This is a genomic window from Microbacterium jejuense (genome assembly GCF_019511665.1).
GTDB lineage: Bacteria > Actinomycetota > Actinomycetes > Actinomycetales > Microbacteriaceae > Microbacterium > Microbacterium jejuense_A.
In genome coordinates, this window is record NZ_JAEUAW010000011.1 from 1 (window position 1) to 56,973 (window position 56,973).

Annotated in this window: 51 protein-coding genes and 1 tRNA gene (1 of these 52 only partly in view); 27 read left to right on the forward strand and 25 right to left on the reverse strand. The window is 71.7% G+C overall.

Annotated elements, in window-relative coordinates; genetic code table 11:
- The coding region (locus JNB62_RS13865; RefSeq protein WP_220301492.1) for an EamA family transporter at positions 1 to 491 on the forward strand (491 nt) is incomplete at its 5' end.
- A 32-nt stretch (positions 492 to 523) separates the two neighbouring features.
- Here JNB62_RS13865 and JNB62_RS13870 read toward each other — a convergent pair.
- The gene (locus JNB62_RS13870) at positions 524 to 1,627 is read right to left on the reverse strand and encodes a substrate-binding domain-containing protein (RefSeq protein WP_220301493.1); all 1,104 of its coding nucleotides are present in this window, start codon (positions 1,625 to 1,627) and stop codon (positions 524 to 526) included.
- Complete coding sequence (locus tag JNB62_RS13875; protein ID WP_223231150.1) at positions 1,624 to 3,687, reverse strand: heparinase II/III domain-containing protein; 2,064 nt, start codon at positions 3,685 to 3,687, stop codon at positions 1,624 to 1,626. Before JNB62_RS13875 ends, JNB62_RS13870 begins: the two co-directional genes overlap by 4 nt.
- Before the next feature lie 149 nt (positions 3,688 to 3,836).
- Here JNB62_RS13875 and JNB62_RS13880 point away from each other — a divergent pair, with 149 nt between their 5' ends.
- The 12 genes from JNB62_RS13880 to JNB62_RS13935 all read left to right on the forward strand — a co-directional run bounded on the left by JNB62_RS13880 (position 3,837) and on the right by JNB62_RS13935 (position 17,260).
- Positions 3,837 to 5,831, forward strand: coding sequence for a DUF2264 domain-containing protein (locus JNB62_RS13880; RefSeq protein WP_220301494.1), 1,995 nt, complete (start codon positions 3,837 to 3,839; stop codon positions 5,829 to 5,831).
- 50 nt (positions 5,832 to 5,881) lie between these two features.
- Positions 5,882 to 7,189, forward strand: a complete 1,308-nt coding sequence (locus tag JNB62_RS13885) for an ABC transporter substrate-binding protein (RefSeq protein WP_220301495.1) — start codon at positions 5,882 to 5,884, stop codon at positions 7,187 to 7,189.
- 118 nt (positions 7,190 to 7,307) lie between these two features.
- Positions 7,308 to 8,240 (forward strand): carbohydrate ABC transporter permease, encoded by a 933-nt coding sequence (locus JNB62_RS13890; RefSeq protein WP_220301496.1) that lies wholly within the window; start codon positions 7,308 to 7,310, stop codon positions 8,238 to 8,240.
- Positions 8,240 to 9,208, forward strand: a complete 969-nt coding sequence (locus JNB62_RS13895) for a carbohydrate ABC transporter permease (protein WP_220301497.1) — start codon at positions 8,240 to 8,242, stop codon at positions 9,206 to 9,208. The genes JNB62_RS13890 and JNB62_RS13895 overlap by 1 nt, the downstream gene beginning before the upstream one ends.
- Positions 9,209 to 9,212: 4 nt before the next feature.
- Positions 9,213 to 9,935, forward strand: a complete 723-nt coding sequence (locus JNB62_RS13900; RefSeq protein ID WP_220301498.1) for a ferredoxin-NADPH reductase — start codon at positions 9,213 to 9,215, stop codon at positions 9,933 to 9,935.
- A 44-nt stretch (positions 9,936 to 9,979) separates the two neighbouring features.
- Positions 9,980 to 11,164, forward strand: coding sequence for a glycoside hydrolase family 88 protein (locus JNB62_RS13905; protein ID WP_220301499.1), 1,185 nt, complete (start codon positions 9,980 to 9,982; stop codon positions 11,162 to 11,164).
- On the forward strand, positions 11,161 to 12,039 hold the full coding sequence (locus JNB62_RS13910) for a fumarylacetoacetate hydrolase family protein (protein ID WP_220301500.1): 879 nt from the start codon (positions 11,161 to 11,163) through the stop codon (positions 12,037 to 12,039). The genes JNB62_RS13905 and JNB62_RS13910 overlap by 4 nt, the downstream gene beginning before the upstream one ends.
- Positions 12,036 to 12,800 carry a 2-dehydro-3-deoxy-D-gluconate 5-dehydrogenase KduD gene (gene kduD, locus JNB62_RS13915; RefSeq protein ID WP_220301501.1) on the forward strand — a complete coding sequence of 255 codons (765 nt, stop codon included), beginning with the start codon at positions 12,036 to 12,038 and terminating at the stop codon, positions 12,798 to 12,800. Before JNB62_RS13910 ends, kduD begins: the two co-directional genes overlap by 4 nt.
- Positions 12,801 to 12,852: 52 nt before the next feature.
- Entirely contained in the window at positions 12,853 to 13,698 is an 846-nt protein-coding gene (kduI, locus tag JNB62_RS13920; RefSeq protein ID WP_308291812.1) for a 5-dehydro-4-deoxy-D-glucuronate isomerase, read from the forward strand.
- Positions 13,699 to 13,867: 169 nt separating this feature from the next.
- Positions 13,868 to 14,785 (forward strand): sugar kinase, encoded by a 918-nt coding sequence (locus JNB62_RS13925; RefSeq protein ID WP_220301502.1) that lies wholly within the window; start codon positions 13,868 to 13,870, stop codon positions 14,783 to 14,785.
- A gap of 79 nt (positions 14,786 to 14,864) precedes the next feature.
- Positions 14,865 to 15,518, forward strand: coding sequence for a bifunctional 4-hydroxy-2-oxoglutarate aldolase/2-dehydro-3-deoxy-phosphogluconate aldolase (locus tag JNB62_RS13930; RefSeq protein WP_220301503.1), 654 nt, complete (start codon positions 14,865 to 14,867; stop codon positions 15,516 to 15,518).
- A complete protein-coding gene (locus JNB62_RS13935; RefSeq protein WP_220301504.1) occupies positions 15,515 to 17,260 on the forward strand; it encodes a glycoside hydrolase family 35 protein in 1,746 nt (581 codons plus the stop codon). The genes JNB62_RS13930 and JNB62_RS13935 overlap by 4 nt, the downstream gene beginning before the upstream one ends.
- A gap of 12 nt (positions 17,261 to 17,272) precedes the next feature.
- On the opposite strand, the gene JNB62_RS13940 is transcribed toward JNB62_RS13935, so the two are convergent.
- Positions 17,273 to 17,836 carry a hypothetical protein gene (locus JNB62_RS13940; RefSeq protein WP_220301505.1) on the reverse strand — a complete coding sequence of 188 codons (564 nt, stop codon included), beginning with the start codon at positions 17,834 to 17,836 and terminating at the stop codon, positions 17,273 to 17,275.
- Positions 17,837 to 18,043: 207 nt separating this feature from the next.
- Between JNB62_RS13940 and JNB62_RS13945 the strand changes: the two genes are divergently transcribed.
- Positions 18,044 to 18,946 (forward strand): carbohydrate kinase family protein, encoded by a 903-nt coding sequence (locus JNB62_RS13945; RefSeq protein WP_220301506.1) that lies wholly within the window; start codon positions 18,044 to 18,046, stop codon positions 18,944 to 18,946.
- 212 nt (positions 18,947 to 19,158) lie between these two features.
- Here JNB62_RS13945 and JNB62_RS13950 read toward each other — a convergent pair whose 3' ends face one another.
- Positions 19,159 to 19,698 (reverse strand): GrpB family protein, encoded by a 540-nt coding sequence (locus tag JNB62_RS13950; RefSeq protein ID WP_223231151.1) that lies wholly within the window; start codon positions 19,696 to 19,698, stop codon positions 19,159 to 19,161.
- Between the two features lie 31 nt (positions 19,699 to 19,729).
- Here JNB62_RS13950 and JNB62_RS13955 point away from each other — a divergent pair, with 31 nt between their 5' ends.
- Positions 19,730 to 20,338 carry a uridine kinase family protein gene (locus JNB62_RS13955; protein WP_220301508.1) on the forward strand — a complete coding sequence of 203 codons (609 nt, stop codon included), beginning with the start codon at positions 19,730 to 19,732 and terminating at the stop codon, positions 20,336 to 20,338.
- 14 nt (positions 20,339 to 20,352) lie between these two features.
- On the opposite strand, the gene JNB62_RS13960 is transcribed toward JNB62_RS13955, so the two are convergent.
- Positions 20,353 to 20,712: a DUF4406 domain-containing protein gene (locus JNB62_RS13960; protein ID WP_220301509.1), complete on the reverse strand. Its 360-nt coding sequence runs from the start codon at positions 20,710 to 20,712 to the stop codon at positions 20,353 to 20,355.
- A gap of 56 nt (positions 20,713 to 20,768) precedes the next feature.
- On the opposite strand from JNB62_RS13960, the gene JNB62_RS13965 reads away from it, so the two are divergent.
- Positions 20,769 to 21,536, forward strand: coding sequence for a DeoR/GlpR family DNA-binding transcription regulator (locus JNB62_RS13965; protein ID WP_220301587.1), 768 nt, complete (start codon positions 20,769 to 20,771; stop codon positions 21,534 to 21,536).
- A gap of 95 nt (positions 21,537 to 21,631) precedes the next feature.
- Here JNB62_RS13965 and JNB62_RS13970 read toward each other — a convergent pair whose 3' ends face one another.
- Complete coding sequence (locus tag JNB62_RS13970) at positions 21,632 to 23,623, reverse strand: acyltransferase (RefSeq protein WP_220301510.1); 1,992 nt, start codon at positions 23,621 to 23,623, stop codon at positions 21,632 to 21,634.
- A 112-nt stretch (positions 23,624 to 23,735) separates the two neighbouring features.
- On the opposite strand from JNB62_RS13970, the gene JNB62_RS13975 reads away from it, so the two are divergent.
- Both JNB62_RS13975 and JNB62_RS13980 read left to right on the forward strand, forming a co-directional pair.
- Positions 23,736 to 24,155, forward strand: a complete 420-nt coding sequence (locus JNB62_RS13975) for a hypothetical protein (protein WP_220301511.1) — start codon at positions 23,736 to 23,738, stop codon at positions 24,153 to 24,155.
- Between the two features lie 195 nt (positions 24,156 to 24,350).
- A complete protein-coding gene (locus JNB62_RS13980; RefSeq protein WP_220301512.1) occupies positions 24,351 to 24,518 on the forward strand; it encodes a hypothetical protein in 168 nt (55 codons plus the stop codon).
- Between the two features lie 114 nt (positions 24,519 to 24,632).
- Here the strand turns inward: JNB62_RS13980 and JNB62_RS13985 are convergent.
- Positions 24,633 to 24,703 (reverse strand) — tRNA-Gly (locus tag JNB62_RS13985).
- Positions 24,704 to 24,782: 79 nt separating this feature from the next.
- Here JNB62_RS13985 and dcd point away from each other — a divergent pair.
- On the forward strand, positions 24,783 to 25,388 hold the full coding sequence (dcd, locus tag JNB62_RS13990) for a dCTP deaminase (RefSeq protein WP_220301513.1): 606 nt from the start codon (positions 24,783 to 24,785) through the stop codon (positions 25,386 to 25,388).
- A 25-nt stretch (positions 25,389 to 25,413) separates the two neighbouring features.
- On the opposite strand, the gene JNB62_RS13995 is transcribed toward dcd, so the two are convergent.
- Entirely contained in the window at positions 25,414 to 26,310 is an 897-nt protein-coding gene (locus JNB62_RS13995; RefSeq protein WP_220301514.1) for a fructosamine kinase family protein, read from the reverse strand.
- Positions 26,311 to 26,578: 268 nt separating this feature from the next.
- Between JNB62_RS13995 and JNB62_RS19620 the strand changes: the two genes are divergently transcribed.
- On the forward strand, positions 26,579 to 30,526 hold the full coding sequence (locus JNB62_RS19620; RefSeq protein WP_220301515.1) for a metallophosphoesterase: 3,948 nt from the start codon (positions 26,579 to 26,581) through the stop codon (positions 30,524 to 30,526).
- Positions 30,527 to 30,590: 64 nt separating this feature from the next.
- On the opposite strand, the gene JNB62_RS14005 is transcribed toward JNB62_RS19620, so the two are convergent.
- Entirely contained in the window at positions 30,591 to 31,448 is an 858-nt protein-coding gene (locus tag JNB62_RS14005; protein ID WP_220301516.1) for a hypothetical protein, read from the reverse strand.
- A gap of 203 nt (positions 31,449 to 31,651) precedes the next feature.
- Here JNB62_RS14005 and JNB62_RS14010 point away from each other — a divergent pair, with 203 nt between their 5' ends.
- Positions 31,652 to 32,302: a PadR family transcriptional regulator gene (locus JNB62_RS14010; RefSeq protein ID WP_220301517.1), complete on the forward strand. Its 651-nt coding sequence runs from the start codon at positions 31,652 to 31,654 to the stop codon at positions 32,300 to 32,302.
- A 7-nt stretch (positions 32,303 to 32,309) separates the two neighbouring features.
- On the opposite strand, the gene JNB62_RS14015 is transcribed toward JNB62_RS14010, so the two are convergent.
- From JNB62_RS14015 to JNB62_RS14075, 13 genes are all read right to left on the reverse strand, one after another.
- Entirely contained in the window at positions 32,310 to 33,260 is a 951-nt protein-coding gene (locus tag JNB62_RS14015) for an NAD(P)/FAD-dependent oxidoreductase (RefSeq protein WP_220301518.1), read from the reverse strand.
- Positions 33,253 to 33,582: a ferredoxin gene (gene fdxA / locus JNB62_RS14020; RefSeq protein ID WP_141896154.1), complete on the reverse strand. Its 330-nt coding sequence runs from the start codon at positions 33,580 to 33,582 to the stop codon at positions 33,253 to 33,255. The genes JNB62_RS14015 and fdxA overlap by 8 nt, the downstream gene beginning before the upstream one ends.
- Positions 33,579 to 34,979 (reverse strand): FAD-dependent oxidoreductase, encoded by a 1,401-nt coding sequence (locus JNB62_RS14025; protein ID WP_308291813.1) that lies wholly within the window; start codon positions 34,977 to 34,979, stop codon positions 33,579 to 33,581. Before JNB62_RS14025 ends, fdxA begins: the two co-directional genes overlap by 4 nt.
- Complete coding sequence (gene cobA / locus JNB62_RS14030) at positions 34,976 to 35,782, reverse strand: uroporphyrinogen-III C-methyltransferase (RefSeq protein WP_220301519.1); 807 nt, start codon at positions 35,780 to 35,782, stop codon at positions 34,976 to 34,978. Before cobA ends, JNB62_RS14025 begins: the two co-directional genes overlap by 4 nt.
- A gap of 104 nt (positions 35,783 to 35,886) precedes the next feature.
- Positions 35,887 to 36,861, reverse strand: coding sequence for an ABC transporter permease (locus tag JNB62_RS14035; RefSeq protein ID WP_220301520.1), 975 nt, complete (start codon positions 36,859 to 36,861; stop codon positions 35,887 to 35,889).
- On the reverse strand, positions 36,851 to 37,729 hold the full coding sequence (locus JNB62_RS14040) for an ABC transporter ATP-binding protein (RefSeq protein ID WP_223231152.1): 879 nt from the start codon (positions 37,727 to 37,729) through the stop codon (positions 36,851 to 36,853). The genes JNB62_RS14035 and JNB62_RS14040 overlap by 11 nt, the downstream gene beginning before the upstream one ends.
- A gap of 3 nt (positions 37,730 to 37,732) precedes the next feature.
- Positions 37,733 to 38,821, reverse strand: a complete 1,089-nt coding sequence (locus tag JNB62_RS14045) for an ABC transporter substrate-binding protein (protein WP_220301521.1) — start codon at positions 38,819 to 38,821, stop codon at positions 37,733 to 37,735.
- 72 nt (positions 38,822 to 38,893) lie between these two features.
- Positions 38,894 to 40,240, reverse strand: coding sequence for a sulfate adenylyltransferase subunit 1 (locus tag JNB62_RS14050; RefSeq protein WP_220301522.1), 1,347 nt, complete (start codon positions 40,238 to 40,240; stop codon positions 38,894 to 38,896).
- On the reverse strand, positions 40,241 to 41,221 hold the full coding sequence (gene cysD / locus JNB62_RS14055) for a sulfate adenylyltransferase subunit CysD (RefSeq protein ID WP_223231153.1): 981 nt from the start codon (positions 41,219 to 41,221) through the stop codon (positions 40,241 to 40,243).
- The gene (locus tag JNB62_RS14060) at positions 41,218 to 41,961 is read right to left on the reverse strand and encodes a phosphoadenylyl-sulfate reductase (protein WP_220301523.1); all 744 of its coding nucleotides are present in this window, start codon (positions 41,959 to 41,961) and stop codon (positions 41,218 to 41,220) included. Before JNB62_RS14060 ends, cysD begins: the two co-directional genes overlap by 4 nt.
- Positions 41,958 to 43,688 carry a nitrite/sulfite reductase gene (locus JNB62_RS14065; RefSeq protein WP_374450984.1) on the reverse strand — a complete coding sequence of 577 codons (1,731 nt, stop codon included), beginning with the start codon at positions 43,686 to 43,688 and terminating at the stop codon, positions 41,958 to 41,960. Before JNB62_RS14065 ends, JNB62_RS14060 begins: the two co-directional genes overlap by 4 nt.
- A 162-nt stretch (positions 43,689 to 43,850) precedes the next feature.
- Positions 43,851 to 44,543, reverse strand: a complete 693-nt coding sequence (locus JNB62_RS14070; RefSeq protein WP_220301524.1) for a sirohydrochlorin chelatase — start codon at positions 44,541 to 44,543, stop codon at positions 43,851 to 43,853.
- Between the two features lie 141 nt (positions 44,544 to 44,684).
- Positions 44,685 to 45,518, reverse strand: coding sequence for a MarR family winged helix-turn-helix transcriptional regulator (locus JNB62_RS14075; protein ID WP_223231154.1), 834 nt, complete (start codon positions 45,516 to 45,518; stop codon positions 44,685 to 44,687).
- A gap of 117 nt (positions 45,519 to 45,635) precedes the next feature.
- On the opposite strand from JNB62_RS14075, the gene JNB62_RS19260 reads away from it, so the two are divergent.
- Positions 45,636 to 46,232, forward strand: coding sequence for a MarR family winged helix-turn-helix transcriptional regulator (locus tag JNB62_RS19260; protein WP_223231155.1), 597 nt, complete (start codon positions 45,636 to 45,638; stop codon positions 46,230 to 46,232).
- A 22-nt stretch (positions 46,233 to 46,254) separates the two neighbouring features.
- Here the strand turns inward: JNB62_RS19260 and JNB62_RS14085 are convergent, their stop codons facing one another.
- Positions 46,255 to 47,256 (reverse strand): LacI family DNA-binding transcriptional regulator, encoded by a 1,002-nt coding sequence (locus tag JNB62_RS14085; RefSeq protein ID WP_220301525.1) that lies wholly within the window; start codon positions 47,254 to 47,256, stop codon positions 46,255 to 46,257.
- 259 nt (positions 47,257 to 47,515) lie between these two features.
- Between JNB62_RS14085 and JNB62_RS14090 the strand changes: the two genes are divergently transcribed.
- The 4 genes from JNB62_RS14090 to JNB62_RS14105 all read left to right on the forward strand — a co-directional run bounded on the left by JNB62_RS14090 (position 47,516) and on the right by JNB62_RS14105 (position 53,041).
- The gene (locus tag JNB62_RS14090; protein ID WP_220301526.1) at positions 47,516 to 48,790 is read left to right on the forward strand and encodes an ABC transporter substrate-binding protein; all 1,275 of its coding nucleotides are present in this window, start codon (positions 47,516 to 47,518) and stop codon (positions 48,788 to 48,790) included.
- 62 nt (positions 48,791 to 48,852) lie between these two features.
- Entirely contained in the window at positions 48,853 to 49,815 is a 963-nt protein-coding gene (locus tag JNB62_RS14095) for a carbohydrate ABC transporter permease (RefSeq protein ID WP_220301527.1), read from the forward strand.
- Positions 49,815 to 50,732, forward strand: coding sequence for a carbohydrate ABC transporter permease (locus JNB62_RS14100; protein ID WP_220301528.1), 918 nt, complete (start codon positions 49,815 to 49,817; stop codon positions 50,730 to 50,732). The genes JNB62_RS14095 and JNB62_RS14100 overlap by 1 nt, the downstream gene beginning before the upstream one ends.
- Positions 50,732 to 53,041 carry a beta-glucosidase family protein gene (locus JNB62_RS14105; protein ID WP_220301529.1) on the forward strand — a complete coding sequence of 770 codons (2,310 nt, stop codon included), beginning with the start codon at positions 50,732 to 50,734 and terminating at the stop codon, positions 53,039 to 53,041. The genes JNB62_RS14100 and JNB62_RS14105 overlap by 1 nt, the downstream gene beginning before the upstream one ends.
- A 61-nt stretch (positions 53,042 to 53,102) precedes the next feature.
- Here the strand turns inward: JNB62_RS14105 and JNB62_RS14110 are convergent, their stop codons facing one another.
- Both JNB62_RS14110 and JNB62_RS14115 read right to left on the reverse strand, forming a co-directional pair.
- On the reverse strand, positions 53,103 to 55,505 hold the full coding sequence (locus JNB62_RS14110) for a glycosyl hydrolase family 95 catalytic domain-containing protein (RefSeq protein ID WP_220301530.1): 2,403 nt from the start codon (positions 55,503 to 55,505) through the stop codon (positions 53,103 to 53,105).
- A gap of 151 nt (positions 55,506 to 55,656) precedes the next feature.
- Positions 55,657 to 56,724: a LacI family DNA-binding transcriptional regulator gene (locus JNB62_RS14115; RefSeq protein WP_220301531.1), complete on the reverse strand. Its 1,068-nt coding sequence runs from the start codon at positions 56,722 to 56,724 to the stop codon at positions 55,657 to 55,659.
- A 94-nt stretch (positions 56,725 to 56,818) separates the two neighbouring features.
- Between JNB62_RS14115 and JNB62_RS14120 the strand changes: the two genes are divergently transcribed.
- Positions 56,819 to 56,973: the beginning of a ThuA domain-containing protein gene (locus tag JNB62_RS14120; protein WP_220301532.1), read on the forward strand. It continues 586 nt past the right edge of the window; the window shows 155 of its 741 coding nt (coding positions 1-155); it begins with the start codon at positions 56,819 to 56,821; its stop codon lies off the right edge, out of view.

Genomic DNA, 56,973 nt, shown 5'->3' on the forward strand with positions numbered 1-56,973 from the left:
CAGCTGTGTATAAGAGACAGGGGTGGGACCGCCTCGACCCGCTCGGCGTGCTGTTCGCCCTCGGCGCCGCCGGCAGCTGGGCGTTCTACATCCTGGCCTCGGCGCGGGTGGGCCGGGCGTTCCCGAAGCTCGACGGCCTCGCACTGGCGATGACGGTCGGCGCGCTGATCTCGCTCCCGCTCGGGATCGTGGATGCCGGACCCGCCCTGTTCCGCATCGAGATCGTGGCCCTCGGCGCAGCCGTCGCGGTGCTGTCGTCGACGATCCCGTACGCGTTCGAGCTGATCGCGCTGCGACGCCTGCCGGCCGCCGCGTTCGCGATCCTCATGAGTCTCGCGCCGGCCACGGCCTCGCTCGCCGGGTTCATATTCCTCGGCCAACATATGACGTGGCTGGAGCTCGCCGGCATCGCCCTGGTGATCGCGGCGAGCATCGGCGCGGTGCGTTCGTCGGCCCGTGCCGCACGCGAGGCGGCCGAGCCCATCGCGTGAGCCCGACCGTCAGGGCCCGCGATGCGCGACCGTCAGGCGCCGCGCGGCGGCGCCGTCGAGCCCCGGACGTTGAGCGTGGGATTCAGCACGACACGGTGCACGGGACGCGTCGGGTCTTCGAGGCGGCGCAGGACGAGGTCGACGGCGGCACGGCCCACCGCGAGGCGCGGCGGGGCGACCGCAGTCAGCGGCGGCGTGAAGATCTCGGCGACCTCATCGTCGTACGCGACGACCGACAGGTCGTCGGGCACCGAGATGCCGCGGTTGAGGGCGAGGTCGACGAACGCCATCGCCTCGGGGTCGGAGTGCACCAGGATCGCCGTGACGCCGTTCGCCAGCGCGGCGTCCAGAGTCGAGTCCACGACGGCCGAGAAGTCCGGGCTCGTCCGCGGCGGCAGGCTCGTCTCGAACTGGTCGGCCGGCGTCAGGCCGAGCTCGGCGCACGCCGCGTGCCAGCCCGCCGCGATCTTGCGAGACGTGGGCGAGTCGCGCGCGATGATGAGGCCCACCCGGCGGTGACCGAGCGAGGCGAGGTGGCGCGCGGCCAGGACGGCGCCGAGCGCGTGGTCCGTGGTGACGTTCTCGACAGGGCTGCCCTCGGGAAGAAGCACGGCGTCGCGCTCGACGAGCACGCTCGGCAGGCCGCACTCGGCAAGCCACTGCACGACGTCCTGCGCGTGGGGCGTGTCCGTGTTGGGGGCGAGCACGAGCCCGCGGACGCCCTCGGTGTGGACCAGGCGCTCCAGCACGGGCCGCTCGTCCTGCAGCTCGTACGAGGCGCCGCGCACCACGACAGGCATGCCGTGACGGGCGGCCTCGGCCTCGGCGCCGCGCACGACGGTGGGGTAGTAGAACGTCAGCGACGGCACGAGCATCGCGATCGAGCCCGCTCGGGCGGGCGCGACGGCGCCGGAGTCCATGTCGTCCAGCGACCCGGCGGCCGGGACGGCGCCGCCGTGCACGCGCACGAGCAGACCCTCGCGCTCCATCTGCGCGAGGTCGCGGCGCAGCGTCACGGGCGCGACCCCGAGCTCGTCCATCAGCTGAGCGACCCGCACGGCGCCGTCGCGCTCCAGCGAGGCCAGCACGTGGGCGCGCCGTTCGGCGGCCAGCAGTGCCGGTGTCTGGTCGGTCATCGCGTGTCCTCCGCGTTCGTCTGGTCCAGTTCTACCGTGACCGCGATCGCGTCGCGGTCAGTGACGTCGAGATCGAGCCGCGTGAGCTTCGCGCCCCAGACGCTGGTCAGGACGGGATCGTCGAGTTCGCGCACGACGAGCGAGGCCTCGACGCCCGCGGGCCACGAGATGCGCACCGGCGTCGCGCCCTCGAGCGGCGTCACGGCGACGGCATCCCCGTCCCGCACGACGTCGCCCGCGAGCAGCAGGCGCACCTCGGTGCGGCGGGTGCCGGCGCCGCTCGTGGACGCGTGCGTTTCGTCTCGCTCGTTCCTCGCTCGCTCAACGACCGGGATCTGGCTCGTCGCGCGCGCGGCGGGGGTCCAGGCGTCCGAGACCACGACCCGCCCGGCGGCCCGCTCGAGACGCACGGTGCGGTGCCACGGCCCCACTCCGGGGTAGGCGCCCGACAGCTCGGCCGAGAACACCGAGTCGTCGCCGATCGAGGCCTCGACCCCGGATGCCGCGAATTCGGCGCCGGGCGGCTGCTCGCGGCCGTCGATCACGGGCACGTTGTGCCAGCCGCTCTGCATGGTCCAGATGTCGTACCGGTCGGGGCCGAAGGTCTGCAGCGTGTAGGTCGGGCGCCCGGCATCCACCACCACCGGCACGCCGTCGGACGCGACGATGAACGAGCCGACGTCGTTGTGGTTGTGGTGCTCGCCGTTGTGCCCGCCCTTGGCCGCCATCGTGAGCCCGCGGGCCGTGCCGCCGTGCGAACGGGCGAGCAGCACCTCGGTCGACGGCAGCCACACGTCGCGGGGGAAGGGCGAGGAGTCCTGCGCCGCCGCGATCCACGCGGGATCGGTGATGCCGCGCAGCAGCCGGCCGAATCCGGGGTGCTCGATGGCCGCGGGCGATCCGGGCGTGCGGTGCGCGGCGGCGTGGGCTGCGGCATCCCGATCCCCCGCGGCGATCGCGGCGCGGTGGAGGGCGTGCCACGGCTGGGCTGCCGACACGCGCGCCTGCCCGTCGGCGAGGTTCAGGTACCAGTCGGCGCCGAGGTGCATGCGGTGGGGGAAGGCCACGGTCTCGCGCAGCGCGGTGATGCCCGACGCGTCGAGCACTCCCCCGGTGGCGTGGCGGACGACGTCGAGGGCCTCCAGTGCGCGGCATGCGCCGTTCCACCAGTACGCGTAGCCCTCGTCGATCGCGCCGTCGTCGGGCAGCACCGACACGTAGCGGTCGATGCCCTCCAGCGCGAGTGCGACGATCGCGGCGCGCTCGTCGGCCTCGGCGGGGTCGTCCAGCAGGCGCAGGGCGGCGACGAGCACGTTGCCGTGGATCCAGGGGTTCCAGTTGTGCACGTCGCCGTCGAGCCCGAGCCAGTGCCAGTCGCGGCGCCGGGTGAACGGCTCGAAGATGCGCACGCGCATCTCGTAACGGACGCGGGAGCGGATGCCGGGGTACCGGGCCTCGAGTCGGTCGCCGATCAGCTGGTCGACCCAGGCGAGGAGGCTCGCGACCTCGCCGGCGCCGAGGTCGAGGTACGGGGCGGTGACGACCGGCAGCACCGAGCCGCGCTCGCGGAAGGCGTCGTCGTGCGCGGGCCAGCACCACGAGCTCTGCTCGCAGAACAGCCACACTCCGTCGAGAACCTCGGCGAGGGAGCGGGGTCCGCGGACGGGGTCGTCAGCGAGCACGGCCGCCGCGACCGCGGCGCGCGAGAGGCGTCGCTGGCGTTCGTAGAGCACGCTCTCCCAGCCCTCGCGGTCGCCGTCGTCGTGCAGGCGCGCGGCCGCCGACGCGAGGGGCACCGGCCACGGCTGGTCGAGGTCGGCCTCGGCGCGCTCGAGGATGCCGCGGATCGAGACCGGGTCGGCGGAGCCGCCCGGACCCCACACGGAGCGGTCGTCCGCCGTCGCGACCGGCAGCGCCTGCGAGGGCGGCGCGAGCAGGCCGGCGAGGGCGGCCGCGAAGCCGGCGGCATCGGTGCCCGCCTGACGTTCGTACGTCTCGGCCAGGCGGCCGCGATAAGCGGGGGATGCGGCATCCAGAACGGTCAAAAGGATCCTCCTCATCGATTCACCATATCGCTAAGCGATCACAAACGATCATAACGAATCCAAAACAGTCTTGCAATGAACGAAATGGATTGCTACAGTCCCAAACGTTCGCTCTTCGAGGAAGCAGCGGCGACACAGCAGCAAGAAGATCGAGGGAGATCCCAGTGACGTTCCAGCAGCCCGGCACATCCGCACGTCTCGCGGTGGGCGCCGACTGGTCGCGGGACGAATGGATCGTCTTCGCCGACCGCCTGCTCGATACTGCCCGCTCGTACGCGTCGCCCGGCCACGGCCGCATCCACTTCCCCGGCGCCGAGGGCGGCTACGGTCACGACGTCGACGGGCTCGAGGGCTTCGCGCGCACGTTCCTGCTCGCAGGCTTCCGCATCGCGGGCGCTCGCGGCGAGGGCACCGAGGACCTCGCCGACTTCTACCGACAGGGCATCGTCACGGGAGTGGACCCGGATGCCGCCGACCGCTGGGTGCGGCTCGACGAGCACGCCCAGGCCAAGGTCGAGGCCGCGTCGCTCGCGCTCGTGCTCGACATGACCCGCCCGTGGATCTGGGACCGCCTGGATGCCGTCACGCAGCAGCGCGTCGTCGACTACCTCGCTCCCGTCGTCGGCGACACGACGTACCCCAAGACCAACTGGCTGTGGTTCCGCGTCGTGGTGCAGACGTTCCTGCGCTCGGTCGGCGGCCCGTGGTCGGTGGACGACATCGCCGACGACCTCGCCCTGCACGACTCCCTCGTGCGAGAGGACGGCTGGATCTCGGACGGCTTCGAGCGCTCGTACGACCACTACGTCGGCTGGGCGCTGCACACGTACCCCGTGCTGTGGTCGCGCATGCAGGGCGCCGACGAGCTCGCCGGCGGCCGCACCGCCGGCGACGTCGTGCGCCTGGACCGCTTCCTGCAGGACGCCGTCGCTCTCGTCGGCGCCGACGGGTCGCCGCTCATCCAGGGCCGCAGCCTCATCTACCGCTTCGCCGCGGCCGCCCCGTTCTGGGTCGGCGCCGTCGCGGAGGTGCCCTCGGTGCCGCTCGGCGAGCTCCGCCGCGCCGCCAACGCCGTCGTCGCGCACTTCGTGGCGCACGACGCACCCGGAGAGGACGCCGTGCTCACGATGGGCTGGCACCACGAGTGGCGCGAGCTCGCGCAGTCGTACTCGGGTCCCGGCTCGCCGTACTGGGCCGTCAAGGGCCTCCTCGGCATCTCGCTGCCGGCCGACCACCCGGTGTGGGCCGCGCCCGCGGTGCCGCTGCCCGTGGAGGCGGGCGACGACGTGCGCGTCGTGCGCTCGGCCGGCTGGGCCGTCTCGGGCACGGCAGCCGACGGCATCGTGCGCATCGCCAACCACGGCAGCGACCACGCGGCGGACGGCGCCCTCGTCGGGGACTCCCCGCTGTACGCCCGGATCGGCTACGCCACCGCTGCCGCGCCGCTCGCGAACCAGGCCGCGTGGGAGGAGCCGCTGGAGCAGTCCGTCGCCCTCGTCGACGCGGCCGGCCGCGCCACGCACCGCGCCGCCATGGAGCTCATCGACGTGCGCGTCGACGGCGAAGGGGACGCACGGGTCGCGATCGCGGCATCCGTCTCTCGCCCGCACTGGATCACACCGCATCCCGCCGCCCACCGCCACGGCTCGGGCATCGAGGGCGACGTCGAGCTCGCCGGTGTGGTGACGGTCCACTCGCTGCTGCGCGGCCCGTGGGAGGTGCGCCTCACGCGCGTCGACGCCCTCGAGGCCGGCGTCGACGCCGGTGCACTGCGCCTTCGCGTCGGCGGCTGGGCGCTCGCCGCCGCGGCCGTCGAAGGACGGGCTCGGGATGCCGCCGCCTCGGCGGTCGCCGACGGCCTGGCCTCGGGCATCCACTCGATCCTCGGCGGCGGCGTCGCGAGCGTCGAGGAGCGCTTCGACGCCAGCCCGCTCGGGCCTGTCGCGATCGTGCCGGTCGTGATGTACCCGGTGGAGCCCGGCGCGTGGATCGCCACGCTCGTCGAGCTCACCACCGAAGACCTCGCATCGCCCGGCGATGCGACCGTCGACGTCCGCACGGACGCCGGCGACACCACCGTCACGGTCACCTGGCCGGACGGGACGGCGACCACCAGTCGCCTCGCGAACCCCGGCGACGCGTCCGACGCCGACCGGTGAACCCGATGGGCCCGAGGAAGGGCCCGCAATCACAAAGGAGTACGCACAGTATGAAGCGCTCATACGCTGCCGCGGCCGGCATCGCCGTGGTCGCCACGCTCGCCCTCGCCGGCTGCAGCAGCAGCGGCGACGACGCCACCTCGCCCGAGGAGTCGTCGGGCCCCGTCACCCTCACGATGTCGGGCTGGAGCCTCGACACCACGCCCGAGTTCCAGAAGCTCGCCGACGCGTACCACGAGAAGAACCCCGACGTCACGATCGAGCTCAAGGGCTACGACCCCACCGAGTACAACACGCTCGTGACCGCCGACCTCGCCGCCGGCTCCGCGCCCGACATCATCACGCAGAAGGAGGTCAAGTTCGTCCCGACCTTCGTCAACGGCGGACAGCTGCTGGACGTGTCGGACGTCGAGCTGCCCGACGGCATCAGCGGCGCCAAGTCGTACGAGGTCGACGGCACCGCCTACGCGGTGCCCTACCGCAACGACTCGTGGGTGCTGTACTACAACAAGGCGCTCTTCGACCAGGCCGGCGTGGAGTACCCCGACGGCACCTGGACGTGGGACGACTACGCCGACGCCGCCGACGCGCTGACCCAGGGCCTCGCCGCCGCCGGCAGCACCGCCAAGGGCGCCTACCTGCACAACTGGCAGTCGACCGTCCAGGGCTTCGCCAACGCGCAGACCGACAGCGACATTCTCAAGGGCGAGTACGACTACATGGAGCCCTTCTACGAGCGCCAGCTCGCCATGCAGGACGCGGGCGACCAGACCGACTACAACACGGCCAAGGCGAACCAGCTCACCTACCAGGGCGAGTTCGGCAAGCAGCACGCCGCCATGCTGCCCATGGGCACGTGGTTCGTCGCGACCCTCATCGCACAGCAGGCGTCGGGCGACGCCGACACGTTCGACTGGGGCATCGCGCCGATCCCGCAGGAGTCCTCCAAGACCACCGGTCTCGACAACACCCCGGTGACCTTCGGCGACCCGACCGGCTTCGGCATCAACGCCGCGATCGACAAGTCCAAGGTCGCCGCCGCGAAGGACTTCCTGGCCTTCGCCGCCGGTGAAGAGGGCGCCCAGGTGCTCGCGGGCATCGGCATCACGCCGGCGCTCCTGACCGACCCGGTCGTCGAGACGTACTTCTCGGTCGACGGCGCTCCCACCGACGACCTGTCGAAGTTCGCGTACTCCACACACGAGGTCCACGCCGAGAACCCCACCTCGGACAAGACCGCGGCGATCCAGGGCATCCTCGGCGACATGCACACCGCGATCATGTCGGGGTCGAAGTCGCCGGCCGACGCCATCAAGGAGGCGCAGGACCGCGTCGCCAACGAGGTCGGCACCGACTGATCGACCCGCTCGGCGCCAGACGCGCCGGCACTGAAACCCGGTGCCCGGTCCGCTCCCCGCGGGCGGGCCGGGCACCGCACCAGCACCCCACCCGACAGGTCCCTTCTGGAGGTCCGCCATGGCGACCATCACCGCCACCGAGGCCGGCACCGCACCGCCGCCCGCGCGCCGCAGGCGCTCGAAGCTGCGCCTGCGCAACACCCTCATCGGGTGGAGCTTCATCCTCCCCAACTTCATCGGCTTCGGCGTCCTCACGCTCGTGCCGATCGTCATCCTCTTCTACATGGCGTTCACGAACTGGAACGTCTTCGGCAAGGCCGACTTCATCGGCTTCGCCAACTTCACGCGCCTCATGGGCGACGGCAGCTTCCGCATCTCGGTCGTCAACACCCTCTACTACTCGGTGATGCACATCCCGCTGACGATCGTCGTCTCGCTGGGACTGGCGCTGCTGCTGAACAACAAGCTCCGCGGGGTCGCGTTCTTCCGCACCGCCGCGTTCTTCCCGTACATCACGTCGATCGTCGCGATCGCGGTGGTGTGGAACCTGCTCTTCAGCCCCGAGTACGGCCCGATCAACGAGTTCCTGAAGTTCATCGGCATCCAGAACCCGCCCGGATGGCTCACCTCACCCGAGTGGGCGATGCCCGCCGTCGTGATCGTGTCGACGTGGCGCGACATGGGCTACTACATGATCCTGTTCCTCGCGGGCCTGCAGACGGTGCCCCGCGAGCTGCACGAGGCCGCGCGCATGGACGGCGCCAACACGTGGCAGCGGTTCACGAACGTGACGCTTCCCAGCCTGCGCCCGACGATGTTCTTCGTCACCGTCATGCTGACGATCAACTCGTTCAAGATCTTCGATCTCATCCTCGTCATGACCGACGGCGGTCCCGGCCAGGCGACCTCGGTGATGTCGCAGTTCATCTACCGCAAGGGCTTCGAAGAGAGCCAGTTCGGCTACGCGTCGGCCGCCTCGGTGGTGCTGTTCTTCATGTGCATCATCGTGACCATCGTCCAGTTCCTGTGGAACAAGAGGGGGAACAAGTGATGGCCGAGCAGCAGCAGATCGAACGTGATGCCGCCGACCGCCTGGTCTCGGACTTCACGCCTCCCACCGCCGCCGTGCGGAGCCTGCGCAAGCTGGCCGACGGCAACGAGCCCAAGCGCGGACCGGACGGCGAGAAGCTGACCCCGGCGCGCCGCATCGGCCGCATCCTGATGTACATCGCCCTCGTCATCTTCGCGATCGGCCTGCTGACGCCGTTCGTGTGGATGGTGCTCAGCTCGTTCAAGTCCTCGAACGAGGTCTTCTCGGTGCCGATCAAGTGGCTGCCCGAGACGTGGGTGTGGCAGAACTACGTCGACATCTGGACCCAGTCGAACATGCTGGTCTGGATCCGCAACACGCTGTTCCTCGCGGTCGTCGTGACCTTCCTGCAGGTGCTCACCGGGTCGTTCGCCGCGTACGGCTTCGCGCGCATGAAGTTCCGCGGCCGGGACGTGCTCTTCCTGCTGTACGTCGGCACCATCGCCGTGCCGTGGCAGTCGTACATGATCCCGCAGTTCATCATGCTCTCGAACTTCAAGGTGTCGAACACCCTGTGGTCGATCATCCTGCTGCAGGCGTTCGGCGCGTTCGGCGTCTTCTTGATGAAGCAGTTCTACGAGACGATCCCCGAAGAGCTGTCGGAGGCCGCGCGCCTGGACGGCCTCAGCGAGTACGCGATCTGGCGCAAGATCATGCTGCCGCTGTCGATCCCGGCGCTCGCGTCGCTGACGCTGCTCACCTTCGTCAACACCTGGAACGACTACCTGGGACCGCTCATCTACCTGCGCAACCCCGATCTGTGGACGATCCAGCTGGGTCTCAAGGGCTTCGTCTCGAACCTGTTCGACACCAACTACGCGCTGCTGTTCGCGGGCCTGACGATCTCGGTCATCCCGATCGCGATCATCTTCCTGCTCGGCCAGAAGTACTTCGTCGAAGGCATTGCGACGAGCGGGCTGAAGGGGTGACGTCATGAAGAAGTCCGGCGTCCTCTCCAAGCTCAACGGACTGGTCTCGCACGACGCGTGGGCGTCCCTCATCGGGATGATCTACCTCGGCCTGATCGTCAACCTGCTGCTGGTGATCACGTGCCTGCCGCTCGTGGCGCTGCTCGTGACGACCGACCCGGCGTACTCGTGGCCGTTCCTCGCGATCGCGGCGCCGCTGGCGGCGCCCGGCGTGACCGCCGCGTTCCGTGCGTTCCGCGAGCACGGCGAAGGGGGCCGCGGCCCGATCCGCGCCTTCGCCGCGGGCCTGCGCGACACGTGGTGGCGCGCGCTCGTGATCGGCGCGGCCGCCACCGCGGTGATCGTCGTGCTGCTGGTGGACGTCCGGATGCTGGCGGCATCGCCTGCCGCCGTGTTCACGGTTCCGCTGCTCGGCGTGCTCGGCCTCCTCACGCTGGGCGTCGGCCTGCTGTCGCTGGTCGCCTTCGCGGAGGTGCCGCAGGCGCGGTTCCGTGACGTGCTGCGCGCGGCCCTGCACCTGAGCCTGCGCCGCTGGTACCTGACGGCGGTGTCGCTCATCGCCTTCGGCATCCAGGCCGCCGTGTTCGCCACCGCACCGGCCCTGGGTCTGGGGCTGACCGCCTCCGCGGCGCTCTACCTCGCGTGGACCAACTCCCGCTACACCCTCCGACCTGTGCTCGACCTCGACTCTGCTGACAACGACGATGCGGTGGCCGCGCGAGCTTAGCGCCGCGGCACCGTCCTGTTCATCTCTCTGAAGGAATATCTCCCATGACGTCCACCTCGCCCGCTTCGGGCACGAGAGCCCCCCGCGTCGACGACGCGATCGCCGACGCCCTGTCGACGATCCGGCGCAACATCGCGAAGTTCGGCCCCGCGTACCCCGACGACACGACGGTGGACGACCGGTACGAGCTGCGTCCCGCCGAGGGGAACATCCCGCTGGGCGGCAACCGGGGCTGGACCACCAGCTTCCGCACCGGCATGCTGTGGCTCGCATGGGAGCTCACCGGCGACGAGGACTACCGCGAGGCGGCCAAGGTCGACGTGGCCGACTTCGAGCGCCGCGTCCGCGCCGAGGAGGACCTCGACACGCACGACCTCGGCTTCCTGTACACGCTGTCGACCGTCGCGTCGTGGCGCCTGGGCGCCGACGAAGCGGCCCGCGACGCGTCGCTGCTGGCCGCCGACCACCTGATGCGCCGCTTCTTGGAGCCGGCAGGCATCATCCAGGCGTGGGGCGACCTGTCGGACCCGGCACAGCGCGGGCGCACGATCATCGACAGCCTCATGAACATGCCGCTGCTCACGTGGGCCGGCGAGCAGACGGGCGAGGCCCGGTTCGACGACGCCGTGCGCCGTCACACCGCGCAGCTGCGCGAGCACATCCTGCGCGCAGACGACTCCACCTTCCACACGTTCTACTGGGACGCCGAGACCGGTGAGCCGCTGCGCGGCGGCACCGAGCAGGGCGCGGCCGACGAGTCGTGCTGGGCCCGCGGCCAGGCGTGGGGCATCTACGGCTTCGCGATGAACTACGCCGTGACCGGCGACGAGCGCCTGCTGGAGGCATCCCGTCGCTGCGCCGACTACTTCCTGCGCCACCTGCCCGCCGACGACGTGCCCTTCTGGGACCTGGTCTACACCGACGGCAGCGACGCCCCGCGCGACAGCTCGGCCGCCGCGATCGCCGTGTGCGGCCTGATCGAGCTCGCCTCGGTGGAGGTGGATGCCGCACGCGCCGCCGAGTGGATCGACAGGGCGCACGCGATCCTGGCATCGCTCATCGCGAACTACACGCCCGCGTCGGCCGAGGACTCGGACGCCCTCATCCTGCACTCCGTGTACGACCTGCCGAAGGGCAACGGCGTCGACGAGGGCACCCTGTGGGGCGACTACTTCTACCTCGAGGCGCTCATGCGGGTGGCGAACCCCGACTGGAAGAAGTACTGGTGAGACTCGTCACGTACGCCGGCGACGGCGGGCCGCGGCCCGGCGCCGTCGTCGGGGACCGGGTGCTCGACCTCGGCGGGTTCGCCGGATCGGTGACGGCGCTGCTGGCGGATGCCGCGGCCCTGGACGCCGCCCGCGCCGCCGTCGACGCCGCCGACGCCCACGCGCTACCGCCGCTGGAGCTCTCGGCCCTCGAGGCGCCGGTCGTGCCGGGCAAGATCCTGTGCCTCGGGTACAACTACCGCGGCCACGTGCCGGACGGCGTGGACCCGACGGCCGACGACCCCGAGTACCCCGATGTCTTCGTCAAGACCCCGAACACGCTCGCCGGTCCGAACGCCCCCGTCGTCATCCCACCGGGTGCGACCGACGTCGACTACGAAGGCGAGGTCGCCGTCGTCATCGGCCGCCGCGCGCAGCGCGTGACCCTGGAGGACGCCCTCGACCACGTCGGCGGGTACACGATCCTCAACGACGTGTCGGACCGCGCGTGGCAGCGGCGCCAGAGCCAGTGGGCGCTCGGCAAGTGCTCCGACGGCTTCGCTCCGCTCGGCCCCTGGATAGTGACGCCGGACGAACTCGGCGACCCGCAGGACCTCCTCGTCGAGGTCGTGCGCGACGGCGTCGTCACGGTGTCGCAGTCGACCTCGACCACGATCTTCAGCGTCGCGTACGTCATCCACCACCTGAGCCAGGTGCTCACCCTCGAGCCGGGCGACATCGTGTCGACCGGCACGCCGCAGAAGCTGCCCGCCGCGCAGGACGCACATCGGCCGCTCGCTCCGGGCGATGCCGTGACGGTCCGCATCTCGCGCATCGGCGAGCTCACCACCACCTTCGTCGCCGCAGCCGACGCCAGCCAGGAGGCCACCGCATGATCCTCGACTCGTTCCGCCTCGACGGAAAGGTCGCCCTCGTCACCGGCTCCAGCCGCGGACTCGGCCAGGGCGCCGCCGTCGCGCTCGCCGAAGCAGGCGCCGACGTCGCGCTGCTCGACCGCGGCGACGCGTCCGACACCGCGGCGCTCATCGAGCAGACCGGCCGTCGCGTGCACCGCGTGCAGCGCGACCTGGTCTCGGCGACGCCGGACGAGCTGTTGTCGGCGGTCGACGAGGTCGTCGCCGAGCTCGGCGGCCTCGACATCCTCGTCAACAACGCCGGCACTATCCGCCGCTCCCCCGCCGTCGACTACCCGACCTCGGACTGGGACGACGTGCTGGCCATCAACCTCGACGCCGTGTTCCACCTGTCGCAGGCAGCGGGCCGCCACATGCTGGCGCAGGGCGGCGGGCGCATCATCAACGTCGCGTCGATGCTGTCGTTCCAGGGCGGCATCCTGGTCCCCGCGTACACCGCCTCGAAGCACGCGGTCGCGGGCCTCACCAAGGCCCTCGCCAACGAATGGGCCGCCGCGGGCGTCACCGTCAACGCCGTCGCGCCGGGCTACATGGCCACCGACAACACCGCGCCGCTGCGCGCCGACGAGGAGCGCGCCGCGTCGATCCTGTCGCGCATCCCGGCCGGCCGCTGGGGCACGCCGTCCGACCTGCAGGGGATCTTCGTGTTCCTCGCCTCGGACGCCGCCGCCTACGTCACGGGCGCCGTCGTGCCCGTCGACGGAGGCTGGCTCGTCCGCTAGGCCGCCGGCATCCACTCACCCGAGCAGAACACGCAGAACCAGGAGAGAACTCGTGACCGAGCAGCACATCCCGCAGCGCTACGCGACCAACCCCGCCCAGATCCCGGGCATGACCACGCAGGATCTGCGCGACACCTACCTGATCCCCGACGTGTTCGTGCCGGGTGAGATCCGCCTGACCTACACCCACCACGACCGCATCGTGCTGGGCGGCGCGGTGCCGGCCGGCGGCGTGCTCGAGCTCGGCGGCTACCCCGAGATCCGCAGCGACTACTTCCTCGAGCACCGCGAGGTCGGCATCATCAACGTCGGCGGCACCGGCACGGTCACCGCCGACGGCGAGGTCTACACGCTCGTCAAGGGCGCGTGCCTGTACCTCGGCCGGGGCATCAAGGACGTGGCGTTCGCCGACGCCGACTCCGAGGGCGGCGCGCAGTTCTACCTCTTCTCGGCCCCGGCGCACACCGCCTATCCTGCTGCTCTCGTCTCGCCCGGCGAGGGCACGGTGCGCGAGCTCGGCGACCAGGTCACCTCGAACCGCCGCACGCTCAACCAGTACATCCACGAGAACGGCGTCAAGAGCTGCCAGATCGTCATGGGCGTCACCGAGCTGCACCCGGGCTCGATGTGGAACACCATGCCGGCCCACACCCACGACCGCCGCACCGAGTGCTACCTGTACTTCGACCTGCCCGAGGACGCCCGCGTCATCCACCTGATGGGCGAGCGCGAAGAGACCCGCCACCTCGTGGTCGCCGACCGCCAGGCTGTCATCTCGCCGTCGTGGTCGCTGCACTCGGGCGTCGGCACGTCGGCGTACACGTTCATCTGGGCGATGGCCGGCGAGAACCAGGCCTTCGACGACATGGACGCCGCCCCCGTCACCGACCTGCGGTGACCGGCCGGACGGTCGTGCGGTCGTGCTCGTACCCTGCCGGCTCCGTGAGACCGCAGCGGACGGCCGAGACCCCGGGTAGCGCCCAGGGTCTCGGCCGCGCCGTGCGGTCTCACGGTCGGTGGGGCTGACGAAGGAGCGAGGGATGCAGCACCCTGGATACGCTGGGGCGATGCCCCGCACTCTGCTCGCCATCGGCGAGACCATGGCCATGGTCGCGCCGGTGGTTGCGGCCCCCGTCGCCGACGCCGACGAGTTCCTGCTGGATGCCGGCGGCGCCGAGTCGAACGTCGCCGCCCATGTGGCCGCGCTCGGGCATCGGGCCGTGTGGTTCAGCCGCCTGGGGGCCGACGCGCTCGGCCGCCGCATCGCGCGCCAGCTGACCGCGCGCGGCGTGGACGTGTCGCGCGTCGTGTACGACGAGACGCGCCGCACCGGCCTGTACGTGAAGGACCCCGGCAACGGCGTGCTGTACTACCGCGACGGCTCGGCCGCCTCGGCGCTGTGCGAGCTCGACGCAGAGACGGTGTCGTTCGCGGGTGTCGACCTGCTGCACGTGTCGGGCATCACCGCCGCGATCTCGACCTCGGCCGCCTCGTTCCTGGCGCGCGTCATCGAGCGTGCCCGCGCAGAGGGCGTACAGGTGTCGTTCGACGTCAACCACCGCGCTCCGCTGTGGAGCGCCGAGGTCGCCGCGCCGGCGCTGCTCGATCTGGCCCGCAGCGCCGACATCGTGCTCGTCGGACGCGACGAGGCCGAGACGCTGTGGGGCACGGCCTCGGCCCGCGATGCCCGCGGGCTCCTCTCCGACGTGCCGGAGCTCGTCGTGAAGGACGGCTCGATCGGGGCCACCGTGTTCACGGCGGACGACGAGGTGTTCGAGCCCGCGCTCGTCGTCGAGGTCGTCGAGGCTGTCGGCGCGGGAGACGCGTTCGCCGGCGGCTACCTGGCCGGACGCCTGTCGGGCGACTCGCTCTCCGACAGCCTGCGCGCCGGCCACGCGCGTGCGGCCCGCACGCTGCGGACCACCACGGACTCGATCGACGAGCCCGCCGCCGCGGCACCGGCCGCCGGCATCCCCAGACCATGACGGGTTCGGGGCGCATCACGTGCGGAGCGCGCCCCAGAACCCTTCACGCACACACGACTCTTCGAGAAGGACACCGTTGATGACCGCAGAAACGACCGACGTGGATGCCGCCGGCCGCGGCGACTGGTTCGAGACCGCCTTCGCGGGCGCACCGCTCATGGCGATCCTGCGGGGCATGGGCGTCGAACGCTCGGTCCGGCTGTCGCAGACGGCGTGGGACCTCGGGATCGACTCCGTCGAGGTGCCGCTGCAGACCGACGAGGACGAACGCGCCCTGCGGGCCGTCGTCGCCGCGGCGGCCGAGCGCGGCAAGATCGTCGGCGCCGGCACCATCATCACGCCCGCGCAGGTGGCGCTCGCCGCCGACGCCGGTGCCGCGTACCTGGTCTCGCCGGGGCTCGACCCGGTCGTCGTCCGGGCGGCACAGGACGCCGGCATCCCGATCCTCCCGGGCGTCGCGACGCCCAGCGAGGTGCAGCTGGCCGTGGCGCTCGGGCTGACGTGGCTGAAGGCCTTCCCGGCGACGTGGCTCGGCAGCGGCTGGTTCAAGCACATCCGCGGCCCGTTCCCGCGGGTGCGGTTCGTGGCCACCGGCGGCCTGGACGCGTCGAACGTCGAGGAGTTCCTCGCCGCCGGCGTCCGGGTCGCCGCCGTCGGCTCGGCGCTCGAGGACGCGTCGCAGCTGGAGCGCCTCGCCGCCGTGCTGCAGGCTCGCACGGGCTCCGTACAGTGACCGCGCCGGCCACGCCGCGCTCGTTCGCGATCGGAGAGACCGACTTCCTGCTCGACGGCGAGCCCTACCGCGTGCTGTCGGGTGCGCTGCACTACTTCCGCGTGCACCCCGGCCAGTGGGCGGACCGCATCCGCAAGGCGCGGCTCATGGGCCTCAACACCATCGAGACGTATGTCGCGTGGAACGCCCACGAACCCGTCCGCGGCGAGTGGGACGCGACCGGCTGGAACGACCTCGGCGCCTTCCTCGACCTCGTCGCCGCAGAGGGCATGCACGCCATCGTCCGCCCCGGCCCGTACATATGCGCCGAATGGCATAACGGCGGACTGCCGGTGTGGCTGACCGGGATGCCGGGAATCGGGCTGCGCCGTTCCGAGCCGTCGTACCTCGCCGAGGTGACGGCGTACCTGCAGCGCGTGTACGACATCGTCGCACCGCGGCAGATCGACCGGGGCGGACCGGTCGTGCTCGTGCAGATCGAGAACGAGTACGGCGCGTACGGCTCCGACACCGCCTACCTCGAGCACCTCGTGCGGGTCACGAGGGATGCCGGCATCACGGTGCCGCTCACGACCATCGACCAGCCGACCGACCAGATGCTCAGCGACGGCAGTGTCGACGGCGTCCACCTCACGGGTTCGTTCGGATCCCGTGCCGCCGAGCGCCTCGCGACGCTCCGCCGCCACCAGCCGACGGGCCCGCTCATGTGCGCGGAGTTCTGGGACGGGTGGTTCGACTGGTGGGGCGCAGCGCACCACACGACCTCTGCTGCGGACTCGGCCGCAGAGCTCGACGCGCTGCTGGCGGCCGGGGCCTCGGTGAACTTCTACATGTTCCACGGCGGCACGAACTTCGGCCTGACCAACGGGGCGAATCACAAGGGGCGCTACCTGCCGATCGTGACGTCGTACGACTACGACGCGCCGCTGGACGAGGCGGGCCGGCCCACCGACAAGTTCTTCGCCTTCCGCGACGTGATCGCCACCTACGCGCCGGTGCCCGGCGAGCTGCCGTCGTCCGGCGACGTGGCACCCGCGTTCGAGGTGCCGGTGCAGCCGGTCGAGGCGCACGGTGCGGCATCCCCTTCGTCCCACGAGGCGCCGCCGACGTTCGAAGAGTTGGGACACCTGAGCGCCCTGGTCGCCTACGAGACGGAGCTGGCGACCGGGGGAGTGCTGCGCTTCGGTGAGGTGCGCGACCACGCGTGGGTCTCGGTCGACGGCGTGACGGTCGGCACGCTCTCGCGCACGCGCGGCGAGGACGCCCTCGTCGTGCCCGCGGGGCGCCTGCGCGTGCTCGTCGAGGAGCAGGGCCGCGTGAACTACGACGTGCGGCTCGGCGAGGCCAAAGGCCTGGTCGGCGGTGTGTTCCTGGACGGCGTGCCGGTGACCGGATGGAGCGTGACCCCGATCGATGTCGCTGCGCTCGCAGCGGCCGCCGCGACCGCGGCGGTCCGCGACGCACCGGCTGCGGTCGGCCCGTTCGTGCTGCGAGGGTCGTTCGCGCTTGACGAGACGGCGGACCTCTTCCTCGACACCGCCGGGTGGGGCAAGGGCTACGCGGTCGTCAACGGCTTCGTCCTCGGCCGGTACTGGTCCAACGGCCCGCAGCGCACCCTGTACGTGCCCGCCGCGGCGCTCCGCCCGGGCGAGAACACCGTGGTGGTCATCGAACTCGACCGCGTCGCCGACCCCGTGGTGCGCTTCGTCGCCGAGCCCGCCCTCGGGCCCCGCGAGGAGTAGGCGCCGCCGGGCTCAGATGTCGGAGAAGTCGTTGTCGGGAGAGGCGATGGCTGTGACGGTGTCGCCGGTCAACCGGAGCGCCACGTACTGGCGACCCACCTCGCCCGGGCGGCTCAGCGACTGCGTGTCTTCGACGGGGCGTTCGTCGATGCCGAGACTGTCGGCGACGCCGTCGCCGTCGGCATCCCAGTCGTCCCAGGCGCCGGCGGCGACCGCCTCGGCGCGTGTAGAGCCGACCGCCACTCCGCCCGCGACCGTCACGGGGGCATCGCCGATGGTCGGCGACTCGACCGTGACGTGGGCCGGACCATCGAGAAGCACGGTCACCGTGATGTCGTCCCACCGGTAGCTCTTGCCCCAGACGTCGCCGTTGCCCCACGGGTCCAGGATGTCCTCACCAGCGCGGGGAACGCCCGTGACCTCTTCGATGAAGGCCAGCATGGGCTCGGGATCGTCGTAGTCGTATGTCGCGGCCTCGCCCGCGTGCATGGTGCTGAGCCCATCGAGATCGATCACGATGCTGTCTGCGGCCACCGGGGTCGGTGTCGACGCGATCGGGGTTCCCGACGCGGACATGTGAAGCTGCTCGGTTGCCCCCGGTGGCGGGGTCTGCGGTGCGCAGCCGGTGATCGCGAGACCGAGGACCAGTATTGCCGGAACGGCATATCGACGCATGACGTCAATCTAGTCGACCGGGTCCGCCTCCAAGATCACGATGCGGCATCGTCGTAGATGCGCCTGCAAGCGCTTACATTTCCGGGCGAAAGCTGGTTGACTGAGCGGATGCCTCCCACTCCCGTATCTCCGTCCCAGACCGCCGCTGCGCGGGTCGCCGTGTGCGGCCCGGCGTCGTGGAACCACCTGATCGTGCTCGACCGGCTGCCTGAGCCCGTGGCGCACATGCAGTTCGCGGTGGGCGACCACCACACGCTGGGCGGAACCTCCGCGGGCAAGGTGCTGCACCTGGCCGATCGAGGCGTCGCGGTGGCACTGCACGCGCTGATCGGCGATGACGAAGAGGGCCATCGCGTCGAAGCTGCACTCACGGCGGCGGATGTTCCCGTCGCGGCATATGCTTCGGAGCGGACCGAGCGGCATGCCAATCTCATGACGCCGGCGGGGGAGCGCGTGAGCCTGTACCTTTCGACGCCATCGACGCCGACCGTCCAGACTCTGGAGCGCATCGAGACCGCGCTGGGCGGGGCCGAGGTCGCGGTCGTCGACCTCAGCGAACTCGGGGCTGCGCTCATCGATCGGCGCCGCTCCGGTGCTGTCGGTGCGCCGATCTGGACAGACCTGCATGACTACGACGGCACGTCGTCGTTCCACGAGCCCTTCGTGCGCGCGGCCGACGTCGTCTTCATGAACGACGACGGCACCGACGACCCGTGGGCGCTGATGCAGAGCTGCCTAGACCGTGGCCCGCGCCTCGCCGTCTGCACGCTGGGCGCGCGGGGCGCGATCGCGCTCTCGTCGACGGGCGAGCGGGCCGAGGTGCCCGCCGCCCCTGTCGATGTCGTCGATACCAACGGCGCCGGCGACGCGTTCTTCGCCGGCTTCCTCGCGGCGTCGCTGGCCGGCGAACACCTCGAGGGATGCCTCGTCGCCGGCGCCCGCCAGGCGACCGTCGCGCTGGGGTCCGAGCACCTGCACCCCGCGGTCGCGGGAGCGTCGCCGGCGCGCTGAGCACGCTGGGTCGTCCGTAGGGTCAGGGCGACTGGGTGTGCCGCGGTCGTTGAGCGGAGGGCGCTCTAGCGCCCGCAGACGAAACGCGTTCTGGCGCGGGGGTGGTTCGTGCGGCCGGGGGCGTTTCGTCTCGCTCGTTCCTCGCTCGCTCAACGACCGGGTGTGTCGCCGTGAGGGCGTTTCGTCTCGCTCGCTCAACGACCGACGAAACCTCACGTGCCCGTGTTCAGGCGCAGGATCGCGTCCTTCTCGGCGGCGGTGAGGTCGGACTCGGCGAGCACCTCCTGCAGCACGGGCGACTTGCCCGCGAGGTACGCGCCGATGTCCAGGCCGGGGTTCTGCGCCAGCGCTGACTTGACCGCGCCGTACCGGTCGCGCAGGTCGGGTCGGCGCCGCAGGATGTCGCGCACTGCCAGGTGGTTGCGCACGTGCAGTGTGCCCTCCACGCACACGTACACGTTGCGCCGCGGCTCGTCGGGCTCAGCCATCGACTCCCGGTCGGTCACCCCGAGGTCGCCGCGGTGCGTGTACCCGGCCTCGACGAGTGCCGCGATCGCGGCGTCGACGTGTTCGCGCCGCACGATGACGTCGATGTCGATAACCGGCTTCGCCGCGAGCCCCGGGACTGACGTCGACCCCACGTGCTCGATCGCGACGACGGGCACGCCCGCCAGCGAGCGTCCGAGGTCGGCAGCGATGCGAGAGAACTGCTGCGGCCATTCGGGGGAGTACGGGACGACGGTGATGGCCATGCGCTCCAGCATTCCAGCTAGCCTGAGCCGGATGGACCTCGACGAGCTGACCCGCGCGATCGACGGAGCGGCGGTGGCGGCATCCCATCCCGTTGTCATCGGCGTCTCGGGGTATGCGGGCTCGGGCAAGTCGACCCTCGCCCGTGCGCTGGTCGGTCGCCTCGACAGGGCCGTGCGGATGCGCGGCGACGACTTCCTCGATCCGACGCGGTCGCACCGGCGGTCGACGGACTGGGACGGCGTCGAACGCGAGCGCCTCGTCGCCGAGGTGCTCGAACCATTCCGTGCGGAGCGGGCGGGCCAGTTCCGCCGGTACGACTGGGCGGCCCGGACCCTCGCCGCACCCGAGCCGGTGCCGGCCGGACGGATCATGATCGTCGACCTCATCGGTCTCTTTCATCCCGTCGCGCTCCCGGCCCTCGACCTCACCGTCTGGTGCGACGTCGATCTCGCGACCGCGCGGCGCAGAGGCATGGCTCGGGATGCCGCACTCGGCCGTGACTTCACCGCGCTGTGGAACGACGTCTGGGTTCCGAACGAACGTGACTTCGCCGCTCGCTTCGCCCCGCGTGAGCGCGCAGACGTGCTGTACGCGCCAGGAGCGCGGGAGGCGCAGAGCGCCCCGCCCGAGACGCGCTGACGCGAGGCGCCGTCTCAGGCTGCGATGCCGGGGATGTCTTCGAGCGAGTGATACACCGGGATGCCGCGAGCCTCCGCGATCGCGACGTCCTGGTCGGCGCCGCGGGAGTCGCCGGGCAGCCGCAGGACCGCGTCGCAGTGCTGCAACAGGCGCTCGGCGGTGGGGTACATGACGTCCGCGGCGAGCGGATCCGCCGGACCGGTCGCACCGGCGCTCGCCAGCACGGGGAGGGCCACCCACTCGCCGATCATCGGGACATGCCCGGCGCGGAAGATCGGCCACGCCGCCTGCTCGAGCCGCGCGAGGTTCCGCGCCATCAATGCGGGGTCGCCTCCGGTGCCTGAGGCGTAGGGTCCGGCGATCAGGATCAGCATAGGATGGCTCATAACAGGCAACATAGCGCACAATCGTGCAAGAACAGGAAGACCGCATGCTGGCCGCCGCGCGCAAGGACCTCATCCTGGAACGACTCCGGCGCGACGGACGCGTCGTCGCGAAGGAGCTCGCCGGCGAGCTGGGCCTGTCTGAGGACAGCATCCGGCGCGACCTCCGCGAACTCGACGCGCAGGGACTCGCGGTGCGCGTGTACGGGGGCGCGCTGCCGGCGTCGCCCGCGGTCGCCGACTACGCCACCCGCACCGCCGTTGCGCCCGACAGCAAACGACGTGTGGCGGCGGCGGCCGTCGCACTCATCGCACCCGGGGCCACCGTGATCCTCGACGGAGGCACCACGACCCTGGCGATGGTCGACGCGCTGCCCCGGTCGTTCCCGTGCACGATCATCACCCACAGCCCGACGGTCGCCGCCGCGCTGCTCGACCATGCAGCCGATGTCTTCCTCATCGGCGGCCGGCTGTTCAAGCACTCCGCCGTCGCGTGCGGCGCCGCGGCCGTCGAAGCCGCGAACGCCGTCAGCGCGGATGCCTTCTTCCTGGGTGTCACCGGCGTCCACCCGACAGCGGGCCTGACGACCGGCGACCCCGATGAGGCGGCCATGAAGCGCACGCTCGCCTCCCGCGCCGCCGACACCTACGTCCTGGCCAGCTCCGACAAGATCGGTGCCGCCTCGCGCTTCCGGGTCCTGCCCTTCGACGCCACGGCCGGCGTCATCGCCGACGCGGCCGACGATGAGCCGATCGTGCGCGAGCTCACCGCCGCGGGCGCGGTGCTTCTTCCGGCGGCACCAGCCGCGGCGTGACGGCATCCCCTCTCCGTCTCGGCTGTGCGGCAGAGCATCGCTGCGGCGGCGTCACCGAGGTCTGGCCGTCGGATCAGGCGGGGGAGTGACGGCCGCTACGGCAGCGTGAGCGCAGCCTCGGGCCGGTGCACGCCGCGCGGACGATAGCCGAGGGCGCCTGACACGCCGGCGAGGTCGGCGAGGTACCACAGGATCGCGAGCCACATCTCGGTGCCCTGCAGTCCGGGCTCGGTGTCGGCGAGCCCACGCGCGGCGGGCGACGGCTCGCGGAACGAGAACCCCGCGCCGGGCGCCCACGTGTGCAGCGCGTCCGAGAGCAGACGTGTGGCGAGTTCGCGCACCTCGTCGGCGCGGTAGCCGGTGCCACGCGTGAGCCACAGCGGGTGGGCGACGTCGAGCACGTTGCAGGCGTTGCGCGCGCCGGGCGCGAACCATCGCGGCGACCGCGCGTGCCGCAGCACCGTGTCGATGACGCGCTCGGGGTGGGGGAGCGGCACGCCGAACTGCGCGAACGTGCCGCGCGACGCGCGGTAGAAGCCGTTGACGACCGGGAGCAGGTCGCCATCGGGCGCAGGCGAGCCCCACATGCCGGTGTGAGGGTCGGCGTGCAGCAGCAGCCACCCGAACAGCGCCTCCTCCACACCCGGCACGATGTCGTGCCCTGCGCGCTTCGTCCACAGGATCGCCGTGCCGAAGCCGTCCACGTGGTGCGCGGCGCCCCACGCGTCGGTGCCCCACGGCAGACTCTCGCAGAACGCGACGACCCGATCCGCGGTCGCCGCCGTCACCCACGTGAGAGGAGCCGCGAACGACGACCCCAGCAGATCCAGCGCGTATCCGACGCTCAGCACGTGGTACGCCACGTCCGGGTGCGAGAACCCGAGCCCCGCCTCCGGCTGCCCGTCCGCTCCGAGGGGCGCGACACCGCCCGTCGCGGCATCCTGCCAGTCCTGCAGTCGCCGGATCTGCGCGGCCGCCGTCGCCTGCGCGGGGGCCGTTCCGAGCAGCACATCGGCGATCTCGATCGCGTCGCACTGCGCGCGCACCGTCGGCGCGGCGCCCGGCCGGTCTGCGAAGAGCCCGAGGTCTTCGCGCCACGCACGCTGAAGAACAGTGGATGCCTCGGCCTTCGCCTGCGCGGCGAACCGGGCCGCGCGCTCGGCCAGGCCGTCGGTGTGGTCTGCGGTCGCGCGCGCGGGCGCGATCAGGGTCGGCGCGGCACCACGCGGGATCCCGCTCGCCACCGGGCCGGGCTGGGGCCGGGGCTCGTGGTCGTGCTCGGGACCCGGAGCGGCGGCAGGGCCGAGCTCGGCGCCGGGTTCAGAGGCGGAGTCGACGTCGGTGGCAGGCGCTGCTGCCGGAGTGTCCCCACCCGACAGGGTCCGCCCCGGGTGGCCGCCCGCCAGGGCCGGCAGCAGGCCGAGGGCAGGGGCATCCACGTCCTCTTCGACAGGGGCGGTGGCGTCGTCCTCCGCACGGGCGGCCGCTTCTGCGGCGGCGTCCGGTGCGATGCCGGTGTCGTCGGGTTCGACACGCCAGCGGATGAAGCGGGCGGGGTTGCCGCCGACGACCGCGCCGTCGGGGACGTCCTTCGTGACGACAGCGCTCGCCGCGAGCACGGAGTGGGAGCCGACGTGCACGCCGTCGAGGATCACGACATGCGAGCCGATCCAGACGTCGTCGCCGATCACGATGCCCTTCGACGTGAGGGGCTGGCGGAAGACCGGCGTGCCCGACTCCATGGAGTGGTTGAAGCCGAGGATCGAGGTGTGCGCGCCGATGCGCACGCCGTCGCCCATCGTCACCTTGCCGCGGATCACCGTGTACGGGTTGACGCTGCAATCCGCGCCCGTCGTGAGGTCGCCGGTGAGATAGGCGCCGGCGGCCACGTACGTGCGGTCGCCCAGTCGCAGAGCATCGTTGTCGATCGACGCGAGGCCCGAGATGAAGCACTCGTCGCCGAGCTCATGATCAGGGCGTCCGTCGACCAATGCGTGCTGCAGAGCGAGCTGCGCCTCCCGGTCGTCGGCGGAGGCTTCACGCCAGAAGTCCCAGGGCGAGTATTCGTGGGCGGCGATGGCGGGCATATATCCCAGTATGGTTCGACCGCCGTGCACCCGCCGGGCCGAACCCCCGGCGCGCAACGGATCCGCGCCGTGTCGCCTGCAGCCCGTCATCGCCGGCCGCTAGGTTCAAGGCGTGACGTCCTCCCCGCGGTTCGAGTCCTTGATCGGCGCCTGGACGGGAGACGAGGAGCTCTTCCCGACAGCCTGGACGGCGGCCGGGACGGCGCAAGCCTCGATCGACGTGCGACCCGGGCCCGACGGCATCCACTTCGACTACGTCGAGACGCGCGACGGCAGCCGGCTCGACGCCCACGCGGTCGTCGCGGGCGGCGGCTTCTGGTGGTTCGACTCGTACGGTTTCACGCCGCAGACTCCGGGCACCGCCGCGTGGGACGGCGACACGCTCGTTCTGGATCGCCGCTCGGACCGCGGTCGCACCGTCATGCGGCTGCGCGCTGCGGGCGACTCCCTCGAGGTCGAGCTCGACACGGCCGTCCCCGCCGACGCGGACCTCGCCCCTCTCGTGCGCGGCACGTACCGACGGGCGGACTGACCGGGGGGCCGGCGCGATGCGGCCCAGCCCTCGGGCTCCGACGTGCCGGTGGGTAGCCTGGGCGTCGTGACAGCGCGTGGGCCTTCAGACGAGGCGAGCCTGCCCGCGTCCGCGGGGTCGAGGTGGCGGGCACAGGCGCGCGTCGCCGGCAGCATCGTCGGCTTCGCGGCGCTCCTCTGCGGTCCTATCATTGCGGTGGCGGCGCTGATCATCGGCATCGTGCTCGCCGTGACCCAGTCCGCGTGGTGGCTCGTCGCGATCCCGATCGGCGCGATCGTGGGGGCCGCGGTCCACTTCCTCGGCCTCGGCACGATGTTCGCAGCCGAACAGGAGGCGTCTGACGGCGAAGACAACGCGGGCTGAACGTCGGCGCCTTGCGGAGCAGGTCGCAGGCGGAGCCGCCGCGCGTCCGCTCGGACCTCTGCGGGATCGAACGAGAAGAGGCGCGGCCAACGGCCGCGCCTCTTCTCCCGTCGGAGGGGCTGACGGGAATCGAACCCGCGCTGTCTGCTTGGGAAGCAGAAGTTCTGCCATTGAACTACAGCCCCGGACGCCGGCATCCCGGCATTCGCACGCCTGTTACGACGCCCCGACAGCATAACAGGACGTCCCCGATAGGCTGGCCCCGTGCTGCTGAGTGACCGCGACATCCGGCTCGAGATCGACGCGGGACGGATCGGGCTCGACCCGTGGGATCCCGCCATGGTGCAGCCGTCGAGCGTGGACGTGCGCCTCGACCGGTACTTCCGGCTGTTCGACAACCACAAGTACCCGTTCATCGATCCCGCCGAGGACCAGCCGGAGCTGACGCGGCTCATCGAGGTCGACCCCGACGAGCCCTTCATCCTGCACCCCGGCGAGTTCGCGCTGGGCTCGACGTTCGAGCAGATCACGCTGCCCGACGACGTGGCTGCGCGCCTCGAGGGAAAGTCGTCGCTCGGGCGCCTGGGCCTGCTCACGCACTCGACGGCCGGCTTCATCGACCCGGGATTCACCGGGCACGTCACCCTCGAGCTGTCCAACGTCGCGACACTGCCGATCAAGCTGTGGCCCGGCATGAAGATCGGTCAGGTCTGCTACTTCCGGCTCACCTCGCCCGCCGAGAACCCCTACGGCTCGGGCCCCTACGGCAACCGTTATCAGGGTCAGCGCGGCCCGACGGCATCCCGTTCGTTCCAGAACTTCCACCGCACCGACGTGGGAGTCCTGGATGCCGGCAGCCGCGGCGCCTGAAGAAACACCGCCGCGCGGCTCGACGTCAGGACGCGCCGGCACCCGGCCGCCGACCCGCGGGTGAGCCCGCATAGGTGCCGATCAGGTCACGGATCTCGTCGACGATCGTGGGGATCGGGATGCCGGCGGCGAGCATGGCGAGCAGCTGGCGGAGGTTGAGGATGCGCGCATGCGTGCGCCACTCGGCGTGGAGCGGGCGCACCTCCTGGTACGCGCTGAAGAACGACTCGGGCACGCCTCCCGAGCAGAGCATGTGGGCGAGGTCCACCTCGGCCCACGTGCAGCTCACCGCGGGATCGACGAACGCCGGGTGTCCCGCGAGATCGGCGATGACGTTGTTGCGCCAGAGATCGCCGTGGGTGAGGCAGGCGCCGGTGTCGGGAACGAGGTCGGGCAGGCGGCGGCAGAGCCGTTCGATGCCGGCGCGATCCTCCGCCGTGAGGGCGGCATCCACCCGCGGCTCGTCGAGGTACCTCAGTACGCGCTTCTCGGCGAAGAACCGGTGGCCGTCGCGATCCCAGCCGTTGCGCTGAGGGAGCAGACCCAGCCACCCGTCGTGATCCCAGCCGAAGCCGTCGTGCGCCGTGGTGCTGTGCATCCGTGCGACCGTCCGGCCCGCGTCCCGCCAGAACGCATCTGTGTCGGGCGTCTCGGGGTCGAGCGCTTCCAGCACGATCGACCGCGGTCCGACGGCCAGCACGCGCGGAGTCCGCAGGCGTCCCGCTCGGGCGAGGACGTCGAGGCCGGCTGCTTCTGCGGCGAACAGATCGGAGCGGTCCTCCTCCGACGCCTTGACGACGACCTGCTTGCCGTCGGCGAGCACGCAGAGCCACACCGGGTTGGCGAACCCGCCGGTCAGCGGCCGCACCGCCTCTGCGCGGAGGCCGCCGGGAAGAAGATCCGCAGACCACTCGAGCGTCATGGCCCTCCCTTTTGTTGTCTCACCCGACAAACTAGCAGCAGCGAAATGACGGAGAGCGGTTCCCGGCACGATGCCCGTCCGTCGTCTCGTGCTCGCATAGCGTTCACATAGCGCCTCCACAGTCGACGGTGGGCGCGCATCTCCCCACTCGCTCGTGCGCCCTCCTATCGAAGACGAGGAAGGACGCCTCCCCATGCGGCCGATCGGTCAACGCCCCCGCGCACAGAGATCCGAGCACACGAGAGGGGGAGGGAAGGCGCTCGCCGTCGTGGCGGCCGTGGCCGGCGCGCTCGTGCTGTCGACCGTCGCCGCCCCCGCAGCCACTGCTGCGCCACCGGACCGCCCGCAGCCCACGCCTCCCGCGGCGCCGACGCTGACCCCCGAGGACGGGGTGTACCTGAAGGGCGCCGTGACCGTGGCGTCCGATGCCACGACGGCGGGAGACCCCGTCTCGAGTCTCACGATCGACGGCGTGCCGATCGGTGCGGCGCCGACGCCGGGCGTCTCGCACCTGAGCTTCGAGGTCGGCAGCAACTCCGCCGCGCTGAGCTTCCACAACTACCTCGTCGTCAACGGCCACCGCATCGACCAGGACCGCACGTGGGTGTCGGAGCGCGTCGACATCCCGGTTCCCAATGACTGGCTGGTGACCGGCGAGAACATCGTCGAGATCTTCGCCGGCACGGCCGACGCCGCGTGCGGAGTGAACTACGACGACTTCGTGGTCACCGATGTGGGCCTCGAGCTGCTCGGCGAGGTCGCCGACGGCGAAGAGAACCCGTTCACGTTCTCGTTCGGCGACGGCGACTGCGGCACGCAGGCCGGCGACATCGTCCACGCCGAGCTCTCGTTCTTCGTGCTCGGCGATCCGCTCGCCTCGCCGGGCCTGTCGGCGGAGGTCGACACGACCACGCTGGCCAACGGTGCGCACGAGATCGTCGCGACCACCGCCGCGGGCGGCCGCGTCGCCCACACCGTCACGGTCAACAACGCGCCGGTCGGCGCTCCGTCGGTGGCGCCCGAGGACGGCACGCTCGCGCACGGCACGCAGACGGTGTCGGCGGCGCGTCCGGCCGACGCGGCAGGCGGTGTGGCATCCCTCACCATCGACGGCGCGCAGCCGGCGGCCGCGCAGAGCCTCGGTGCGGGCTCGTCGACGTTCAGCTTCGACGTCGGGTCCAACTCGATCGAGAACCGGTACCAGAACCACCTGCTCGTGAACGGCCGCAAGGTCGACATCCTCGGCGACTGGGTCAGCCAGCGCGTGGACGTGCCGGTGCCCAACCGCTATCTCGTTCCCGGAGACAACGTGATCGAGATCGTCGCGGGTGACATCAGCTCGACGTGCGGGGCGAACCTCGACGACTTCACGCTGTCGAACCTCGGCCTGTCGGTGAGCACGGGTACGGCCTCCGGCGTCGACATCGCCGCGAGCTACGCCATGGGCGACGGCAACTGCGGCTCGTCGACGACGGCGCTGCGCACGGCGCAGACCCACTGGACGATCGACGCTCCCGGCGTGGCCGTGCTGCCCACGCTGGGCTCGGGCGAGGCGACGCTGAGCTTCACGGTCGGCTCGAACTCGATCGACGCGACGTTCGCGAACCTGCTGTACGTCAACGGCGTGCGCTACGTGCTCGGTGGCGACTTCGTGAACGAGCGCGCGAACGTGGTGATCCCCAACGAGTGGCTGCTGCCCGGCTGGAACACGGTCGAGTTCGTCACCGGCACCACCGCGACCGGCTGCAACCGCGACGACTTCACGATCTCGGACGTCGCGCTCACCCCGGCTTCGGGCACCGCGACCCCGCAGCGTGCGAAGTCGTCGTATGCACTCGGCGACGGCACCTGCGGGTCGAATATCAACCTGTTCCGCGAGGTCGACCTGCACTTCCTCGTGACGGATGCCACGGCCCAGGGCCTGCGCGCCGACGTCGACACCACCGCGCTCGCCGACGGCGCGCACGCGGTGGCGGCGGCATCGTCCACCGGCGAGGTGGCGACCCGTACCCTGCTCACCGACAACTCGGCACCGGTCGTGGCGTCGAGCGTGCCGGCATCGGGTGGAACGATCACCCAGGCCGTCGCACTGGACGTCGAGCTCGACGACGCGACCGGCCTCGTCGGCACGCCCGAGCTCACGCTCGACGGCCAGCCGATCGCGCTGGGCGCGGCGGTCGGTCCGGGCCTCGGCGCGGGTCCGCACACCATCGCCGTGAAGGCGGCCGACGCGCTCGGCAACACGGCGACGCGCGAGATCGTGTTCACGTCTGCGGGCATCCCGGACGCACCGGCCGAACTCGCCCCGGCGGGCGGCACGACGGGGGTCTCGGGCAGCGTGACGCTGCAGGCGAAGGTGTCGGAGCCCGACGGCGGCGACGTGACGGCGACGTTCCAGCAGGCCGAGATCCTGACGCCCAACCAGGGCTGGCAGGGGTCGGCGCCGGAGGTGCCGACGACGCTCTCGGTCGCGGGTGAGAGCAACATCGGCAGCACCAAGGCGCTCGCTCCCGGCGACGGGCACACGCTCGACTCGCCGGCCAGCGGCGACGTGTCGTTCCAGCGGTTCGACGTGCAGATCAAGGGCCGGGTCGCCGATCCGGTGCTGCGCTGGGAGGGCGTCATCGATCCGACCCGCGTCGTCTCGCTGCGCGCGTGGAACCTGCAGACCTCGGCCTGGGACGTGCTGGCCAGTTCGCGGGGCACGCTCGAGGGCGACACGCAGCTGAGCGCCATCGTCGACCAGCGGTACATCGACGGGCAGCAGGTGCACGTCATGATCACGGGCGAGGACCCCTTCGCCGACGAGATCGACGCGGGCGCCGAAGGCTTCGCCGACCCGTCGTCGTACGACTTCTCGATCGCCCACTTCACCGACACGCAGTACCTGTCGGAGGGCGCCACCGAGCAGGAGACGGAGGCGGAGCGCGCCATCTGGGAGAAGGCGTACGGCGACATCACGCGCTGGATCGCCTCCAACGCTGATGACCGCAAGATCGAGTACGTCGCGCACACCGGCGACATCATCGAGAACAACATCCGCACACCCGCCGACGAGGCGATGATGCGGGAGGTCGTCGGCGAGTTCGAGGTGTCTTCGCGTCAGCAGGAGATCCTGGATGCCGCCGGCGTGCCCAACCAGGTCATCGCGGGCAACCACGACAACCGTTCGGGCACCGAGGACGGCCCCGGAGCGATGTACAACCAGTACTTCGGGCCGGACCGCTACACGGCGGCGGACGACCAGTGGATCAACGCCGAGTACGGCGGTCCGTGGCGCGAGGGCGACAACCAGAACAACTACACGCTGTTCTCGGCAGGCGGCCTGGACTTCGTGTCGGTGGGCCTGTCGTACGGGGTGACGCGCGAGGAGGCCGCCTGGGCGGACTCGATCTTCAAGCGGTACCCCGAGCGCAACGGCATCCTGCTGTCGCACGACTACCTCGCCGCGAGTCCGCAGCGCGACGGTCGCGCGGCGCCGTACGCCGCGCCGGACGGGTCGATGCTGTTCAAGACGGTCGTCGAGGGCAACCCCAACGTGTTCCTCGTGCTCGCCGGGCACGTGCACGGCGTGGGCACGAACGTGAAGCCCGAGGTGGGCCAGGTCGCGCACGGCGTCGTCGAGCTGCTCGCGGACTACCAGAACTACACGGTGTCTGCGGGCGACCTCGGTCTGACCGACATCGGCGGGTACGCGCCCACCGATCAGCTGCGGTTCGGCGCGAGCTACCTGCGTCTGCTGCAGTTCGACGTGGACCGCAGCGAGATGATCGTCGACACGTACTCGCCGTTCCTGGACGACTTCGGGGCCGGCGAGCACGATCCGGCGATGCGCTACGACCCGTCGGCCGACAACATGGTGCTGCCGGTCGACCTCACCTCGCGCACCACGTCGTTCCAGACGGACTCGCTCGCGCTGTACGACCCGGTCGCGGTCGTCGGCGAGTCGACGGTCGGCTCGGGCGAGGTGGCGTCCGTGGCGTGGACGGGTCTGAAGAAGGGAACCGCCCACGCGTGGCTCGTGGTGGCCGAGTCGGCCGGCGGCGGACGCACCGCCTCGCTGCCGAACGTGTTCGTGACGAGCGGCGCGAAGAAGGATGCCGTCACGCCGGACCTGGCGCCGTACGCGACGCCGACGCCGGTCGCGCCGACGCCGAGCCCGACGCCGTCGGCCACCCCGGCACCGTCGGGGACGCCGACGCCGTCCGGCGAGTGACCGCACAGCGCTGAGACGCACGCGCCGTCCCGGCCCCGCGAGGGTCGGGACGGCGCGTCGCGCTTCAGTCGCGGTCCGCGGGGACGGACGCTGGGGTCGAGCCGGTGACGCCCGGCGCCTTCGCGTACACGTGCACCTGGCTGCCGTCGAGCACGAACTGCAGTGCGGTGCCGACGGCGAACGCCTCGCGCAGCTCGCGCGGCGCCGTCTCGGTCACGATGAGCGATGCCGCGGCCGGAAAGTCGACGGTGCCGCAGCCCCAGGCGCCGATGTTGCCCGAGCCGTCGGGCGTCGACTGCACCGAGAGGCACACCTGGTCCACCCCGCCGCCGAAGCCCTGACTGAGTCCGAACACCGTCAGCCCGTGGAACTCGTCGAACTGCTGAGCGCCCGGCGGCTTGTCGCCGAAGCTCTGCGTCGGCCACTCGCCGTCCTCGTCCACCCCGAGCGTCGCGACCTTGCCTGACGTGATCGACTGCACCGACAGCGTCAGCCCCACGCCCAGCAGCACCGCGAGCACGAGCGATCCCGCCCACAGCACGCGCTGCCGGCGCCACCACGGCCGCGTGCGCTCGGGCTCGTCCGTCTCCGCGTCGGGGGAGGGGATGCCGTCCTCCTGCGCTGCGCGCATGCCCGGCGCGTCGTCCGCTGCGGTGGACTCGGACGCTTCCGCGCCGCCGGCGCCGGCGACGTCGGCCTCGGCATCGGCGGGAGTCGAGGCCGCGGCATCCACCCGCTCATCCGTCTCGGCGGACGGCGACGGCTCGGCGTCGGCCGGTGCGGCGGCCGCGCGCTGCGCCGCTTCGAGCTGCTGCAGGCGAGCCAGCGCCACGGGATCGTCGTGGATGTCGGCGTCGGGGCCGTAGGCACGCCGCCGGAGCGAGCGCAGCTCGTCGTGCGGAGGGTCGGTCGGCGTTGACATCGACACCATCCTGCCTCACACGATCGCGGCGGCGGCCGCATGCGTGAGACGAGTGTGCGGCGGGCGCCCCCAGACGCCCGCCGCGGTGACGGTCCCGGGCCCCCACTCGGGTCGCGTCGGTTTTACTGCACTTTGCAGTATAGGCTCGAAGGGGCGTTCGCGCGCTAGTGTTTTCCGTTCGACGTCACAGAAGAGGATCCTCCGTGCCCGACCGCGAACTCTCGACGACGGGTTACCTCACGCTCGGACTGCTCGCGGCGCGCGACTGGTCGGCCTACCAGCTGGCCGAACAGCTCGGCCGCGGAGTGGCCGAGCTGTGGCCCTCAGCCGACCGCGGCCGCTACGCGGTGCTCAACCGCCTCGCCGAGCTGCGGTACGTCGACACTCGGCAGGAGCACACGGGCAAGCGCGCCCGCACCGTCTACTCGATCACGCCCGCCGGGCGCGAGGCGCTCGCGGCATGGCTCGGCACGCCGCCGCGTCCGCCCAGCGTCGAGTTCGAGGGCATGGTGCGCGTGCTGCTCGCCGACCAGGGGTCGCTCGACGATCTGCGGGCGACGCTGCAGCGCACGCGCGAGAGCGCGCTGGCCAACCGCGACATGTTCGCCCGGTACGCGGCGTACATCAGCGCCACCGGCGGGACGTTCCCCGAGCGCCGCCACCTCTTCGCCCTCGCCAACACGTTCATGATCGGGCACTACGACCACATCCTGACGTGGACGGACTGGGCCGAGCAGCAGATCGCCTCATGGCCCGATACGGTCACACCCGCGACCGCCAACGAAGAGCAGGTGCGCGACATGCTGGCTCCCGGCCGCGAGGTGTGGGAGCACGACCACCCCGACGGCGCCTGACCGCGCCTCAGTGGGCCGTGCGCACGCCGATCAGGTCGTGCACGAGCACGGCCGCGGCGCGGGCGCCCTGGCCCGCGGCCACGATGAGCTGCTGGGGGCCCGGGGAGGCGGCATCCCCCGCCGCATACAGCCCCACGACCGACGTGCGCCCCGAGCGGTCGGTCACGAGATTGCCGAACTCGTCGCGCTCGAGGTCGATGCCGCCGAGGAAGTCGAGGGCGGGGTGCCACTGCGGGCGCACGAAGCCGCCCTCGACGCCGATGCGCGTCCCGTCCACCAGGCGCACGGCCGACACGTCGCCGCGGTCGCCCTCGAGGTCGTCGATGGCGCGGCGCTCGACGACGATGCCCGAGGCCGTGAGCTCGGCCTCTTCGACGGTGTCGATCGCGTCCGACCCGTTCGTGAACACCGTCAGCCGGTCGGTCCAGCGGGCGATCAGCCGGGCGCGCGCAGCGAGGTCGGGGGTCTCGCCGATGAGTGCGAGCGGGCGGTCCTGCAGCTCCCACGCGTCGCACGCGGCGCAGCTGAAGATCGTCATGCCGTAGTAGGCGCGCAGGCTCGGGATGTCGGGCAGCGTCTCGCGCAGTCCCGTCGCCACCAGCACCGAGCGGGCAGAGACGGCGGGTGGGATGCCGGCGGCCCTGCCGCTGAGCGCCGCGATGAACCGGCCGCCGCCGCATTCGCGCTGCTGCACGGCGGTCACCAGCGTGCGGTCGAGGACGCGGACGTCCGCGTAGGCGGAGAGCTCCGCCCGCGCCAGCTTGCGCAGCTCGAGCGGCGGCACGCCGTCGCGCGTGAGGAAGCCGTGCGAGCGCAGCGTCGCCGCGTTGCGGGGGCGGCCGGCGTCGACGAGCACCACCGAGGCACGCGCGCGGCCGAGGTTGAGCGCGGCCGAGAGGCCGGCGGGCCCGCCGCCGACGATGACGACATCGACCTCGGTCGTCGGCCCGTCAGTCATGGCCGTCTCCCTGCGGGGGCAGTGCCTCGATGATCGGGTGGTCCTTGTGGATCACGCCGACCTTGGCGGCACCGCCGGGCGAGCCGATGTCGTCGAAGAACTCGACGTTGGCCTTGTAGTAGTCCTGCCACTCGTCGGGCAGGTCGTCCTCGTAGTAGATCGCCTCGACCGGGCACACCGGCTCGCACGCACCGCAGTCCACGCACTCGTCCGGGTGGATGTACAGCGACCGGTCACCCTCGTAGATGCAGTCCACCGGACACTCGTCGATGCAGGCGCGGTCCTTCACATCGACGCACGGCAGCGCGATGACGTAGGTCACGGGACGAGCGCTCCGCGCGAGATCTGCACCTGCTCGTCGCGGGGCACGACCTTGACACGCTCGCGCGTGTGCTCGTGGTTCGCGCCGAGCTCGCGCTCGTGCGCGTCGAGGGCGAGCCAGCCGTCCCACGTCGTGAAGGCGACCTCGCGCTCGTCGAGCAGGTCGAGCACGTCGCCGTCGACCACCGGTGCGGTCAGGCTTCCGGCCTCGACGTCGGCGACGAGGTGCGCGATGGTCTCCATCGCGTCGGACTTGGTGTGGCCGATGAGGCCCACGGGGCCGCGCTTGATCCAGCCCGTGGCGTACAGCCCGGCGACCGTCGGGGCGTCGAGGTCGCCCGTGGTCGCGGCATCCTTCACCCGTCCCTCGACGTTCGAGACGACACCCGCGCGCTCGTCGAACGGCGCGTCGATGACAGGCGTGCCGTAGTAGCCGACGGCGCGGTAGACCTGCTGCACCGCGAACTCGCGGAACTCGCCCGTGCCGCGCACGCGGCCGTCGCCGATCGGCTCGTTGCGTTCGAAGCGGATGCCGGTGACACCGGTCTCGGGGGTCCCGAGCACCTCGACGGGCGAGTGGTAGAAGTGCAGGTGCAGTCGACGGGAGGCTCCCGTCGACTCTCGCGTGCGCCAGCTGTTGAGGATGCGCAGCATGACCTTGAGCTGGTTGTTCGCCGCGTTCGCCGGGTCGGCGTCGACGAAGTCCTCGTCGTGCACGACGATGTCGACGTTCGGCACCTCGCCGAGCTCGCGCAGCTCGATCGGCGTGAACTTGATGTCGCCGGGGCCACGGCGGCCGAAGACGTGCACGTCGGTCACGGCCGAGGCCTCCAGCCCGGCGAGCACGTTGTCGGCGATCTCGGTCGGACGCAGGTCGACGGCGTGCTTCGCGAGCACACGGGCGACGTCGAGCGCCACGTTGCCGTTGCCGATGACCGCGACCTCGCGCTGGTCGAGGGGCCACTCCGTCGGCACGTCCGGGTGTCCGTCGTACCACGCCACGAAGTCCGCGGCGCCGAACGAGCGCGGCAGGTCGATGCCCGGGATGTCGAGCGCGGCGTCGCGGATGGCGCCGGTCGCGAGGATCACGGCGTCGTAGCGCTCGTGCAGCTCGTCGAGCGAGATGTCGCGGCCGACCTCCACGTTGCCGATGAAGCGCGTGGTTCCGGCATCCAGCATCTCGTGCAGCGAGTTCACGATGCCCTTGATGCGGGGGTGGTCGGGTGCGACGCCGTAGCGGATGAGGCCGTACGGCGCGGGCAGCGACTCGAACAGGTCGATCGCCACCGAGCCGCCGGCGTCCGCCACGGCGTTGGTCAGGATGTTGCCCGCGTAGATGCCGGCGGGGCCGGCGCCGACGATCGCGACGCGGAGGTTCTGCAGATTCGACGAGGTCACGAGAGAGGGGCCTTCCGGATCAGGGGGTCGAAGGTGTCGAGGTCGAGGGTCGCCAGCTCGGCGGGCGCGTAGGGGCTCAGCCGCACGACGTCGCCCACGACCACGACCGCGGGGGAGCGCACGCCGCGGGCGGCGGCCTGGTGCGCGATGGTGGAGAGGGTGCCGATCGTGACGCGCTGGCGCTCGCCGTAGCCGTCCTCGACGATCGCGACGGGGCAGTCGCCGCCGCGTGCGCCGCGGGCGAGCGTCATCGCCGAGTTGGCGAGGGTGCCGACGCCCATGAGCAGCACGACGGTGTGGTCGCGTCCGCCGCCGAGCGCCTCGATCTGGTCGTGCGCGGTCGCGACGGTGAAGGCCGTCGCGACGCCGCGATGCGTGAGGGGGATGCCGGCGACCGCGGGCACCGAGACGGCGCTGGTGATACCGGGCACGACCTCGACGACGACGCCCGCCGCGTGGCACGCGAGCAGCTCCTCCCCGCCGCGGCCGAAGACGTACGGATCGCCGCCCTTGAGCCGCACGACCGTCTTGCCGTCCTGTGCGAGCTGTACCAGGAGCGCGTTGATCGCGTCCTGCGGCACGGCGTGGTGGCCGGGACGCTTGCCGACGTCGACGACCTCGGCGCGCAGGTGCACGCCGTCGGCGCTCAGCCCGTCGAGCACGGCGCGGGCGCCGAGCCGGTCGGCGACGATGACGTCGGCTGCCTCGAGCGCACGCAGCCCCTTGAGCGTCAGCAGGCCCGCGTCGCCCGGCCCGGCTCCGACGAGCCAGACCTTGCCGGTGGCGGGGGACGCGGCATCCACCGGTCCGGAAATCGGAGATTCGCTCTGTTTCCGGATGCCGGCGGCCGGGGACTCCGGAAAGCCCGCAGAAGTCCGGTCTTCGGATCGGCGAGAGCGGGTGGCGGTCATCGGGTGCCTCCTGTGACGAGGAGTCCGCGGCGCTTCAGCATGCGCCGCTCGAGCGGGCCGAAGAAGACCAGCTCGATGAGGATGCCGATCGCGAGGATCAGGATGATGGTGGCCAGCACCCCGGCGAGGTCGGCGAGCTCGCGCGACTGGTCGAGGAGCGAGCCCAGGCCGAAGCCGATGGTGCCGCCCGTGGCGATGATCTCGGCGGCCATGAGCGAACGCCACGAGAACGCCCAGCCCTGCTTGAGGCCGGCGAGGTAGCCGGGAAGCGCGGCGGGCAGGATCACCGAGGTCGCCAGCTGCCAGCGCGAGGCGCCCAGCACCGTGCCCACGCGACGCAGCTGCGGCGGCACCTGGTCGATGCCCGCGATGAGGCCGTTGACGATCGACGGGATCGCGCCCATGAGGATCACGAAGTACACGGTGGCGTCCGACAGGCCGAACCACAGGATGGCGGCCGGCACCCACGCCACCGACGGCAGGACCTGCAGGCCCGAGATGATGGGGCCGACGGCGCGGCGGATCGGACGCACCTCTGCCAGCAGCAGCCCGATCGGCGTGCCGACGACGATCGCGATGAGGAATCCGATGACGCCGCGCTCGAGGCTCGTGGCGACGGCCTGCTGGAGGCGACCGGTGTCCCACGCGTCGCCCAGCGCCGCGACCACGGCGGCCGGCGACGGCGCAAGGTCGGGGCGGGGGTGCGCGATGACGATGTACAGCTGCCACGCCACGATCAGCAGGATGAGGAACACGACAGGCGGCAGGACGCTCAACGCGAAGCGGCGCCAGCGGCCGGGACCGGTGTCGGCGTCGGTCTGCAGCTTGTCGAGACCGGACGCGAGGCTGCGCAGGTCGCTCTCGTCGGTCGTCGAGCGAGCGAAGCGAGACGAGACGTGGTCGGTCGACTCGGGGCGTCTCGTCTCGTCGCTGCGCTCCTCGCTCAACGACCGGGTCAGTTCACGCGGCATTGCGGCGGATCTCCTTGCGCAGCTGGTCGGTGATCTCGACCGACAGGGCGGCGACCTCGGGCGATTCGATGCGGCGGCCGGTGGTCTTGGCGATCCGCCACTCCTGCACGATGCGGCCGGGGCGGCTGCCCATCAGCACGACGCGCTGGCCGAGTCGCGCGGCCTCGCGCACGTTGTGGGTGACGAACACGATGGTGCGGCCGGTGGCGCGCCATACGCGCTCCAGCTCCTCGTGCAGCAGGTCGCGCGTGATCGCGTCGAGGGCGGCGAACGGCTCGTCCATGAGCAGCACCGGGCGGTCCTGCGCCAGGGCGCGTGCGAGCGCGACACGCTGGCGCATCCCACCCGACAGCTCGTGCGGACGCTTGTCGGCGGCATCCGCGAGGTTCACCGCGTCGAGCAGCGACAGGGCCTTGTCACCCCGCTCGGCGCGGGGCACGCCGCGCAGGCGCAGCGCCAGCTCGACGTTGCGGCGCGCGGTGAGCCACGGCATCAGCGCCGACTCCTGGAACATGACCGCCGACCCGCCCGGCGGGGTCTGGATGCTGCCCGCGGTGGGCTTGTCGAGACCGGCGATGAGGTTGAGGAGCGTGGACTTGCCGCATCCCGATGCGCCCAGCAGGCAGACGAACTCGCCGGGTGCGATGTCGAGCGACACGTCGTCGAGCACGACCGGGCCGGAGCCGAACCGCTTGGACACGCCGTCGATGCGGACGGCTGGAGCGGACGTGGCCGCCGCGGGCGCGACCGGCGCGACGCCGTCGAAGCTCGGGCCGAGCAGGTTCGCGGGCGTGCCCGCCGAAGTGGGCGCGCCCGCCTCCGGGGCCGCGGAGGCGGACCCGGAGGCGGGAGCGGGAGCGGCGCTCATGTGTCAGTCCTCGCCGAGCCCGGCGGCCGAGACGGTGTCTTCGCCCTCGGCCTTGAGCTGCTCGTTGAGCAGGCGCAGGTCGAACAGCCCGTCGATCGAGCCCTTCTTCTGCGTGCCCGCGTCGATGCCGTTCTGCACGAGCGTCTCGAACGTGTCGGCGACGGGGTCGACCGAGAACGTCACGTGCTCCAGGGCGCGCTCGATGACCGCGTCGTCGAGCGGCTTGCCGGTCTCCTTCTCGATGGCACCGTTGATGACTCCCGGCGCCTCGTCGGGGTTGTCGGCGATCCACTGCACCGCCGCCTCGTGGCCCTTGAGCAGCTCGGCGACCACGTCGGGGTGCTCGTCGAGGAACTCCTTGCGCACCAGCAGCACCGTGGTCGGGAACGCGCCGTCGTCCCACAGGTCGGCCTCGTCCTGCAGCACGTGCGCGCCGGCGTCGACGATGAGGCGCGACACCCACGGCTCGGGCAGCCACGCGCCGTCGAGCTGGCCCTGCTGGAACAGGGTGAGCGTCTGCGCGTTCTCGGTGGGTGTGACGTGCACGTCCCCGCCGCCCGCGGTGTCGGTCTCGTAGCCTTCGTCGGCGAGCCACTTGCGCAGCGCCACGTCCTGCGTGTTGCCGAGCTGCGGCGAGGCGAGCGTCGTGCCCTTCAGGTCTTCGGGCGAGTCGATGCCGTCGCGCACCACGAGCGCCGCGCCGCCGATCGCCGCACCGGCGACGATGCGCGCGGACGCGCCGCCGGACTGGATGAACGTGTTGATCGACGGGTTCGGGCCGATGTAGGTCGCGTCGATCGCGCCGGCCGACAGCGCCTCGATGGCGGCGGGCCCGGCGTTGAACACCTGCGTGGTGATCTTCACGTCGTCGCCGAGCGCGTCGGCGAACAGGCCCTCTTCGAGGCCGACCAGCGCGGGCGCGTGCGTGACGTTGGCGAAATAGCCGAGACGGATCTCGCTCACCGACGGCGCCGCAGAGGTGGCGTCGGCGGCGGGCTTCTCGTCCGCCGCGGCGGAGGCGCAGCCGGCCATCATGGCCGCTACGAGTCCCAGGGTTGTGAGTGCAGTCGTCGTGCGGATGATCTTGTTCACGGTGTCGCCTCCTTAGGTCGGGTGGTGCTCAATGGGGATGGATGTGTGCGACGGCCAGAGCTCTCAACGAGCTCAGTCGCGCACGATGCCGGCGGCGAGCGTCGCGCCGTCGGACGGATGGATCACGAGGAACGAGCCCCCGTGGCGGCTGGTGCGGTACGGCTCGAGCGGCAGGTCGGCCGCCAGGCGCAGCCGCACGCGGCCGATGTCGTTGGTCTGCAGGGCCTGGGCGGCCTCGTGGGCGAGCGTGTCGAGGTCGTACCGCGACTCGATCTGCGCGACGATCGCCTGGACCGTCGCCGTCCCGTGCTTGACGAGGACACGGATGCCGGGGGTCAGCGCCCGCCCGTCGAGCTGGAACAGCTCGGCGTCGACCTCGCGCTGCGGGGCCGGCAGCGTGCCCGCCGAGACGACGAGCGCGCCGCGCGCGGCGTCGATGTCGGCGTCGAACTCGAGCGACACGGACTGCGGCGCGGTGGCCTCGGCCACCTCGACGCCCGCCGAGCGGATGCCGCTGACCGTTGCCGACGTGCCGGCCGGGAACAGCTCGACCCGGTCGCCGACGCGCACCACGCCGCTCGCGATGCGTCCGGCCACGGCACGGTAGTCGCGCAGCCGCTCCGCCTCGTCGGGTGCGATGTCGGGTGCCAGCCCCCCTTGCGGTCGCAGGACCAGCTGGACGGGCAGGCGCAGCGGCTCGAGCTGCTGCTCCAGCTCATCGGCCGCGGGCAGGGTCTGCAGCAGCTCGAGCAGCGCGGGACCGTCGTACCAGGGTGTGCGCTCGGAGCGGTCGACGATGTTGTCGCCCTCCAGCGCCGACACCGGCAGCACATGCAGATCCTCGATGCCGAGCTCGGCGGCGACGACCTCGGCCTGACGGGCGACGTCGGCGAAGGCATCCTGCGAGAATCCGATGAGGTCGATCTTGTTGACCGCGACGATCACGTGCGGGACCCGCAGCAGCGCGACCACGGCGAGGTGGCGCTTCGTCTGCTCGAGCACGCCCTTGCGTCCGTCGACCAGCACCACGACGGCGTCGGCCGTCGTCGCGCCGGTGACCATGTTGCGCGTGTACTGCACGTGGCCGGGGCAGTCGGCGAGGATGAACGACCGCGAACCCGTGGAGAAGTAGCGGTAGGCGACGTCGATCGTGATGCCCTGCTCGCGCTCGGCGCGCAGGCCGTCGGTGAGCAGGGCGAAGTCGAACGCGCCGTGCGCGAAGCCGCGGTCGGCGGAGGTGCGGGCGACCTGCTCGAGCTGGTCGGCGAGGATCGCCTTCGAGTCGTGCAGCAGGCGGCCGACGAGCGTCGACTTGCCGTCGTCGACCGAGCCCGCGGTCGCGAAGCGGAACAGCGTCGACGGGCGCGTCGCGTCTCGCTCCGCGCGCTCAACGACCGGTGTCTGGGTGTCGAGGGACATTCAGAAGTACCCGTCCTTCTTGCGGTCTTCCATGGCCGCCTCGCTGAGGCGGTCGTCGGCGCGCGTGGCACCGCGTTCGGTCAGGGTGGACACCGCGACCTCGGCGACGATCGCGGCCAGGTCGGCGGCATCCGATTCCACCGCTCCCGTGCAGCTCATGTCGCCGACCGTGCGGTAGCGGACGGTGCGCACCTCGACGGTCTCGTCCGCGCGCGGCGGCGAGAACGGGCCGACGGGCCGCCACATGCCGTCGCGCTCGTAGACCTCGCGCTCGTGCGCGAAGTACAGCGGCGGCAGGGCGATGCCCTCGCGCTCGATGTACTGCCACACGTCGAGCTCGGTCCAGTTCGAGATCGGGAACGCGCGCACGTGCTGGCCGGGCGTGTGGCGGCCGTTGTACAGGCTCCACAGCTCCGGGCGCTGGTTGCGCGGGTCCCACTGCCCGAACTCGTCGCGCAGCGAGATGATGCGCTCCTTGGCGCGCGCCTTGTCCTCGTCGCGGCGGGCACCGCCGAACACGGCGTCGTGCCGGCCGGCGGCGATGGCATCCAGGAGCGGCACCGTCTGCAGCGGGTTGCGCGTGCCGTCCGCGCGCTCCTGCAGACGGCCGTCGTCGATGTAGTCCTGCACGCGGGCGACTTCGAGGCGGATGCCCAGGCGCGCGACGGTCTCGTCGCGGAACGCGATCACTTCGGGGAAGTTGTGGCCCGTGTCGACGTGCAGCACCGGGAACGGCACCCGGCCGGGCGCGAACGCCTTCGTGGCCAGGTGCAGCACGACGACGGAGTCCTTGCCGCCCGAGAACAGCAGCACGGGCCGCTCGAACTCGGCGACGACCTCGCGGATCACGTGGATCGCCTCGGCCTCGAGCAGGTCCAGAGTCGAGAGGGCGTGAGCCCGTTTCGTCTCGCTCGTTCCTCGCTCGCTCAACGACCGGGCGGTGTCGGTAGACGAAACGTCGTGAAGGTCCGAGAGGGTCATACGTGCAGCCCGCATTCCGTCTTCGAGGTGCCGGCCCAACGGCCGGACCGGGGGTCTTCACCGGCGGCGACCGGCTTTGTGCACGGCTCGCAGCCGATCGAGGGGTAGCCGAAGCCGACCAGCAGGTTGACGGGCGCCTGGTGCGCGGCCGCGTATTCGAGCACGTCGTCGAAGCTCCACGCGGCGACCGGGTTCACCTTGACGAGGCCGTTGCGCTCGTCCCAGGTCACGAGCGGCGTGTTGGTGCGGGTGGGCGCCTCGTCGCGGCGGACGCCGGTGAACCACACCTCGTAGCCGCCGAGCGCGTCCTGCAGGGGCGCCACCTTGCGGCGCGCGCAGCACAGGCCCGGGTCGCGCTCGAACAGCTTCGCGCCGAACTCGGCGTCCTGCTCGGCGACGGTCTGGTCGGGCGTGACGTCGACGATCCGCACGTCCAGCGCCCGCTGCACCTCGTCGCGCGTCGCGTAGGTCTCGGTGAAGTGGTAGCCGGTGTCGAGGAACAGGACGTCCACGCCCGGCAGATGCTCGGCCACGACGTGCGGCAGCGCGGCATCGGCCATCGAGCAGGCGACGGCCGCGGCATCCACCGAGAAGTTCCGCGCGACCCACGCCACGACCTCCGCGGCGGATGCCTCGTGGTCGGTGAGGCTGCCGAGCTCTTCGTTGCCGCGCTCGGCCAGGGCCTTGAGCTCTTCGCGCGTGCGCTTGACGGCGATGCGGGGTGCCAGCGAGACGGTCACTGGAGTGCCTCCTCTTCGGCGCGGTGGGCCCACTGGGCGAAGGTCTCGTCGGCGGCGGCATCCCGATCCGAGAGGAACCGGGTCACGACGCGCTCGACGTAGTCGGCGATGCCGTCGGCGGCGACCTTGAGACCGCGGACGGTGCGGCCGAGGCCGGGCTCGTCGCGGTCCTGCGAGGCGAGCCCGCCGCCGAGGTGCACCTGATAGCCGGGCACCTGCTCGCCGTCGATCGTGACGAGCTGGCCCTTGAGGCCGATGTCGGCTGTCTGGATGCGCGCGCACGAGTTGGGGCAGCCGTTGACGTGGAGCGAGATCGGATGCGGCAGCTCGAAGCCATTGAGACGCTCTTCGAGGTCGAGCACGGCGGCCGTCGCGTTGACCTTGGTCTCGACGATCGCGAGCTTGCAGAACTCGATGCCGGTGCACGCGATCGTGCCGCGGCGGATGAGGCTGGGGCGCGCCTGCAGTCCGAGCTCGTCGAGCTCGGCGATGAGCGGCTCGACGTGGTCTTCGGGCACGTCGAGGATCACGATCTTCTGGTGGGGCGTCGTGCGCAGGCGCGCAGAGCCGTGCGCCTCGGCGATCTCGGCGAGGCGGGTCAGCGTCGGGCCTGAGACCCGGCCGACGATGGGTGTCACGCCGACGTAGAAGCGGCCGTCCTTCTGGCGGTGCACGCCGACGTGGTCGCCGGGCGTCGCGGGCTTGCGCGCGGCGGGGCCGTCGGCCAGCGCGTACCCGAGGTATTCGTCCTGCAGCACCTGGCGGAACTTCTCGGTGCCCCACTCGGCGAGCAGGAACTTCAGGCGCGCCTTGTTGCGCAGGCGCCGGTAGCCGTAGTCCCTGAAGATCTGGGTCACGCCGTGCCAGGCATCCACCACCTGGTCCGGCCGGACGAACGCGCCCAGGCGCTCGCCGAGACGCGGGGTGGTCGACAGCGCGCCGCCGACCCACAGGTCGTAGCCGACGCCCAGCTCGGGGTGCTCGACGGCGACGAAGGCGACGTCGTTGATCTCGTGCACGACGTCCTGGCTGGGGTGACCCGTGATGGCGGTCTTGAACTTGCGCGGCAGGTTCGACAGCGTCGGGTCGCCGATGAAGCGGCGCGAGATCTCTTCGATCTGCGGCGTGGGGTCGATCAGCTCGTCGGCGGCGATGCCGGCGACGGGCGAGCCGAGGATGACGCGCGGCACGTCACCGCACGCCTCGGTGGTCTGCAGGCCCACGGCCTCGAGACGACGCCAGATCTCGGGAACGTCCTCGACGCGGATCCAGTGCAGCTGGATGTTCTGCCGGTCGGTGATGTCGGCGGAGCCGCGCGCGAACTCGGTCGAGATGCCGCCGATGACCCGCAGCTGCTCGGTGGTCAGCTGCCCGCCGTCGATGCGGACGCGGAACATGAAGTACTCGTCCTCGAGCTCTTCGGGGGTGAGCGTCGCGGTGCGGCCGCCGTCGATGCCGGGCTTGCGCTGCGTGTAGAGGCCCCACACGCGGAAGCGGCCGTGCAGGTCGGTCGGGTCGATGCTGTGGAAGCCGCCCTTCGAGTACACGTTCTCGATGCGCTCTCGCACGCTCAGGCCGTCGTCGACCTGCTTCCACTCCTCGTTGCCGTTGAGCGGGGTTTTGCCGTCGATCTTCCACTGCCCGTTCGGCTTGGAGGACGGGCGCGGAGGGCGCACGGCAGCGCGCGGGCGCTCCGCGGCGTGCGGTTCGGTGTCGCTGATGGTCACGGTGCCTCCGGGGTGGATCCCGGGGCGCGGCCCCGGGCGGGACTCTACCGAGCCCATTCCGTGAGGCTAGAAGCGGGGGCCGTGTCGACCTACCCGAGCGTCAAGTGACGTTAACCGGCGTAATCGTGCGTCACACAGTTGCACGACCGTCGCTTTGTGGACTCAGTCCGACAAACCGGCGGCTCCGTTGTAGCGATCCACGACGAGGTCGACGAGGGATGCCGGCGGCCGGTCGCTTCCGAGCAGCGGGGGTGCGACGGGGGCCGAGCCCGCGAGCGTCACCGCGAGGTCGTGGAAGTACCCCGGCGCCAGCAGGTAGTTCGCGACGACGACCCGATCGCCGGCCTGCGCGACCGCGACGTCCAGGCGCGGATCGGCGGCGGCGAGGAAGCCGACGGCGACCTCGCGCCCCAGCCGCTCGCCCAGCATCCGCGCGGTGATGCGGCAGTCCTCATTGGCACGGTCGTCGCTCGACCCCGCGACCGCGAGCGCCAGGGCGTCCTGCGGTGAGGGGGCGACGGCGGCCAGGCGCGCCACGAGCGCGTCCACCAGGCGCTCGTCGGGCCCGAGCGCCGGCGCGATGACGACGGCATCCCGCCCCGCCGACTGCCGGATGAGGTCGACGCGCACGTGATAGCCCGCCGACAGCAGCAGCGGAACGATGACGACCGGCGTGCCCGCTGGGATCGCGTCGAGGGATGCCGCCACATCCGGCTGCTGCACGTCCACGTGCCCGAGGCGCACGATCGTGCCGGGCAGGCGGGCGGCGACGGCGTCCACGAGGGCGGCCACGGCGGCCTGCCCCGCGGACGAGGAGGTGCCGTGCGAGATGGCGAGGAGCGCCGGACGTGTCACGCCCCCATCATGCCTGCCGCCTGTGTCGGGCGTGTGACGCGGGCGCGCGGCATCCACCCTCCAAGCACTGCTCCCCTGCCGCAAGTGGTGGGTGTGGCCCACCATCTGCGACAGGGGAGCAGTGGTCAGGATGCCGGCGGCTCAGGCGTCGCGGGCCTCACGGCCGCGGGCGAAGCCGGCGTCGAAGCCGCGCTCGTACGCCTCCTGCGCACGACGCGCACCACCGCCGCCGTGACCGCGGCCGTGGTGACCGTGACCCTGGTGCGGGTGGCCGTGAGCCTCGTGCGGGTGGCCCTGGCATCCCTCGTCACCGGCGTGCGGGCCGTAGCCGCGCAGCGGCTCGTCGCCGCGCTCGGCCGGACGGCCGGGGCGACCCGGGCCGAATCCGCGGTGCAGGTTCGGGCCGAAGCCGTACCGCAGCCGGGGGTCGAAGGGTCCGCCGAACTTGGGGCCGGAGCCCGGGGCGACGTCGGGACCGAATCCCGGGGCGCCGAACGGCGGCCGACGGAATCCGTGCCGGCCGAAGCCGCGCTCGCGCGCCGTGCTCTCGTCCCAGCCCAGTTCGCGGGCGATCGCCTCGAGCGATCCGGTGAGCTGCATGTACGCGTCGTCGCCGACGGCGCCGGTCACACGGGCGCGGATGCCGTCGACGATCGCGCCGATGCGCTCCTTCTCGGCACGGCCCTGGTCGGTGAGCACCCACGTGCCGTCGCCCTGCTGGAGGGCCCAGCCGCGGTCCTCGAACGACCGGAGGCGCTTGCCCTTGCGGGCGAGGCGCTCCGTGAGGCCGGGGGCGTCGACGTCGCCCGAGAGCACGTTGAGCACCATCCAGTCGCGGCGCGAGACGCCCTCGGCGTCCAGAGCCTCGGCGAAGGCGGCGGTGATCAGGGCGTCGACCGTGCGCAGCCAGTAGCCGAGGGGGCGGTCGGTCGGGGTGGTGTCGTTGCTCTCTTCGTTCTGATTCATGTCGTCCATGAGAAGTCCTTTCGATGGCGGCCGGCGTGTCCGGCCGCGGATTACATGTCGAATTGCATGTACATGCAGTGTGACATGCACTTTGAGTACATGTCAAGTCACATGTAAATTGGGCGCATGCCGTCCGCATCCGACGACCCCTCCGACGCCATCGCCGCCGCCCTCGCCCGGCTGCGCGGACGCCGCATGCCTCGACCACCATGGGCAGAGGGCCCGCATGGCCCCGGCCCGCACGGCGCTGGAGCGCGAGGCCACGGCGGTCCTCATGGGATGCACGGCCCGCACGGCTTCGGCCCGGAGTCCGCCGATGGCTCGGCGGGGCGCGGCGGGCCGTGGGGCCGCGGCGGCCCGCCGTGGGCCGGGGGCGCGCGCATCGGCGGCCCCGCGCGCATGCGGCTGCTGGAGGCGCTAGCCGCGGCATCCCATCCCCTCTCGGTCGGCGAGATCGCCGACGCCGTCGGGGTGGATCAGCCGCGCGCGTCGCGGCTCGTGCAGCAGTCGGTCGAGCTGGGCCTCGTGCGCCGCGAAGCCGACCCCGACGACGCGCGGCGCACCCGTGTGGCGTTGACGGATGCCGGCACGCGACTCGTCCGCGGATTCCGGGGTGAGCGGCGCGAGGCGATCGACGCCGCGCTGGCGGCCTTCACCGATGCCGAGCGCGCAGAGCTCGCGCGGCTGCTCACGAAGCTCGCCGACTCCTGGCCGGGCGCCTGAGTCGCGGCAGGCCGCGCCGGAGTCAGAGCGACTCGCGGCGGATCAGCGCGGTGGGCAGGATGTGCTCGGATGCGACATCCTGGCCTCGCACCCGCGCCAGCAGCGCCTCGGCCGCGGTGCGGCCCATCTCTTCGAGCGGTTGCCGCACGGTCGTCAGCGGCGGATTCGACGCGGTGGCGATCGCCACGTCGTCGAACCCGATGAGCGAGACGTCGGTGGGAACCGCTCTTCCGGCCGCCTGCAGGACCCGCAGCGCACCCGAGGCCATCAGATCCGAGCAGGCGAACACCCCGTCCAGCTGCGGGTCGCGCTGCAGCAGACGCGCCATGGCCGCCGCTCCGCTGTCGACGGTGAAGTCTCCGTGCACGATCGGCCCCGGGCTGATCCCGTGTCGGGCCAGCTCGTCGGTCCATCCCTGGGCGCGCGCGCTCGCCTGGGCCATGTCGGGCGGGCCGGTGATGATTCCGATCCGGCGCCGGCCGGCCTCGATCAGCGCGCGGCCGGCTTGGACGCCGCCGTCGTAGTTGTCGCAGTCGACGACGATCGGGGCAGAGCCGACGTCGTCGGCGGGGCGCCCGACCCAGGCGATCGGGACCGGGGAGTCCATGATCTGGTCGACCAGGTGCGTGATCTCGTGCTGCAGGATGACGATCGCCCCGTCGACCGACCCGGAGCGCAGGAACCGCGGGATCCGCTCTCGGTCTTCGAGGTCGGCCGGCAGCAGCACGGGCTGCACCTCGCCGGCTGACAGCCCCATCGCGGCGCCTTTGAGCACCGACGTGAAGAACGTGCCCCCGATGCTCCCCAGCTCGTTGAAGGCGAGGATCAGGCCGATGGCGCCGGCGCGGCCGCCGCGGAGCATGCGCGCGGCGGAGTTCGTCTCGTAGCCCAGCAGCTCGGCATGCTTGCGCACGGCCGCCGTCATGGCGGGGTCGACATTCTCGGCGCCGGCCAGCACGCGAGCGGCGGTCGCCCGAGAGACGCCCGCCGCAGCGGCGACGTCGAGCACGGTCGGCCTTGCCATGACGTCCTCTCCGCAGCGGCGGCACCCGAGGGCACCGGAAGATCGATCTCTGCGCAGCAATCATCGCACGAGCCCATCGATGACGTGCGCCTGCACGTCCACAACATGACAGCAGCATGAGATTTCGGGCACGCGAATAGGTTGCTCTTGCCAACGAATGGACGAGCGGTCTACTCTGACCAGGTCTGAGAGATCGATCTCTCGGCGGGCCGACGCGGTCCCGCCGGCAACCACATGTCCCCGAAGAAGAGGAGCAGCTGTGAATCGTCGCACACTCGCCCTGCCCGTCGCAGTGGGCGCCCTTGCGCTCGTCCTGTCCGGATGCACGTCAGGCGGATCCGGCGCGGGCGGTGACGACCCGAACGCCGAGTTCGAGTTCTGGTCGTTCACCGGCATCGGCCAGAAGGACTCGGTCGACCGCTACCTGGAGAAGAACCCCGACGCGAAGGTCAAGCTGTCGGAGGTCGGCAGCACGACCGAGACCGCCACGGCGCTGACCGCCGCTCTCGCCGGCGGCAAGGTTCCCGACCTCGTGATGATCCAGAACGACGATCTGCCGAAGTTCCTGGAGAACCCCGGCAACTTCGTCGACCTGCGCACCCTCGGCGGCGACGACATCGGCGACGAGTACCTGGACTGGGCGATCGACGCCGCGACCGCCGAGAACGGAGCCCTGGTCGGCATCCCGACCGACGTGGGCGGCCTGAGCTTCGCCTACCGGGCCGACCTGTTCGAGGCGGCGGGTCTGCCGACCGACCCCGACGAGGTCGCCAAGATGTGGTCGTCGTGGGACGACTTCATCGCGATGGGAAAGCAGTACACCGAGGCGACCGGACAGCCGTTCATCGACAACGTCGAGACGACGATGTTCTTCTCGACCGTCAACCAGGTCACCGAGAAGTACTACTCGCCCGACGGGGAGCTGGTGTTCGACACCAACCCGCAGGTGAAGGACGCCTTCGACGTCGCGGTGCAGGCGTACGACGCCGGCATCAGCGCGGGCATCGCCGCATGGTCGTCCGGCTGGGCGCCCGGCAAGGCGAACGGCGCGTTCGCCGTGACCACGGCGCCGTCGTGGATGCTGGCCGGCATCCAGAACGACGCCCCCGACACCGAGGGGCTGTGGCGCATCGCGTCGATCCCCGGGGTCGGCGGCGACTGGGGCGGCAGCGTCATCGCGATCCCTGCGCGTGCCAAGCACCCCGAGGCGGCGTGGCAGTACATCGAGACCATGCTGTCGCCCGAGGGGCAGACCGAGCACTTCGCCGAGACCGGCACGTTCCCCGCGGCCAAGCACGCGCTCGAGAGCCCCGAGGTCGCCGGCTACACCGACCCGTTCTTCGGCGACTCGGCCGTCGGCAAGGTCATCAGCGACTCCGTGCTGCAGTTCAGCTCGTTCTACAACGGCCCCGACACCAGCGCGATCGGCGCCGCGCTGCTGAACGCGCTCGTCGACATGGAAGCCGGGAACACCCCGTCCGACGAGGCCTGGGATGTCGGGGTCAAGAACGCCAAGGCCGCCATCAACGGCTGACCCGATCCCCCTGGCGGTGGTCCGGCACGCGCCGGACCACCGCCGACCCGAACGAGGTAGATATGACCGCCACCGCGACCGCCATCCCCGTCCAGAAGACGTCTCGACGCGAGCGCCCGCCCGGGCGCCCGATCCGCCAGCCGCTCGCCGAGCGCATCGCGCCCTACGTGTACATCGCGCCGTTCTTCGTCATCTTCGTGATCTTCGGGCTGTTCCCGCTGCTGTTCACGTTCTACGTGGCGCTGTTCGACTGGAACCCCATCGGCGAGCAGACCTTCGTCGGCCTCGCGAACTTCGAGCGGCTGTTCAACGACCCGCGGTTCTGGAACGCGTTCGTCAACACGTTCGGGATCTTCCTGATCTCGACGATCCCGCAGCTGATCCTCGCGCTGGGCCTCGCGCACCTGCTGAACCACGCGCTGCTGAAGTTCGCCAACTTCTTCCGCATGGCGCTGCTGGTGCCGTACATCACCTCGGTCGCCGCCACGGCGCTCGTGTTCGCGCAGATCTTCGACAAGAACTTCGGTCTCATCAACTGGGTGCTCGGGCTGATGGGCCTGCCGGCGGTCAACTTCCTCGCGTCGCAGGTCGGCTCGTGGATCGTGATCTCGTCGATGGTGATGTGGCGCTGGTTCGGCTACAACACGCTGCTGTATCTCGCCGGACTCCAGGCGATCCCTCGCGAGATGTATGAGGCGGCATCGGTCGACGGCGCGTCGGGGTGGCAGCAGTTCATCCATCTGACGATCCCGTCGCTGCGGCCCATCATCATCTTCACCGTGATCATGTCGACCATCGGCGGTCTGCAGATCTTCACCGAGCCGCTGCTGGTCGCGCCCGAGTCGGGCCTCACATGCGGTGGCGGCCGACAGTGCCAGACCCTCGCGCTGTTCCTCTACGAGCAGGGTTTCGGGCAGTTCGAGTTCGGCTACGGCTCGGCGATCGGCGTCGCCCTGTTCGTCATCGTGGTCGTGGTCGCGCTGATCAACTTCTTCCTCACCACCCGCACCCGGAAGGCGCGCTGATGTCCGATGTCATCGACCAGGCGATCCCGCAGTCGCCGCAGGAGGCGTTCGAGCCGGAGACCGATCGACGGCAGCGCCGTCGCGGACGCCGCGGACGCGTGGGCAAGGTCGGCTGGCCGATCTACCTGCTGCTCATCATCGCCGTGATCATCAGCGTCTTCCCGCTGTACTACATGTTCGTGATCGCCTCGGTGGGCGCCTCGGCGGTCACGTCGATCCCGCCCAGGCTGTACCCCGGGCTGAACTTCTTCGACATCGCCGCGAAGGTCTTCGAGACGGTGCCCTTCCTGCAGTCGCTGCTCAACAGCGTCATCGTCTCGCTGTCGATCGCGGTCATCTCGGCGGTCCTGTGCGCCCTGGCCGGATTCGCGTTCGCGAAGCTGACGTTCCCCGGCCGCAACGTGCTGTTCGTCATCGTCCTGCTGACCATGACGGTGCCGTCGCAGCTGAGCGTCATCCCGCAGTACCTGATCATCTCGTGGCTCGACTGGGTCGATTCGCTGCAGGCCATCATCGTGCCGGGGCTCGCGAGCGCCTTCGGGATCTTCTGGATGCGTCAGCACATGGCGACGACGCTCAACGACGAGCTCATGCAGGCCGCCCGGATCGACGGCGCGAACAGCTGGCAGATCTTCTGGCGCATCGGCTTCCCGGTGGTGCGGCCCGCGGTGTTCGTCCTGGGGCTCATCAACTTCACGGCGGTGTGGAACGACTTCATGTGGCCCTTCATCGTCCTGAAGTCCCCCGAGCTGTTCACCGTCCAGATCGCGCTGAAGCAGCTGCAGGCCAACCGCACCATCGACCTCGCCCTCACCATGGGCGGGTCGTTCATGGCGACCCTGCCGCTGCTGATCGTGTTCTTCTTCGTCGGTCGCCGCATGGTCGCCGGCATCATGGACGGGGCGTTCAAGGGCTGATGGATGCCGCACCCGACGTCACCGATCAGGCTCGGTGGCGCGACACGACGCTGCCCGCGCGCGAGCGAGCCGAGGCGCTCGTCGCCGCGCTGACCCTGGAGGAGAAGGCCGCCCAGCTGGGCTCGGTCTGGCTCACCGACGCGGCGGACGACTTCGCCCCGCGCCCGGACGACGGCCTCGGCGCGCACGCCGTCGATCCGTTCGCCCACGGCCTCGGACAGCTCACGCGCGTGTTCGGCACCGAGCCGGTGACGGTGCGCGAGGGCGTGCGCCGGCTGCGGGAGCTGCAGCAGCGCGTCACGGACGCGCATCGGCTCGGCATCCCGGCCCTCGTCCACGAGGAGTGCCTCACGGGGCTGGCGGCGTTCGGCGCGACGGCGTTCCCCACGCCCCTGGCGTGGGCGGCGACGTTCGACGAGCAGGCCGTCCACGAGATGGCGCGGGCGATCGGCTCCGATATGCGGGCGCTGGGCGTGCACCAGGGACTCGCGCCGGTGCTGGACGTCGTCCGGGACTACCGCTGGGGCCGGGTCGAAGAGACGCTCGGCGAGGATCCGTACCTGGTGGGCCAGCTCGGCGCGGCCTACGTGGCCGGCCTCGAGGCCGCCGGCGTCATCGCGACCCTCAAGCACTTCGCCGGCTACGCCGCGTCGCGCGGCGCCCGCAATCACGCCCCGGTGAGCATGGGCCCGCGCGAGCTCGCCGACACGGTGCTTCCGCCCTTCGAGGCCGCGCTCAGGCAGGGCGGGGCGCGCAGCGTCATGACCTCGTACACCGACGTCGACGGCGTGCCGAGCACCGCCAACCGCGTGATGATCGACGAAATCCTCCGCGAACGGTGGGGGTTCGACGGCACGGTCGTGGCGGACTACTGGGCCGTCCCCTTCCTCGTGTCGATGCATCGCGTGGCCGCCGATGCGGCCGAGGCGGCGGCGCTCGCGCTCGGTGCGGGGGTCGACGTCGAGCTGCCGCAGACTGTGGCCTACGCCTCTCTGCCGGCCCTCGTGCGCGACGGCGTGGTGTCGGAGCGCGACCTCGATCGCGCGGTCGCGCGGCACCTTCGCCACAAGATCGAGGCCGGCCTGCTGGACGGCGTGGACCCGGTGCCGCCGGGAGCCGACGACGTCGAGCTCGACGGGCCGCGCAACCGTGCGCTGTCGTCGCGCATCGCGGAGGAGTCCATCGTGCTGCTGCGCGACGAGGGCATGCTTCCGGTGCGCGGCGACCGCATCGCACTCATCGGCCCGGCAGCGCTGGACCATCGGAGCCTGCTCGGCTGCTACGCGTTCCCGAATCACGTGCTCACGAAGCATCCGGGTCACGAGCTGGGCATCGCCGTGCCCACGATCGCCGACGCCCTCCGCACGGAGTTCGGCGAGGCGCGCATCGCGGTCGCGCGAGGGTGCGAGATCTCCACGACCGACAACGGGCTCATTCCGGACGCTGTCGCGCTCGCGTGGCGCAGCGACGTCGCTGTCGTCGTGGTCGGCGACGTCTCGGGCCTCTTCGGCGACGGGACGTCGGGCGAGGGCTGCGACGCCCCCGACCTCCGGCTGCCCGGTGGCCAGCACGAACTCGTGCAGGCGGTCCTCGCCACCGGGGTGCCGACCGTGCTCGTGGTCGTCTCGGGCCGGCCGTACGCGCTCGGCGAGTACGACGGTGCAGCGGCGATCGTCCAGGCGTTCCTGCCCGGAGCGGACGGGGCGGCCGCAATCGCCGGCATCCTTTCGGGGCGCGTCGTGCCCTCGGGTCGTCTGCCCGTCCAGATCCCGCGGGCCGCCGCGGCGAGCAGCACGTATCTGCAGCCGCCGCTCGGGCGCCACAACTCCGGCATCACGGTGGCGGACCCGACACCGCTGTTCCCGTTCGGATACGGGCTCACGCCGGGCGACGTGCGGTACGAGAGCCTCACCGTCACGGCGGAGGTCGACACGGCCGGTGAGGCGGAGGCCGCCGTCGTCGTCCGCAACGACGGTCAGGCGTGCGTGGAGGTGGTGCAGCTGTACGCCTCGTACCCGCGCAGCACGGTCGTGCGACCCGAGGCTCAGCTCATCGGCTTCGCGCGGGTGGACCTGCCCGCCGGCGCGCGCCGCGCCGTCCGCTTCACCGTGCCGGCGGGGACGTTCGCGTTCACGGGCCTGGACGGCGCGCTTGCCGTGGAGCCCGGCTCGGTGGTGCTGTCGGCCGGCCCGAACGCCGCGGAACGTCCGAGCGAAGGCGTCGTCGCGGTGACCGGCGCTCGCCGCATCCTGTCGACCCGGGTCGTGCGCGTGCCGGCGATCGTCACCGAGGTCGCCTCGACGCGCTGACGATCCGCATGCCGACCCCCACCGGGCGCGGCGGGCCGGTGGGTGGTCCCCAGCGTGCGGCTCAGGGACGGGAGGCTGCCGCGTCGAGCCAGTCCAGGCGCAGCACCACCGGGCGGGTGCCGACGACGATCTGCTGCGGCCCGGGCGCGCCGCCCGCGACGGTGAAGGCGCGGCCGGCCCGCAGCAGCACGCGCCCGTCCGGACGGAGCCACTGCGCCTCGGCCAGCCGCCTCAACCGGACGGTGCAGCCGGCGTCGTCCCATTCGAGTCGATCGACGACCAGGCCGCCCCGCGCCCGCAGCCCCGTGACACCGCCCTCGGGCCACGCGCGCGGGAGGGCGGGCAGCACGGTGAGCGTGTCGACGGTCGAGCCGAGCAGCATCGCGCCGACGACGGCGGGCAGGCCTCCGCTGGCATCGAGGTTGAAGATGCGCCCGGCGTCATGCGTCGTGGTCAGCGCGGGCCGCCAGTGCTCCAGGGCCAGCCATTCCACGCACTGCAGCGCATCGTCGGCGAGCCCGAGCGCTGCCGCGGCGAGCCCCAGCTGCACCAGGCCGAAGGCCATCTCCATACGCCCCGGGGGAGCCGTCGGGTCCTCCGCTCGCCACGCGAGCTTGGCCGCGATGGTGGCGGCGGCCGCAGCGCGCAGCGACGCGGCCCGTGCGCCGTCGCCGAGGAAGGCCGGGTCGGGGTCGTACCAGAGCGGGTAGAGCTGCGATGCATGGCGGTGCGCGTGGTTCTCAGGCCATCGCGTGTCGATCCACTCGGCGAGGGTGCCGTCCGCGGCCACCCGATAGTCGGGCAGCGCCGCGACGAGCGCCTGCCAGCGCCCGTCGAGGGAGTGGTCGCCGCGGGCGTCCGCCAGGATCGCGGTCGCGCGGGCGGCATCCCTCAAGATCGCGACGTCGACCGTCGCGTCAGCGACGAGCGAGGAGCCGCCTGCGACCGGGCTGTTCTCGGGGGAGTAGTCGGGCACGATGCGGCGGCGCCCGTCGACCGGCACCGTGGCCTGCTCGGCCAGCAGCAGCACCCCCTCGGCGAGAGCCCACAGGTCGTCGTCCACGATCGAGCGATCACCGGTCGTCGCGACGAGGTCGGCTGCGAAGCGGAGGACCCAGCCGCCGCACCCCATCCAGAAGACATGCGGATGCCACCGCCACGTGTGGTTCGCCAGCCCGTGGCTCGACATCCGGGCGGGCAGCAGCATCCCCTCCGTCCCGTAGACGCGACGGGCGTTGTCTCGGTAGTCGTCGAGGTGGGGCAGGACCAGGTTCAGCAGCGACCGGGCGAGCTCGGGCGTGCCCGTGGGGATCAGGCTCGCCATGCCGCCGTTCTGCACGTTGCCGTTCATCGTGTAGTCGGACGACCATGCGGGCGCCCATGTGCCCTGCCAGACGCCCTGCAGCGTCGGGGGCAGCTCTCCGGTCGCGGCGATCGCGTGCGCCCTGCCCGACAGGTAGGCGGTCTCGATCACGGCGCGGCGCGCGGCGAGATCGCCCGCACGTGCGCGGTCCCAGAGCTCCTCGGTCGTCTGCGAGGGCACGCCGCCGCCGAGGTCCAGCGTCGACGCCGAGACGAGGGCGCCGTGCGTCTCACGCTGGTGCGCGCGCAGTGCCTCCCAGTCGGGCGCAGCGTCCCCGCGCGCGGGGGCCGCGGTGACCGGGGCGCCGGCGACGTCCACATCGACGTGCAGCATCCGTCGCTCGCCCGGGGGCACGTACACGCGCGTCGACGCCATCTCGCCGGCGGGATCGGCGACCCAGCTCTCGGGGCCGTACGCGGTCGCGCGCGTGGCGGGGGTGCCGTGGGCGGATGCCGTGAGCACCGCATGCGGGCCGCCCCGGGCATCGGCGTGCATCACGTTCCCGTAGTCCGGGGCGCCCGTCTCGCCGGCGACGCCCGACGAACCGGCGAGGTTCAGGCGGACGGAGAGGGTCGCGCCCGCCTCGGACTCGAGCGCGAGCCACACCCGCGCCTCGTCGCGTGGCGCCAGCACCCGCAGCGCGGTGATGCCGCCGGACCGATCACGCCACCGCACGACGACCTCGCCGTGCTCGAGGTCGATCTCGCGGTCGAGGCCCTCGGCCGCCGCGGGATCTTCGATCCAGAGCGTCGCGCAGATGCCGAGCGGGTCGGTCCAGACCAAGCCGTCCGGCAGCCCGGAGCGGCGCGCCGCCTGCTCCATCAGCTCGTCCGCCTGCGCGCCGTCGCCGGAGAGCACGGCGGCGCGCAGCGCGCCCAGGTCGGGCGCGAGCTCGGGCGCCCGCGGGCGCGGGTTCGCGGGCACGAAGCTGCGCTCGTGGGCGATAGAGACGATCTGCCGGCCGCCCACGCCGTGCACGATCGCGCCGACGACGCCGCTGCCGACGATGAGCCCGTCCTCCCACGTCGGCGCCGTGGTGCGGGTGCGGTGCCGGAACCGCTGCACGACCCGTCGGTCGTCGACGAAGATGTCTCCGGTCATCGCGCTCGCCGTGCTCCCTTGCCCGCCCTCGTGGTTCGCCCGCCGACGCTAGCACAGGATGCGCGATACATCTGATCTCTGTCGATTCGGTCCCGTGCGGCCCGCACGCTGGACGGGTGGGGCCACGGACACGAGGTCGAGAGATCGGATGTCAGGCGCGGGCTGCCGAGCCCGCGGATGACCCGCCGTGGTCGGCCCGCGCCGGCCAGACGGCGGTCGAGCCCCGCGGCACGAGCTGCGTCGGCAGCTCGACCCGGGATGCATCGGTGGGCGCTCCGGCGATCGCCTGGGCGAGCAGCTGCACTGCCGCCGCGGCCATCTCGCGGATCGGCTGGCGGATCGTGGTGAGCGACGGATGCAGCCAGCGGGCGCCGCGGACGTCGTCGAAGCCCACGACGAGCACATCCCGTGGGACCGCCAGCCCCGCGTCCGCGATCGCCCGGTAGGCGCCGGCGGCCATCTCGTCCGAACACGCGAACACGCCGATCGGCCCCGAGCCGCCCAGTCGCGGAAGTGCGGCGGCGCACGCCTTTCGCGCCTCCCAGGCGCCCCAGCCGGCCGTGGTGACGACGCACGGCGCCGAGGGTGCGACGCGAGAGAGAGCGGCACGGAAGCCGTCGACGCGCGCTCGGCCGTACCGGTACGAGGGCGCCCCACCGATGACCACGAAGCGCTGCGCGCCGCGTTCTGCGAGGTGCTCGGCGGCCTCGGCGCCGCCCGCCCAGTCGGTGGTGCGCACGCTCGGGACCGGCAGCGGGGCTTCGGACGGCGGCTCGAGCAGGACGACCGGGATGTTCGCGCTGCGCAGCGCCTCCCACTGCGAGGCAGAGGGCAGGATGAGCCCGATCACGACGCCGGCCGAGCCACGGGAGCGGATCCGCTGCGGCCAGTCGTCATGCGGGTCCTTGCGCTCTTCGGTGAGCACGAGGTCGTAGCCGAGCCGGGATGCCGCAGTCCGCGCTCCCGCCGTGACCTCGTCGGTGTACGGGTCGTGGAAGTGCCCGAGGACGAGGTCGATCATGCGCGCGGTCCCCTGACGTGGACGCCCGCGCTGCTGCTGCGCCGCGGAGTAGCCGAGCTCCGCGGCGGCGGCGAGGATGCGCGCGCGAGTGCCCGCATCCATCTCGCCGCGGCCGCGGAGCGCTCGGGACGCGGTCGAGATGCTGACGCCTGCCCGTGCCGCCACGTCGGAGAGAGTGACCCGGGGCGCAGCTGTCATGGAGCAATTTTTGCGCAAAGAGCGCGACGCGCGAAGCGGTTCGGTGTCATCGTGTGGCCGTTCCGCTTTCCGTCGATGAAGAGGGAGGATGTCGATGACGACGACGTCGCAGAGGGGGCCCCGCAGGAGCGCACCTCGGGCTCTCGTGGTCCGCGACGGGCACGCGCGCCCCGGTCCTGCGCAGGCGACGGAGATGTTCCTTCCCTTCCTCCTCCACGAGGGGTACGAGGTGCGGGTCGAGGAGTCGAG

Coding starts and splice junctions, on each gene's coding strand:
- JNB62_RS13900 (WP_220301498.1), top strand. CDS start 9,213: ATGAAGAAGTCCGGCGTCCTCTCCAAGCTCAACGGACTGGTCTCGCAC.
- JNB62_RS13895 (WP_220301497.1), top strand. CDS start 8,240: ATGGCCGAGCAGCAGCAGATCGAACGTGATGCCGCCGACCGCCTGGTC.
- JNB62_RS13965 (WP_220301587.1), top strand. CDS start 20,769: ATGCTGGCCGCCGCGCGCAAGGACCTCATCCTGGAACGACTCCGGCGC.
- cysD (WP_223231153.1), bottom strand. CDS start 41,221: ATGACCCTCTCGGACCTTCACGACGTTTCGTCTACCGACACCGCCCGG.
- JNB62_RS14040 (WP_223231152.1), bottom strand. CDS start 37,729: ATGAGCGCCGCTCCCGCTCCCGCCTCCGGGTCCGCCTCCGCGGCCCCG.
- kduD (WP_220301501.1), top strand. CDS start 12,036: ATGATCCTCGACTCGTTCCGCCTCGACGGAAAGGTCGCCCTCGTCACC.
- JNB62_RS13885 (WP_220301495.1), top strand. CDS start 5,882: ATGAAGCGCTCATACGCTGCCGCGGCCGGCATCGCCGTGGTCGCCACG.
- JNB62_RS14110 (WP_220301530.1), bottom strand. CDS start 55,505: ATGACCGGAGACATCTTCGTCGACGACCGACGGGTCGTGCAGCGGTTC.
- JNB62_RS14105 (WP_220301529.1), top strand. CDS start 50,732: ATGGATGCCGCACCCGACGTCACCGATCAGGCTCGGTGGCGCGACACG.
- JNB62_RS14050 (WP_220301522.1), bottom strand. CDS start 40,240: ATGTCCCTCGACACCCAGACACCGGTCGTTGAGCGCGCGGAGCGAGAC.
- JNB62_RS13960 (WP_220301509.1), bottom strand. CDS start 20,712: ATGCTGATCCTGATCGCCGGACCCTACGCCTCAGGCACCGGAGGCGAC.
- JNB62_RS14100 (WP_220301528.1), top strand. CDS start 49,815: ATGTCCGATGTCATCGACCAGGCGATCCCGCAGTCGCCGCAGGAGGCG.
- JNB62_RS14015 (WP_220301518.1), bottom strand. CDS start 33,260: ATGACTGACGGGCCGACGACCGAGGTCGATGTCGTCATCGTCGGCGGC.
- JNB62_RS14005 (WP_220301516.1), bottom strand. CDS start 31,448: ATGTCAACGCCGACCGACCCTCCGCACGACGAGCTGCGCTCGCTCCGG.
- JNB62_RS13890 (WP_220301496.1), top strand. CDS start 7,308: ATGGCGACCATCACCGCCACCGAGGCCGGCACCGCACCGCCGCCCGCG.
- JNB62_RS13955 (WP_220301508.1), top strand. CDS start 19,730: ATGGACCTCGACGAGCTGACCCGCGCGATCGACGGAGCGGCGGTGGCG.
- JNB62_RS13905 (WP_220301499.1), top strand. CDS start 9,980: ATGACGTCCACCTCGCCCGCTTCGGGCACGAGAGCCCCCCGCGTCGAC.
- JNB62_RS13870 (WP_220301493.1), bottom strand. CDS start 1,627: ATGACCGACCAGACACCGGCACTGCTGGCCGCCGAACGGCGCGCCCAC.
- JNB62_RS14115 (WP_220301531.1), bottom strand. CDS start 56,724: ATGACAGCTGCGCCCCGGGTCACTCTCTCCGACGTGGCGGCACGGGCA.
- JNB62_RS13940 (WP_220301505.1), bottom strand. CDS start 17,836: ATGTCCGCGTCGGGAACCCCGATCGCGTCGACACCGACCCCGGTGGCC.
- JNB62_RS13930 (WP_220301503.1), top strand. CDS start 14,865: ATGACCGCAGAAACGACCGACGTGGATGCCGCCGGCCGCGGCGACTGG.
- JNB62_RS13950 (WP_223231151.1), bottom strand. CDS start 19,698: ATGGCCATCACCGTCGTCCCGTACTCCCCCGAATGGCCGCAGCAGTTC.
- JNB62_RS14035 (WP_220301520.1), bottom strand. CDS start 36,861: ATGCCGCGTGAACTGACCCGGTCGTTGAGCGAGGAGCGCAGCGACGAG.
- JNB62_RS14095 (WP_220301527.1), top strand. CDS start 48,853: ATGACCGCCACCGCGACCGCCATCCCCGTCCAGAAGACGTCTCGACGC.
- JNB62_RS14085 (WP_220301525.1), bottom strand. CDS start 47,256: ATGGCAAGGCCGACCGTGCTCGACGTCGCCGCTGCGGCGGGCGTCTCT.
- JNB62_RS19260 (WP_223231155.1), top strand. CDS start 45,636: ATGCCGTCCGCATCCGACGACCCCTCCGACGCCATCGCCGCCGCCCTC.
- JNB62_RS13925 (WP_220301502.1), top strand. CDS start 13,868: ATGCCCCGCACTCTGCTCGCCATCGGCGAGACCATGGCCATGGTCGCG.
- JNB62_RS14075 (WP_223231154.1), bottom strand. CDS start 45,518: ATGGACGACATGAATCAGAACGAAGAGAGCAACGACACCACCCCGACC.
- JNB62_RS13875 (WP_223231150.1), bottom strand. CDS start 3,687: ATGAGGAGGATCCTTTTGACCGTTCTGGATGCCGCATCCCCCGCTTAT.
- JNB62_RS13945 (WP_220301506.1), top strand. CDS start 18,044: ATGCCTCCCACTCCCGTATCTCCGTCCCAGACCGCCGCTGCGCGGGTC.
- JNB62_RS13970 (WP_220301510.1), bottom strand. CDS start 23,623: ATGCCCGCCATCGCCGCCCACGAATACTCGCCCTGGGACTTCTGGCGT.
- JNB62_RS13995 (WP_220301514.1), bottom strand. CDS start 26,310: ATGACGCTCGAGTGGTCTGCGGATCTTCTTCCCGGCGGCCTCCGCGCA.